The organism is Agrobacterium sp. SORGH_AS_0745 (genome assembly GCF_030818995.1).
Classification (GTDB): Bacteria; Pseudomonadota; Alphaproteobacteria; order Rhizobiales; family Rhizobiaceae; genus Agrobacterium; species Agrobacterium tumefaciens.
Genome location: NZ_JAUTBI010000001.1, coordinates 145,924 through 203,594, shown reverse-complemented (window position 1 = coordinate 203,594; position 57,671 = coordinate 145,924). Strand labels below are relative to the sequence as shown.

The following is a 57,671-nucleotide window of genomic DNA, read 5'->3' as shown; positions in this document are numbered from 1 at the left end:
TTCACCGGCTGAGACGAGGACAAGATGGGCTGCGCCCTGTTCCAGCTTGAACTCCGACACGCGCAGGGACGAAGTCAGCATGCGCGCCGTCGTTTCGATCCTGTTAGCAGCTATCTGGCCGTGATGCGGCATTCACCCTCCAAAAGTACAATAATGTATTACATTAGTGCATTTTATATGCGCCTGTCGTTGCTAAACTTCCATCAGCGCAGGGAAGCCTTGAGGAGAATGGCAATCCCGCTACTGCGCCGTTGGAGGAAAATCATGAATGGTATGAAGCGCAGAACGCTGTCCTGCCTTGCGCTGGCGCAACAGGGTGTTCGCGGAAGCTTTGCCCTTGTCGATCGCGATTATCTGCTGGAAGCCGGAAGGATCGCAGGGGCGGGGACGGCAGCAGCCCTTTCCTCCCGTCCCACCTTGCAACGGGCGTTTTTCGGCGGTGCCGCCGCCACCGTTTTCTGAATTCAGGAGGAAGACCATGCAGACTGTCAATCTTTTCGTCGGTGGCGACCATTGCCCGGCCGCAAACGGTAAGCGTTTCGAGCGCAACAATCCGATTACCGGGGACCTGGCAACCAGTGCGGCGGCGGCAACCCCTGAGGACGCCACACGTGCGGCCGATGCCGCAGCCGCAGCCTTTCCCGTCTGGTCGGCAACGCCGCCCGGCGAACGCCGTCGCCTGCTTCTTGCCGCGGCGCAGGCGCTCCGCGATGCCGGGCCGCAGATTACGCTGGCGATGAAAGAGGAGATTGGCGCGACGGATGCCTGGGCCGGTTTCAACGTGATGCTGGCCAGCGACATGCTGGTCGAGGCGGCCAGCCTGACGACCCAGATAAAGGGCGAAATCATTCCCTCCAACCGCCCGGGAACCACGGCGATGGCACTTCGCCAGCCGGCAGGCGTGGTTCTGTCCATCGCGCCATGGAATGCACCGGTCATTCTTGGCGTACGCTCCATCGCCACGCCACTTGCCTGTGGCAACACCGTGGTGATGAAGACCTCGGAGCTTTGCCCGCGCACCCATGCGCTGATCATCGAGGCCGTCGCTTCGGCAGGTCTGCCGAAAGGTGTGCTGAACGCCGTCTCCAATGCGCCGGACGATGCGGCGAAAATCGTTGAAACACTGATCGCCCATCCGGCTGTCAGAAGGGTGAATTTCACCGGTTCGACCCGCGTCGGTCGTGTCATTGCGGAAACGGCGGGCCGTTACCTGAAGCCAGCGCTTCTGGAGCTTGGCGGCAAGGCACCCTTCATCGTGCTTGATGATGCCGATATCGATGCAGCAGTGGCTGCGGCCGCCTTTGGCGCTTACATGAACCAGGGCCAGATCTGCATGTCGACGGAACGCATCATCGTACTCGACAGCGTTGCCGACACCTTTGTCGAGGCCTTTGCCAAAAAAGCGGCGAGCCTGAAAGCGGGAGACCCTCGGGAGGGAAAAATGCCGCTTGGCTCCTTGGTCAGCGCCGAGGCCGCGTCCCGCATCCGGGCGCTGGTGGATGACGCCGTTGCCAAAGGCGCACGCCTTGTGGCCGGCGGAGGCGGCAATGGTACCATGCTGGATGCGCTTGCCGTCGATGGCGTGACCTCTGCGATGCGGCTCTATTCCGAAGAAAGCTTCGGCCCAGTCGTTTCCATCATTCGCGCCGGCAGCGTCGATGAGGCAGTCAGTATCGCCAACGAAACCGAGTTTGGTCTTTCCGCAGCTATTTTCGGCAGGGATCAGGCAAAAGCACTCGCGGTAGCCGGACGCATCGAAAGCGGCATTTGCCACATCAACGGACCCACCGTTCACGACGAGGCGCAGATGCCGTTCGGTGGGGTGAAGGCCTCCGGTTACGGCCGTTTTGGCGGCACGGCGGGCATTGCGGAATTCACCGAACTGCGATGGGTCACGCTGCAGGACGGACCGTTGCATTACCCGATTTAAGCCGGAAGCATCACCGGCTGGCTGGTTACGTCAACGCTTCTCGTCGATCAGCCAGCCGGTGAGTTTTCTGACCGCACTGTCGCTGCTTTTCGGCCTCAGCAACCAGTAGCCGCGACCCGGCGCATCCAGACTCGGGCCTGCGGTCACCAGCACGCCTGCCTCGACCAGCGGATCGACCAGTCCCGCCCAGCCGAGGGCAAAACCCTGTTCGCCGATCGTCGCCTGAACCACCATGGTGTAATTGTTGAAGCTGATGTCTCCGCTTTCGTTTTCCGCGCCTCTCAGCACGCCGAAATGCTTGAAATAGGACGCCCAGTCGAACCAGTGCGCCTGTGAGGTATTTTCGAGGTGGATGAGTTTCAGCCGCGAAAAATCAGCCACGGTTTCGGGTGCCGACTGCTCCGCCAAAAGCGCCGGCGAACAGACGGGCGTGACCTTCTCCGAAAGCAGCAGCACCGCGCCGTCGCCGGCATCCTGCCGCGTGCCGAAGATGATCATCACGTCGCTGTCGTGTTTGCCCTGTCCGAGCGGATCCTGCGTGGCGACGATCTGGATGTTGATGTCAGGATTGAGCGCGCGAAAACCATGCATGCGTGGGATGAGCCAGAGAGAGGAGAAGGCATAGTCCGTGTGCAGGCGGATTGTCTGCCGTTCCTTCCGTTCGGCGAAGTTGCTGGGCCAGAAGATCGATGGCATCGACATTGCGTGAGACGATCTCGAACAGCTTTAGCCCCTCGGCCGTCAACTCGATGCCGCGATGTTTACGCCGCACCAGTGCAACGCCCAGATCGTCTTCCAGCCGGCGGATCTGATAGCTGACAGCTGGCTGGGTCAGCCGCAGGGACGCCGCCGCTGCCGTTAGGCTGCCGCGACGCGCGACCTCGGTAAAAATGCGCATCCATCCAAGATCGAGCGGCCGCTCTGTCATAGAAATTCCTTATATCAGTCATCGAAAAATACCCGCTTCACAGGCAAAAACAATGTGGTGTTCAATAAACTGGACTAATAAAAGGGGAGCCGCAATGAAAACCGTTTCTCGCATGCACCGCATCGCCGCCGGTCTGTTTTTGTCCGTGGCGGCCTTCTCCACCCCGCTTTATGCCGCCGATGATGTGGCCTGCAAGACCATTCGCCTCAGCGATCCCGGCTGGACCGACATCACCGCCACCAATGGCGTCGCCTCGGTTCTGCTCGATGCTTTGGGGTATGAGGCCGACGTCAAGACGCTGTCGGTGCCGATCGGTTATCAGGCCATGAAAAACGGTGAGATCGACGTCTTTCTCGGCAACTGGATGCCCGCCCAGAAATCCTTCGTTGACGACCTCAACGCCGCCAAGGCGGCCGACGTGTTGACGAAAAACCTTGAAGGCGCCAAGTTCACCCTGGCAGTGCCTTCCTATATGGCCGAAAAGGGCGTGAAGGATTTTTCGGATCTTGCCAAACACGCTGACGAATTTGAAAGCAAGATTTACGGCATAGAGCCGGGCGCACCCGCCAACCAGAACATTCAGAAGATTATCGATGCCAATGATTTCGGCCTGAAGGGCTGGCAGCTTGTCGAATCCGGCGAGCAGGCGATGCTGGCGCAGGTGGAACGGGCCGGAAAAGACAAAAAGGCGGTCGTCTTCCTAGCATGGGCGCCGCACCCGATGAACGAGAAGATCGATATCGCCTATCTCTCCGGCGGTGACGCCTATTTCGGCCCGAATTTCGGTGGCGCCGAGGTCTATACGCTTGCCCGTACCGGCTGGCCGCAGAAATGCCCGAATGCGGCGACGCTTTTCAAGAACCTCAAATTCGATATCGGCATGGAAAATGCCCTGATGGGTTCCATTCTCGGTGGCGAGGATTCCAAGGCGGCGGCGGCGACGTGGCTGAAGGCCAATCCGACATCGCTGGATGGCTGGCTGCAGAGCGTTACCACGCTGGATGGCAAGCCGGGTGCGGATGCCGTCAAAGGCAAGCTTGGCCTCTGAGACTGTAGGGTGAAATGCCGCGTCCCAATATCCTGATCCTGATGGCCGACCAGTTCAACGGGACGTTTTTTCCCGATGGCCCGGCCGACTTTCTTCATGCGCCACATCTGAAAGCGTTGGCGGAGCGGTCTGTCCGTTTCGCCAATACCTATACGGCAAGTCCGCTTTGCGCGCCGGCCCGGGGCTTCGTTCATGTCCGGTCAATTGCCCAGCCGGACGCGGGTTTACGATAATGCCGCCGAATTCGCGTCGGATATTCCGACCTATGTGCATCACCTGCGGGCAGCTGGTTATTACACCGGCCTTTCCGGAAAGATGCATTTTGTCGGACCGGACCAGCTGCACGGCTTCGAAGAGCGTCTGACGACGGATATTTATCCGGCGGATTTCGGCTGGACGCCTGATTATACCAAGCCGGGCGAGCGGATCGACTGGTGGTATCACAATCTCGGTTCGGTCACCGGCGCGGGCGTTGCCGAAATCACCAATCAGATGGAATATGACGATGAGGTTGCCTATCACGCAACCCGCAAGCTCTACGATCTGTCGCGCCGGCTCGATGACCGCCCATGGTGCCTGACCGTCAGCTTCACCCATCCGCATGACCCGTATGTGGCACGGCGGAAATTCTGGGATCTCTATGAGGATTGCCCGGCACTCGATCCGCAGATACAGGCGCTTCCCTTCGAGGAGCAGGATTCGCATTCGAAGCGGTTGCTGGAAGCCTGTGATCATCAGGCCTTCGATATTTCACCCGACGAGATACGCCGGGCGCGGCGCGGTTATTTCGCCAATATCTCCTATATCGATGAGAAGGTCGGCGAAATTCTCGACGTATTGAAGGCGACGCGGATGGAGGAGGACACGATCATCCTGTTCCTCTCCGACCATGGCGACATGCTGGGCGAGCGCGGCCTGTGGTTCAAGATGTGCTTTTTCGAGGGTTCGGCCCGTGTGCCCTTGATGATCGCAGCACCCGGCTGGAAACCGGCGCTTATCGACGCGCCGGTTTCGACGCTTGATGTCACACCGACGCTGTGCGGTCTGGCAGGCCTCGATATTACCTCACTGAAACGCTGGACGGATGGCGAAGACCTTGCGGCTTTGGCTGCGGGAACAGGCGAGCGCGGGCCGGTGCCGATGGAATATGCCGCCGAAGGTTCGATTGCGCCACTCGTCGCCATCAGGGATGGCCGTTACAAGCTCACAGTCTGCGAAGCGGATCCGCCGTTGCTCTACGACCTCGAGACGGATCCTGAAGAGCGGATAAACCTTGCCGGCAATCCTGAATTCGCGGATGTGCTGTCATCGCTTTCGGCTGAAATCGGCCGACGCTGGCAGCTGCCCGTTTTCGACGCATCGGTGCGGGAAAGTCAGGCGCGGCGCTGGGTGGTCTACAAGGCGCTGCGAAACGGCGCCTATTTCCCGTGGGATTATCAGCCGTTGCAGAAAGCCTCGGAACGCTACATGCGCAACCACATGGACTTGAACGTGCTGGAGGAAAACCAGCGTTTTCCACGCGGGGAATAACGCTGGCAGGGATTATGCGGCGGCGGTCGTTCTCGGCGCGCCGCCCGTGGCCTGCACGGCAAGGCTACCCGCCGCGACGCCTGCCTCAAGGCATTGCTTCTCGTCCGCCTGCCGAAGCCAGGCATCGATGAAACCGGCATTGAAGGCATCACCCGCGCCTGTCGTGTCGACGACGGGTACCTTCTTCGCCGCCGCATGGTGTAGGCCTGTTTGCGAGGACACCCAGGCGCCCTCTGCGCCGCCTTTCAGGGCGACGACAGGAAACGACCCCGACAAGGCCCTGGCCGCCGCCTCAGGGTCAGAATGGCCTGTGATCGCCTCGGCTTCTTCGAGGTTGGGCAAAAACACGTCGACGCCATCGCACGCCTTGAGCAGGCCCTTGTCGTAAATCAGCGAGGCATCCCAGCTGGGATCGAGCGAGACGGACAGTCCGCTGTCCCTGGCGCGGGCGACGAGATCGGGGATTTCGTGCAGCGTGGCGAATTCCGCGATGTGCAGATGGCAGGCCCCGTTCCACGAAAAGGCGGCATCAAGGGTCGATGGCCGGGCGATACCGGCGCGCCGTGTCAAAAACGCCCTGTCATTGCCAACCACCGTCGCGACGGTGACCTGCGGGCCCGCATCTGCCGAGTGTTCCAGAAATTGCAGGTCTACACCGCTTTGCTGCATTTTCTCGCCGATGGCGCGTGAGAAGGTGTCGGTGCCGAGCCTTGCCAACAGCGTGGCCGTGCGACCGATATGGGCGAAATGCGCAGCCGCAATGAAAGCCCCGCCACCGGCGGCGATTTCCATGTCGCTGGCAAACAGCTCCCGTCCGAGCACCGGCAATTCGTCAAGCCCGGTGAAAATGAGGTCGCAATAGATCCGGCCGATACTGATGACCGCTGACTTTTCCGTGTCTGTCGTCATCATGCGCGGCCCAGAAGCTTTTCCGTCTTGGCATCGAAAAGATAGAGCGCGCCTGCGTGCGCCTCGCATTGCAAGCGGCTACCCACCGTGGGAATGGCCTTGCCCCTTGCTGTCGCGATGACCGAGGTCGTGGGCGTGTCCAGATGAACCAGCGTTTCCGGGCCGAGCGGCTCCACGGCTGTCACTGTTCCCTCCAGCGAGAAGGACCCTTGAGTTGCCTCGCCTTCTCCAACCAGCAGATCATGGGGGCGAATGCCAATCAGCAGATCGCCATCGGCAGACTGTGTAACGCTGTTCGTCGTTCTTTTGCCCCGCAGCAGGTTCATCGACGGGCTGCCGATGAAACGCGCAGTGAAGACGTCCACCGGCGTCTCGTAAAGTTCCGAGGGCGTACCGACCTGAAGGATATGGCCGTCCTTCATCACGACAATCCGGTCGGCCATCGTCATGGCTTCCACCTGATCGTGAGTGACGTAGACGGTGGTTGTCTTAAGACGTTGGTGCAAGCGCTTGATTTCAATGCGCATCTGCGATCTCAACTGGGCGTCGAGATTGGACAGCGGCTCATCGAAAAGGAAGGCTGAGGGATCGCGCACCATGGCGCGGCCGATGGCGACGCGCTGCCTCTGTCCGCCTGACAAAGCCGCGGGCCGACGGTCGAGCAATGCCTCAAGTCCGAGCACCCGACCGGCCTCTTCGATACGCCGGTTCTTTTCCGCCTTGTCGAGCTTTGAGGTATAGAGCCCGAAGCCGATGTTCTGGCGAACCGTCATATGCGGGTAGATCGCATAGTTCTGGAAGACCATGGCGATGTTGCGTTGTTTCGGTTCTTTCTCGTTGACGACGTTTCCGGCAATTTTCAGCGTTCCGCCCGAAATCTCTTCCAGACCCGCGATCATTCTGAGTGTCGTGGATTTGCCGCAGCCGGAAGGGCCGACGAATACGACGAATTCGCCGTCTTCAATGGCAAGGTCGATGCCTTTGACTGCCTCCACCTTGCCGTAGCGCTTTACGAGTTGATTGAGTTCGATTGTCGCCATTATCGCGCTCCCGTCAGGGCGGTAAATTTCTCTGCAAGCTCAGCGGCTTTTGCCGCTTCGTAGTCGGCGGATCGCTGTGCTTCTGCTTCAAACGCAGCAAGTTTGTCGCGATAGGCCGCAATCGCCTCGCGCATCGGCTCCGGGGCAGGGCCGCCGAAGCGGCTGCGCACGGCGACAAAGTGCTCAGGCGAGACGATCTGCCTGAACTTTTCCTCATCGACACTGGTCTCGCGTCCTGCCAGTTCCTCGAACGCCCTGCGGAACGGCTGGTAACCGTCGTTCGGCAGGTCACCCTTCAGCGCTACAACGCTTTTGGCGACGGTTGCGGCAATTTCATGGGCCTGGCGGAATGACAGGTCTTCGATGCGGACAAGAGAATCTGCCAGTTCCGTGATGGTGATGCAGGAACGGCGAATATTCTGGTCGACCCTTTCCGGATCGATACTGATCTTGCCGACGAGGCTGGCAAGGAGATCGAGCACCCGGCCGGCAGAGGCGAAGGCTTCGTAACCCATGCCCTGGGTTTCGCCCTCGCTGTCGTTCATGTCGGTGAAGGGCGTGTTGTGCATCACGTCGAGCATGGTCCTTGCCCGCCCGAATGTCTGGCTTGCAAGGTGGCGCAGATGTTCGATCGGGACCGGGTTTCGTTTCTGCGGCATGATCGACGAAATCTGCACCAGCGAATTCGGTACGTAGATCTGCCCGACTTCGAAACTCGTCCAGAACTGGAAGTCCTGAATGAGCCTGCCGAGATGTAGAAACATCAATTCGATGGCGCCATAGGTCGCTGTCGTATAGTCGACGGCGGCGATGCAGGAATAGGAATTGCGCAAGGGTGCCGCAAAGCCGAGAAGTTCGGCGACACGTGCCCGGTCGATGGGAAAGCCGGACGTGGTGATGGCCGCAGCGCCCATGGGTGAGAGATCGACGATGCGCCGGGCCTCAGTGAAGCGGTCAATATCCCGGATCAGCACTTCGATGGCGGCGGAAAGATAGTGGCCGAAGGTGGTGGGCTGGGCCGGTTGTCCGTGCGTATAGGCGACGATCAACGTCTTTTCATTGCGCTCGGCGGCGTCGATCAGGGCGGCCAGCAGAAGCCGCGCCTTGGCAGTGAGCGTGTCGATCTTGTCTTTCAGGCCGATTTTGAAAAGCGTGTGATCTATGTCGTTGCGCGAGCGTGCCGTGTGCAGGCGGCCTGCCACATCGACACCGATGCGGGCTTTCAGCTCCTTTTCGATCAGGAAGAAGAAATCCTCGACCTCGCCGGTATACACCAGCTCCGACGGATTGATGGTCCTGTCGATGTCATCAAGCGCTCCGGCGATTTTTGCTGCCGTGTCCGCATCGAGAATGTCGGTCTCGCGCAGCATGACCAGATGGGCGCGGTCGATGCGGCGGAAACCGTCGACATGGTGGTTCTTGGCGCCATCGAAAAGCGGACGCAGCACGGTTTCCTTGTAAACTGGGTCGGGAAACTTGCTGGTATCCGACAGGCGCGGGTTCATATCGGCCATGATGTTATCCTTTCAGGCCTGCCAGCATCACACCGCGAACGATGTAGCGTTGCAGGACGATGAAGACGATAAGGGTTGGGATGGTCGCAATGGCAGCGCCGGTCATGATCATTTCCCACTGGATCTGTTGTTCCACCGCAAAGCTCGATAGGCCGACGGGCAGCGTGTACAGCTCCTTGCTGGTAGTCACGATCAGGGGCCAGAAGAATGCTGTCCAGTTGCCGAGGAAGGTGAAGATTGCAAGCGCCGAAAGGGCAGGCGTCACCAGCGGCAGGGCTACCTTCCACCAGATCTGGAATTCGTTCAGCCCGTCGACACGCGCTGCCTCCAGGAAGTCATTCGGAACCGTCTCAAAGAACTGCTTCATCAGGAAGGTGCCGAAGGCCGTCATCATTCCCGGGAACATGATGCCCCAGTAGCTGTCGAGCCAGCCAAGCTGGCTGGACATCAGATACCAGGGGATAACAAGCATTTCGGTCGGGATCATCAGCGTGGAAAGGATCGCGAGGAAGATGAAGTAGCGACCGCGAAACTCGAATTTGGCCAGCGTATAACCGACCAGACTGTCGAAGAAGCAGTTGGAGATGGTGACGATAACCGCAACGAACATCGAGTTGAAGAACCAGCGGAGAAAACGGCCGTCGGCCATGACAGTCATGTAATTCGCAAGCGTCGGTGCTGCGGGAATGAGCCTGAGATCATAGACCTGATCCGCGGTCTTGAACGAGGTCGAAAACATGAAGAGCAGCGGCGAAATCATGATCAGGCCGCCGATGAACAGCAGCGTCCAGGCAAGGATGCGGCCGGGGCGGACGCGGGCGTGGGAGAGTGGCAACGCTTCGCTCATTTCTTTTCCCTCAGAACCCAGAGCTGGACCAGCGACACGACAAGAAGAATGGTGAACAGGACAACCGTCTGCGCAGCGGCATAACCCATCGCATAAGAATTGAACGCGGTCTGGTAGATCATCAGCACCAGCGGTTTGGTTGAGCCGAGCGGTCCACCCGGATCGTTGGTGGTCATGTTGTAGACCTGATCGAAAATGCGCAGGAACCCGATTGAGGAGAAGACCACCAGGAAAACGGTGGTTGGTTTCAGGAGCGGCAGCGTGATCTTTCGAAGGATCGCCCATTCGCCAAGTCCGTCGATGCGCGCGGCCTCATAAAATGTCGTCGGAATGGAGCGCAGGCCCGCCATGAAGATAATGATCTGGAAACCAAGCCCCGCCCAGATGGACGTCACCATGACCGAATAAAGCGCCTGATCGGTGGAACGGATGAACGGCTGCTGGGGAATTCCGATCATGCCAAGCACGTCGTTGATGATGCCGATCGGCGGCGGCTGATAGAACCAGCGCCAGACCCATGCCATTGCTGCTGCCGTCGTCAGATAGGGCAGGAAATAAAGCGCGCGGATGAAACCGTGCAGGATGCGCACCCGATCCAGATAAAAGGCGATGACGAAAGCCAGAACCAGACTGATGGGCGTGCCGACGATGAGATAGGTGAAGGTGTTCTTGAAAACCTTCCAGAATTGCGGATCCTTGAACAGCTTGACGTAATTGGCAACGCCGATGAACTTTGCCGGGCGCAGCAGGTCCCAGTTGGTGAAGGACAACCAGAAGGCCTGCAACGTCGGGTAAAAACGGATGATGCTGTAAAACAGGATCGGGATAGCAAGAAAGCTCCAGATCCACACAAGCCGCTTCGTGCGCATGGAAAAGCGATCCCCGAAGGAGCCGCCGGGACGGCCGGATGCCGCCCCCTGTTGATCGATCGCTGTCATGATTGGACCTGCGGTTTTACGGTTTGGCCGCGTCGATGATTTCCTGCTCGGCGCTGGCGGCCTGCTTGATGGACTCCTCGACGGATTGACCCTCGAGCAAAATCCGGTTCGTCATGTCGATGGCGTTCTGCCGCTGGGCTGCCTCATCCATGAACCGTGTCGTATGGGCGTATTCGAGACCCTTCAGGAACGGTGCATAGATCGGGTCTTTCAGGTTCTCCTCGGTCAACGCCGCAGATCGCCGCGCCGGCAACTCGCCAACCGTCTTCAGCCAGATCGCCATGGCTTCCGGTGAGGAGATGTAAGCGAGGAATTTCTTCGACGCTTCCAGTTCTTCACCGGTTGTCTTGGCGCTGATGCCATTGGCGAAATAGCTGGCATAGTTGGAGCGGATATTCTTGTCGTTGGTGGGAAGCTCGGTCACGCCCCACTCAAAGTCCTTGATGGTTCTGAAAGATCCAAGCCTGAACGTGCCGTCGATGGTCATGCCTGCCTTGCCCGCACGGAAGGCAGCCTGGCCTTCGTCCATGAAGCCCACCTGACCGATCTTCTTTTCAAGCTGCAGGCTCGTATAGAACTTCAGCGCCTGGATGCCCGCCTCGCTGTCATAGGTGACTTTCTGGTCGTTGTCGGTGTAGGGCTCGCCGCCATATTGGCGGATAAGAACTTCGCGCCACCATTGGTGGTCCTGACCGCCCATATCGAGCGTGGAGCCTGCAACGGTCAGGTTTCCGGCGGCATCGTGCTTGGCGATCTTTTCCGCCGCGGCAACAAATTCGTCCAGCGTCTTCGGCGGATTCGCGGCGTCGAGACCGGCTTCCGTGAAGAGCTTCTTGTTGTAGAAAAGTGCGAGCGAGCGAACCGCCGTCGGCAGGCCGTAATAATCGTCGCCTCGCTTCATGGCGCCGACGATGGGGAAAAATTCGCTTTCGATCTTGTCATGCGGGAAAGCGTCTGTCGGCAGCGGCTGCAAGATACCGCCGGCTGCAAACTTGTCGAGCCAGCCGTAGAAGAGCTGCATCACGTCAGGGCCTTTACCGGACATGTTGGCGGCAATCACTCGCGTCTGGTAGTCGGCATAAGGGAAGGTCACCTGTTTGACGGTGATATCCGGATTGGCCTTCTGAAACTCGGCGATAAGCTCGTCCATCGCTTTGACGCGTGTGTCGAAGACATATTGCCAATATTCGATTTCAACCGCCTGCGCGGCGTTGAATGCAAATGTGCTGAAACCGGCGACCAAGCCGGCGAACAAAGTTGCCCTGCGCATGTAAGCCTCCATTTTCTCCGCCCGGTCTTCCGGATGCGGAGTGATCGTTCCCTTTATCCGCGCTTTCGCGCGCGCTCATCGATTTGCCGGCAGCGGGATTTTTACGCGTTCCGCCCCTTGCAATTCTGACCCCCGGTCGCTCTCTACGGTTCTCTGAAGGCGAGCATTTGTCAATAACATAATTTACTTGAATTATTATATTGCGCTTATCCTCACTTCGACGCTATGAATTTCTAACGGACGGGAAGTTGAAGAGATGACGGTGCACACGGTGGATACCTATCCCGTAGCAATCGGAAAAAATCCTGAGCGCAGCCGCGAACACAACAGGCGAGTCGTCCTCGACATCGTCAGGCGGCACGGCTCGCTCGGTCGCGCCCAGTTAGCCAAGATCACGCATCTCACACCCCAGGCGGTCGCCAATATCGTCGATGAGCTGGTGGGCGAGGGACTCCTGAAAGAGCTTGGTCGCCGGCGCACCGGCAGGGGCCAGCCGCCGATACAATTTGCTGTCAACCCGGATGGTGGCGCAACGATCGGGGTTGAGATTGCCGCAGACCATATGGTCACCGTCGGTCTTGATCTGGCCGGCGTGTTGCGCACGCAGCGCGTTACCCCGCTCAAGGACACCACGCCGGACGCCATACTCAAAACCTTTGCGGCGGAGCATGCAGCGGTTGCGAAGAATGTCGGGTGCAGGCTGCTTGGCACCGGCGTTGTCATGCCCGGGCCTTTCGAGATTGACGGCATGACCTCTGTCGGTCCGACGACGCTTTCCGGCTGGGTGGGTATCGATGCCCGCCAGATGCTGAGCGATGCCTGCGGCCAACAGGTCGTGGTGGAAAACGATGCGACGGCCGCTGCCGTCGGCGAGCGCCTGTTCGGCGCAGGGCTGGCTATCCCGAATTTCTGCATGATCTATTTCGGCGTCGGCATTGGTCTCGGCATCATCCAGGATGGTTCGCCCTATCGCGGTGCTTTCGGCAACGCCGGCGAAATCGGCCATGTGACCGTCTCGCCCAAGGGAAGGCCTTGCCCGTCTTGCGGGCAAAGAGGTTGTCTGGAGGCCTATGCTTCCGTCTATGTGCTCAAGGAAAAGCTCGTCTGTGCCGGTGTTGCGGACACGGAGCTTGATGATCTTGAAGCCCTGTTCAGCGCGGGCAATCCGGTCGTGACGGAATGGATCGACGAGGCAGCCGTCCATCTGGCGCCCATGGTGGCGATGCTCGAGAACATTCTCGATCCGCAGACGGTCATTCTCGGCGGTGCGCTGCCTGAAAACATCATCAGCGAGATCATTGCGCGGATGGGGCATCTGCCGACTTCGGTTGCAAGCCGGCGGCAAAGAGAGTTGCCGCGCGTCATCCACGGCAAGTCCGGACAGTTGACGGCGGCGCTTGGTGCTGCCGCCTTGCCGCTGTTCGACATTGTCACACCAAAACTTGAGACGTCCCTGGGCGCCGCAGCGCAGGTGCCCGGCTGAATATTGGAGGAGACCGCCCATGCTTAACCCCCGGGAGCGCATCGAACGGCAGATGGCCGATCCATGGCTCGTGCGTCTGCACCGTAGACTGAGCGCACTGAAATCCACTGTCACCGTCATGCACACCGGTGCGCATCCGGACGACGAGCAGAACGGTCTTCTTGCCTATTTCCGGATGGAACTGGGCATGCGGATCATCATCGCCTGCTCGACGCGCGGTGAAGGCGGGCAGAATGCGCTTGGGCCGGAGCGGCTGGGCGCGCTTGGTGTCATCCGGTCGCGGGAGCTGGAGGAGGCGGCCCGCATCATCGATGCGGACATAAGCTGGCTCGGCCATGGCCCGGCGGATATCATCCACGACTTCGGCTTCTCCAAGGATGGCGACCAGACCTTCGGTCGATGGGGGCAGCAGCGCATCGTCGAGAGGCTGGTGCGCGCCTATCGCACGGAGCGGCCCGATATCGTCATTCCGACATTTCTCGATGTGCCGGGACAACACGGGCATCACCGCGCCATGACGCGCGCGGCGAAAAGCGCAATCGCGCTGGCGGCTGATCCTGCCGCCTATCCCGAGCATTTCTCCGAGGGGCTGAAGCCGTGGAAAGTGGCCAAATATTATCTTCCTGCATGGTCTGGTGGTGGTGACACCTATGATGACGAGGTGCCTCCGCCGGAAACGACGCTGACAGTCAACGCGGTGGGCAAGGAGCGGGCAACCGGCGCGCAATATGACCGCATCGGCGAATGGTCGCGTTATTATCATGCCTCACAGGGAATGGGGCATTGGCCGAAGCGGGCGCAGGAAGCATGGCCACTGCATCTGGAACTCTCCAACGTCGCAGTCGGTGAGGAAAGCTCGATCCTCGACAGCCTGCCGTCGTCGCTGGCTGATCTCTCGGCTTTTCCGGGTCTTACCGCCGATTTGGAAAAGGCGCTGGTTGCAGCCGAACAGGCAATCACTGACGCAATCGATGCCTTTCCCGACACGCAGCGGATCACGGCCTCACTTCTGACGGCGGCAGCCCTTTTGCAAGAGGTCGACGAGGCCGCAGCGCAGGACTTCAGAGAGTTGCATGGGCACCGGATCGCGCGCAAACGGACGCAGGTCGATGCCGCTATCCTGACAGCGCTCGATCTTTTCGAGCGGGCCTATGCCGAGCCAGCCGAGATCGTTCCGGGTGGGACGTCATCTCTCTATGTGGAACTCGCGGGAAAGGCGGCTGAATTTGACGTTGAGGTTACCCCGGTCCTTCCGGCTGGCGTATCGTCTTCGGTTCAGTCGCGTGGCCAGACAATGGTCTTCTCGCTTGCCGCCGATCAGGACGCGGCCGTTTCCGGGCTTTACCAGCCCGACTGGAAAGCCTCAGGCGGCAATGGTCATGCCTCGGTGCGCCTGTCCGTAAGGATTGGAGGCAGGGAGGTTTCGGCCGCTTTCGATCTGGAGGAGCCGTTTTTCGTGACGCCGGCGCAGTCGCTGACGATTTCGCCCGATGCGCTTCTGGTTCCACTTGGACAGGGGCAGGATTCCCATGTTTTTCAGGCACACATAAAGGGTGCCGATGCCCCGCTGTCTTTCAGGAGTACGGGTGGCTGGAACCTGCGCAAGACCGGCAATGACTGGATTGCCGAGCGTACCGGTGAGGCAGCGGTTGGCCTTGCCCAGATCGAAGCGCTTGTCGGTTCACAACCTGCCTTCCAGATCACGCCCATCGCATATCCGCATATAGGCCGGGCGCGGTTTCTGGCACCCTCCGCTCTGAAAATCCTCTCGCTCGATCTCAAGCTGCCCGAGGGCGCGCGCGTCGGTTATGTCGGCGGCGGTGCCGACCGGGTCGGGTCATGGCTTTCGCGCATGGGTCTTGATGTCACAGAACTCGATGCGCAGGCGCTTGGCGGTGATCTCTCGTCCTTCACGACAATCGTTGTCGGCATCTTCGCCTTCGGCATTCGCAAGGATCTGGCTGCGGCAACCGAAAGGCTTCACCGCTTCGTCGAAGAAGGCGGCCATCTTGTCACGCTCTATCACCGTCCAACCGACGGATGGAATCCCGAGACGACGCCCGTCAGGCGGCTTGAGATCGGTAAGCCTTCCCTGCGTTGGCGGGTGACGGACCCAAATGCGGAGGTGACGGTGCTATTGCCCGATCATCCATTGCTTGTCGGGCCCAACACGATCGGTGCTGCCGACTGGACGGGCTGGGACAAGGAGCGCGGGCTCTATTTCGCTGCGCGCTGGGATGATGCTTATGAACCCCTGCTCGCCATGCACGATGTCGATGAACAGCCTCTGAAAGGGGCGCTGGTCTCGGCGGCCATTGGAAGGGGCCGGCATACGCATACAAGCCTCGTGCTGCACCACCAGATGGACAAGCTGGTGCCGGGGGCATTTCGCCTCATGGCCAACCTTGTGCAACCCGCGTGAATGGCCAGGACCAGATTGAAAAACAGGAAAACCCGCGCGAAAACGATGCTCGCGCGGGCATCGGTTGGCTGCTCATGGATATGGCCCTCGTTTCGGGTGGAATGACAGCCCTCGTCAAGGCGCAGGGTGTGACCTATCCGGCATTCCAGCTCGTCTTCATAAGAGCGATGATCGGCCTGATCTTCATCCTGCCGCTTATCTGGCGACACCGGGGGGAAATGGCGCGCGTCAAATATCCCTGGCGCAACCTTTTCCGAATCTGCTGCAACGCCATTGCACTCACCAGCAACTTCGTCGCCATCACCCTCTTGCCGCTCGCCACCGTCAATGCTGTCGGCTTCTCACGCCCGCTGGTGACGATGGCCATGGCGGTTGTCTTTCTCGGTGAAAAGGTAAGCCGATATCGCTGGGTCGGCGCTTGCCTCGCATTTGTTGGCGTTCTTGTAGTCATCGGGCCGGGCGGCGCGGAGATTAACGCAGGCGTGCTCGTCGTCCTCGTCTCCGTCGTGTTCGGCGCGCTTGCGGTGATCCAGACCCGGGCGCTGCGGCAGGAAAACACCACTGTCATGATGGTGTTCTACACGGTGGGTCTTGCCGTCATTACCGCCGTTCCGGCGATCTGGACGTGGAAACCGGTCATGCCGCTCGACTGGGTGGCGCTGCTCGCCATCGGCCTGCTTGCGCAAATGGGGCAATATTGCTTCCTGCGGGCCTATCGCATCGCTGACGCCAGTGTTCTGGCGCCCGTCGGATATCTGTCGATATTGTTCGTGACCGCTGTGGGATACTTCCTGTTTGACGAGGTGCCCGAAGCCCGTGTTGTTCTTGGCATTGCCATCATTCTCGTCTCCTTGCAGGCAACCGCCTTTGCGGAATATCTTTTGAAGAAGTTGCGCGGCCGGCGGTGAAAGGTGCCGCTTTTATCTTTGACGCGCCAGAACGCTCAGCCGGATCCAGCCCAGTGTCGCGCGCTTGAAGCGATCGTAAAACGAACGGGCAAAGCGCACATATCGCATGATCCATGCGAACCAGGCGTAGGTGAGGAGCTTCTCCCGACCGGCGTGGTAAATGCGCTCGACAATCAGGAACGTGGCGAGGTGAGCGAGGATCGTCAGCGCAATTCCCATTTTGACGGTGCCGTGCGCGATGAGGAGCAGGCCGATGATTTTCATCGGTTCGGCGATGGCAAATGGCACCGCCAGCAAAAGAAGAATGGCAAGACGCGGTAATCCGCCAATCCGGCTTTCCACTTTCCTGATGAATGTCAGTCTGGATATCGCCTTGATGATCGGCCGATAGAGCGGGCGAAAAATGCCGTCGAGGATCAGGACAAACACGATGATTGCCCGAAGCGGAAAGATGAGGATCTTCCTGATTTTGTTGTTCACCTCATTCGGTCTCCAAAAGGGGCTGTATCGCCAATTCTTAATCGCCTGAAACGTGGCAAAACGAAGTTGTTTTTTACGATCTGCTCTGCTGAACGCTCGCATACATGCCGGTGGTGCGGAATTCGCTTGGATTGATGCCATATAGCCTGCGGAAGACCTTCGAGAAATAGTTCGGGTCTTCGAAGCCGCATAGCACGGATACCTCCTTGATGGGGATGTTTTCGGCTGTGGTGAGAAGCTTGGCTGCCCGCCTCAACCGTCGCTGCAATACAAATTCGGCCGGTGGCAGGCCTTCGCTTGCCGTGAAGATGCGGGAAAAATGCGCACGGCTGAGGCCGGCGACGGCGGCAAGATCGCTGACGGAAAGACGCTCTCCGAGATGCCCGTCTATATAGCTCAGCACCTGCTGCATGGTGCGATATTCACCGCCAAAGGAGGGATGCGAGCCGAACACGTCGTCATAAAGCGTCATCGCCGCTTCATAGGCGACGGCGGAGGCCGCCCCTGGTGTTTCCGCGCCGTTGACGAGGCGCGAGCAACAATGGGCGAGATGATCGACGGTTTCCTGTTGCAGCTTGAGGATCGGCCCGGTGACGGCAAGAATATTGCGGTGAATGCGCAAGGCCTCTTCGCCATTCATGGAGATCCAGAAGAACTCCCATTGCTTTCCCGCTTCCAGCCAGTAGCGATGATTGTGCGGGATGAGCAGGAGGAGAGTTTCGCCCGGCTTCACCACGTAATGACGGTTCTCGTAACGAAGGTTTCCCTGTCCGCCAATGCAATATTGCAGCACAGTGAATGGTGTCTGTCCGCGCTTTCGTCCGTCCCAGTCATAATTGCCACTGCTGCGGATTTCATAGCCGCTGCTGGTGGGCATTGTGTGCAGGGTCTGGCGGCCGCGGGGCAGCGAGACGGTCCGCATCCCCGGCCCCTGATCGATCAAATCGCGCAGCACAAAATTACCCATGAAAGCATAATCCTTCTCTGGTTCCGCTCGTCATTATACGCATAATCCCGAACCGAGGAGACAGCCAGCGCGATATTGTTGCGGAGAATTTTTCAGGAGTGCCGGTTTTCCGGGGTTCTTACAGGTATATTCTCGCAGCGCCTTATTATGATCGTTTGGCCCGTTTCACCCGTTCGATTTGCAACAGAGGTGGCGTTATGAGTTTCAAAATCGCTATAATCGGCGCCGGAAGCGTCGGATTCACGAAAAAACTGTTCACCGATCTTTTGTGCGTGCCGGAGTTTCGCGACATCGAGGTCGCGCTGACGGATATCAGCCAGCACAATCTGGATATGATCAGGGCGATCCTCGACAAGGTCGTGGAAGCCAACGGTTTTCCGGTGAAAGTGACGGCGCATACCGACCGCCGTCGCGCGCTTGAGGGTGCGAAATACATCATAAGCTGTGTGCGGGTCGGCGGTCTGGAAGCCTATGCGGACGACATCCGTATTCCGCTGAAATACGGGATCGACCAGTGCGTCGGTGACACCATCTGCGCCGGCGGCATTCTCTATGGCCAGCGTAACATTCCGGTCATTCTGGATTTCTGCAAGGATATCCGCGAGGTCGCCGCACCCGGTGCCAAGTTCCTAAATTACGCCAACCCCATGGCCATGAATACATGGGCAGCCATCGAATACGGCAAGGTGGATACGGTTGGTCTTTGCCACGGTGTGCAGCACGGTGCGGAGCAGATCGCTGAAATTCTCGGCGCAAAATCCCCGTCCGAACTTGATTACATCTGCTCGGGCATCAACCACCAGACATGGTTCATCGATCTAAGGCTGAATGGCCGCAAGATCGGCAAAGAAGAGCTGGTCGCCGCTTTCGAGGCGCATCCGGTTTTCTCACAGCAGGAAAAGCTGCGCATCGACGTGCTTAAGCGCTTCGGTGTCTACTCGACGGAGAGCAACGGCCATCTGTCCGAATATCTGCCTTGGTACCGCAAGCGCCCAGATGAAATCGCCCGCTGGATCGATATGTCGGACTGGATTCACGGTGAAACCGGCGGTTATCTGCGCCACTCCACCGAGACGCGGAACTGGTTCGAAACGGAATTCCCGCAGTTCCTGGCGTCAGCCGCCAAGCCCATCGAACCGGAGAAGCGCTCCAACGAACATGCGAGCCACATTCTGGAAGCGCTTGAAACCGGGCGTGTCTATCGCGGTCACTTCAACGTCAAGAACAATGGCGTCATAACCAACCTTCCTTCTGATGCGATCATTGAGTCGCCCGGTTTCGTGGATCGTTTCGGCATCAACATGGTCTCGGGTATCACGCTGCCGGAAGCCTGCGCGGCGACCTGCATGGCGTCTATCAACGTGCAGCGCATGTCGGTACATGCGGCGGTCAGCGGCGATATCGATCTTCTGAAGCTTGCCGTGCTGCATGACCCGCTGGTCGGCGCCGTCGCCACTCCGGAGGAGGTCTGGCAGATGGTGGACGAGATGGTCGTCGCACAGGCGCGCTGGCTGCCGCAATATGCGGATGCCGTGCCTGATGCCAAGGAGCGGCTTGCGAAATCCACCGTCAAGACTCGCGACTGGGCGGGTGCGGCGCGCCGCAACGTGCGCTCAATCGAGGAACTACGGGCCGAGAAATCGGCGCTGAAAAAGGCCGTTTGAAGGAAAAGGCATGGGAACAGGCCGGTGGTGAAAAGGGAGTTCGCCGCCGTGGCTATCGCGACAACAGAGGGTGGGCGGTCGAAGAGCTGCCATTTGGGAGGAATGACGATGCAACTTCAACGCAAGATCGGTATCATCTCGGCATTGGGTCTTGGTGTTTCGATGATCGCACTCAGTGCGAACGCCTTCGAAACCACCACGCCGCCGGAGCCGCCGCAGTTTCCGGCGGAAGGCAAGATCAATTATGTGGCGCGCGACTCGATCCTCGAATTCAAGGCCCTGCCGAGCTACAGCGAGCCAGACTGGATCACCGAAAAATTCGAGAAGACAGGCAAGCTGCCGCCCTTGAAGGAACGCTTGCCTGAGGAGCCGCTGGTCTACAAGACCGGCAACATGGTGGATGGCATCGGCGTTTATGGCGATACGATGCGCCATGTGATCGGCGGACGGCCCGAAGGCTGGAACTACATTGCCGGCCAGAGCCAGGGCTGGGGCGGCATCGATATTGCGCTTTCCGAATGCCTGACGCGCACAGCGCCGCTGTTTCAGGTGAATGCCAAGGACACCGAACCGCTGCCCAATCTCGCCAAAGGCTGGGAATGGTCGCAGGATGGCCATAAGCTGACGATGCATCTGGTCAAGGGTGCCAAATGGTCTGACGGTGTGCCGTTCAACGCCGATGACGTCATGTTCTACTGGGAAGACGCGGTTCTCGATCCCAACGTCTCGCCGCTCGGCGGCGGCGCGTCGCCTGAAGCCTTCGGCGAAGGCACCACGCTCAAAAAGATCGATGACTATACGGTGGAGTGGACTTTCAAGACCGCTTTCCCGAAGCAATATCTCTACACCATGGCTTATCCGAGCTTCTGCCCCGGACCGGCGCATATTCTGAAACCACAGCACCCGAAATATTCCAAGAACACCTATAACCAGTTCAAGAACGCCTTTCCGCCGGAATATATGAACATGCCTGTCATGGGTGGTTGGGTGCCGGTGGAATATCGCCCCGACGACATCATCGTGCTCAGGCGCAATCCATACTACTGGAAGGTCGACGAGAAGGGCCAGCAGCTGCCTTATCTCAACGAGCTTCATTACAAGCTCTCCACCTGGGCCGATCGCGATGTGCAGGCTGTGGCGGGATCGGGCGATTTCTCCAATCTCGAGCAGCCGGAGAATTTTGTCGCTTCGCTGAAACGCGCAGCTGACCCGAATGCGCCGGCTCGCCTTGCCTTCGGGCCACGCCTGATCGGCTATAACCTGCAGATGAACTTTTCCGCCAATGGCTGGGGCAATCCGGACGAGCGCGGGCAGGCCATTCGCGAGCTGAACCGCAACGAGGTGTTCCGTCAGGCGGTGACCTCGGCCCTCGATCGCAAGGCAATCGGCGACTCGCTCGTCAAGGGCCCATTCACGGCGATCTATCCGGGTGGCATTTCCTCGGGCACCGGTTTTTACGATCGCAATTCCACGGTCTATTACCCCTTCAACCTTAAGGAAGCGAAAGCCGCCCTTGCATCAATCGGCCTGAAGGACACCGATGGCGACGGCTTCTTGAACTTCCCGAAGGAGACACTGGGCGGACGAAACGTCGAGATCATTCTTCTGGTCAATAACGGCTACACGACGGACAAGAGCATTGCGGAAGGCCTTGTCGGGCAAATGGCGAAACTTGGCCTTCGCCTCGTCATCAACAGCCTTGATTCCAACCAGCGCGATGCGGCCCATTATGGCGGTCAGTTCGACTGGCTGGTGCGCCGCAACTCCACCGAGCTTTCGTCCGTGGTGCAGAATACCGAGCAGTTGGCACCCGTTGGCCCGCGCACCAGCTGGAACCATCGCGCACCTGAAGGCAAGGAACTGGATCTGATGCCGTTCGAAAAGGAGATGGCCGATATCGTGCGCAAATTCATCTCCTCGCAGGACAATGCCGAGCGGGCGGAACTGATGAAGCAATATCAGAAGGTCTACACGCAGAACCTATACACGATCGGGCTTACCGAATATCCCGGCGCGCTCATCGTGAACAAGAGGTTCTCGAATGTGCCGCAGGGCACGCCGATCTTCATGTTCAACTGGGCTGAAGACGCCATCATCCGCGAACGCCTTTGGGTCGCGGCCGACAAGCAGGGCAAATACGAGCTTTTCCCCGAGCAGCTTCCCGGCAAGCCGGGTGAGGGCGGCCCGATCAACTAGAACTCCTCCCGGAGAAAACCCGGTACCGGTCGCGCGTGAAGCGCGGCCGGAGACACACGGACTAGCCAAGCGGAGGATACCCGTTCGATGCTGAGATTCCTGACAATACGCATAGGCTCCGCCATTCCGGTGCTGCTTATCCTGAGCGTGGTGACATTCGCCATCATTCAGGCGCCACCCGGCGACTATGCTGACTACATCCGCTCGCAATTGATGAACCAGGGCGGTGCGTCCTTCGAACAGGCGGAAGCGCAGGCGCAGGCCTACCGCATCGAACACGGTCTTGATAAGCCGATCGTCGTGCAATATTTCAACTGGATCGGCGGCATCATCACAAGCGGCGATTTCGGCTACAGCTTCTATTACAACAAGCCGGTTGCCGATGTGGTCGGCGAACGCCTGCCGCGCACCATCGCACTCGCCCTTGTCTGCCACATTCTTTCATCGCTTCTCGGCATCGGTTTCGGCATCTGGGCTGCCACCAGACAATATTCCTGGATCGATAATCTGCTTTCGACCGTCGCCTTCCTCGGCATGACCATTCCGCGCTTCCTGATGGCGCTGATCCTCGTCTACCTGATGGTGTTTCATTTCGACGTGTCGGAAATCGGCAGCTTCTTTTCGCCGCAATATGGCGGTGCGCCATGGTCATGGGGGAAGTTCGTCGATCTCGTCAGCCATGTCTGGCCGGTGGTTGCCATCGCCGTTTTCGGTGGACTTGCCTATAATATGCGGGTGATGCGCGGCAATCTGCTGGATACGCTGAACGCCCAATATGTGGAGACGGCGCGCGCCAAGGGCCTTTCGGAAGGCGCGGTCATCATGCGCCACGCCGTGCCGAACGCCGTGCATCCGCTCATTATGTATCAGGGCGTCGTGCTGCCCTATATGCTGAGCGGCGAAATCGAAACTGCGATCATCTTTGCGCTGCCGACCGTCGGTCCCGCCATCGTCGGGTCCATGGCGGTCGGCGATGTCTATGTCACCGCAACCTTCATGATGGTGCTGGCCGCCACGCTCATCATCGGCAACATCATCGCCGACATGCTGCTCGCCATGCTCGACCCGCGTGTGCGCGAATTCGGGAGGGCTTGAGATGGTGGCCGTTGACGAACTCAAGAATGAATCGGCTGCCGCAGCGAAGCCCGAGCGGGGTGTTCAGGGTAACGAGACCTATCTCGCTCTGGTGTGGCGGCGCCTCAGACGCTCTTTCACCGGCATGGTGGGGCTGGTGCTGGTGGTGCTGTTGATCACGATCTCAGTCTTCGCCGATTTCTTCGCGCCGATGAACCCGCTCGAAACCAATGACAGTTTCTCCCCGCCGCAGGTGGTGCGGTTCTCCGACAAGGACGGCAATATCAGCCTGTTCCCTCGGGTCTATGCCACCGCTGAAACGGATGAGCTCGATCCGGTGACCTTCCAGCCTATCGTCGGCCCGGATTACGACAATCCGCTTTATCTCGGCTTTTTCGTGAAAGGCGCGGAATATCGGCTGTTCGGCCTCATCCCGGCAAACCGGCACTTCTTCGGCACCACGGACGGGCAGCCGGTGCATTTTCTCGGAACCGACAAGTTCGGACGCGATGTGCTGTCACGCGCCATTTATGGATCGCGCATCTCGCTTGCCATCGCGCTCAGTGTCGTCACCATCGTTACCGTCATCGGCACCAGCGTCGGGTTGATCTCAGGATATTTCGGCGGGCCGCTGGATGCCTGGGTGCAGCGTTTCGTGGAAGTGGTTCTGGCCTTTCCACAATTGCCGCTCTATCTCGCCTTGACGTCGCTTATCCCGGTCACTGCCCCGACGACTGTTTTCCTCCTCTTCGTGGTCGGCGTCATGTCAGCGCTCGGCTGGGCGCAGATGTCTCGCGAGGTGCGCGGCAAGACGCTGGCGCTGGCGCGTATCGATTATGTCCGCGCCGCGATTGCCGTCGGTGCCACCGACCGGCGCATTATCTTCCAGCACATCCTGCCGAATGTGATGAGCCATGTGATCGTTGCCGTCACGCTGCATATTCCAAGCGTCGTGCTGCTCGAATCCTTCCTTGGCTTTCTCGGTTTCGCGGTCAAGCCGCCGCTGATCTCCTGGGGGCTGATGCTTCAGGATACGGCCACCTATTCCGTCATTGGTTCCTATCCATGGATCCTTGCGCCGGTCGGCTTTGTGCTGGTCACCGTTTTTGCCTTCAACGCGCTGGGCGATGGCCTTCGCGATGCTGTCGATCCCTATTGAGAGGAGCGTAACATGGTTGCTGCACAGAATACCTACGCCCCTGCCATCCGCTTCGATGCTGATAATCGAAACGACCAGGCCATCATCGATGCACGCAATATTGCCGTGACTTTCAAGGTTGAGCACGGCACGGTGGAGGCAGTGAAAGACATTTCCTTCCAGCTTTACCGGGGGGAGACGATCGCCATCGTTGGCGAATCCGGTTCGGGAAAATCGGTGACCGCCCGCACCATCATGGGGCTTTTGACGAAGCGGGCCTCGGTTTCGAAAACCGCGACCGTGCGCTTCAACGGCGACGACATCCTGAAATTTTCAAGCCGCCAGCGGCGGGCGTTGCGCGGCAACCGTATCTCGATGATCTTTCAGGAGCCGATGAGTTCGCTGAACCCGATCTATACAATCGGCAGTCAGATCGTCGAGGCGATCCGCGTCCACTCGAAGCTGAGCAGGAAGCAGGCCGAGGCGAGGGCGCTCGATCTTTTGCGGCAGGTGCAGATTCCGGAACCCGAGGCGCGGCTGAAGCAATATCCGCACCAGCTTTCCGGCGGTCAACGGCAGCGTGTCATGATCGCCATGGCGCTCTCCAACGATCCGGATGTTCTGATCGCCGACGAACCCACCACAGCACTGGATGTGACAGTACAGGCGCAGATCCTCAACCTCATACGCGATCTGCAGAAGAAGCGCGGCATGGCCGTGGTGCTCATCACCCATGACCTGACGATCGTGAAGCAGTTTTCCGATTACGTCTACGTCATGCAGCATGGCGAGATGCGTGAGCACAACACCACTGAGCGGCTGTTTGCAGCGCCGAAGCACCCCTATACCCGAAAGCTGCTTGCTTCCGAGCCGCATGGCACCGCCAAACCATTGCCGGAAAATTCCGGTGTGCTGCTGACGGCGAATGGCGTGCGGGTGTCGTTCATGATGCGCTACGGTGGCCTGTTCAAGCCGGAATTGAAGGAACTTGTTGCCGTCGACGATCTTGGTCTAGCCCTCAAGCGCCATGAAACGCTGGGAATTGTCGGCGAATCCGGGTCTGGCAAAACGACCTTTGGCCAATCCCTGTTGCGGCTGAACGAGCCGGTGGCCGGAGAGGTGATTTTCGATGGCGAGAGGGTCGACGGCCGCTCCCGGTCTCAAATGCGGCCTCTGCGCTCACGCATGCAGGTCGTCTTTCAGGACCCGTTCGCCTCGCTCAATCCACGCATGACCATCGGCCAGATCATCGAGGAAGGGCTGGTTATCAACGGGCTTGGTAAAACCAAGGCCGAAAGGCTGGAGCGGGTGCGCGACGCGCTGGAGGCGGCAGGCATGCCCGGCAACATCCTTTCGCGTTTCCCGCACGAGTTCTCCGGCGGCCAGCGCCAGCGCATCGCCATTGCGCGTGCAGTCGCGCTGGAGCCGGAATTCATCCTGCTCGATGAGCCAACCTCGGCGCTCGACCTTTCCGTTCAGGCGCAGATCATAGACCTGCTTCGCAAGCTGCAGGACGAGCGCGGCTTGAGTTACCTGTTCATCTCGCACGACCTGAAGGTCGTTCGCGCTCTCTGCCACCGCGTCATCGTCATGCAGCGCGGCAGGATCGTGGAGGAAGGCCCCGTCGAGGAGGTGCTGAACCGCCCGAAAACCGAATACACCCAGCGGCTCGTCCGGGCCGCCTTTGAAATCGCATAGTTCAAGATGCCGGAGGCAAATATGGCACGAGATCCCAAGATCACATTTATCGGCGCAGGTTCCACGGTGTTCATGAAGAACATCATCGGCGACGTGCTGCAACGTCCGGCCCTTTCAGGCGCAACGATCGCGCTGATGGACATCAACCGGGAAAGGCTGGAAGAAAGCGCCATCGTCGTCAACAAGCTGATTTCGACGCTGGGGGCAAAGGCGAAAGCCGAGACTTTTACAGACCAGAAAAAGGCGCTCGCCGGTGCCGATTTCGTCGTCGTCGCCTTCCAGATCGGCGGATACGAACCCTGCACAGTCACCGATTTCGAGGTGCCGCGTAAATATGGTCTGCGCCAGACCATTGCCGATACGCTTGGTGTCGGCGGCATCATGCGGGGCCTGCGCACCGTGCCGCATCTGTGGAAGATTTGCGAGGATATGCTCGCCGTCTGCCCCAATGCGATCATGCTGCAATATGTCAACCCGATGGCGATCAACACCTGGGCGATTGCGGAGAAATATCCGACAATCCGGCAGGTCGGCCTTTGCCATTCGGTGCAGGGCACGGCCATGGAACTCGCCCATGACCTCGATATTCCCTACGAGGAAATCCGCTATCGTTCGGCCGGCATCAACCACATGGCGTTTTTCCTGGAATTCGAGCACCGCCAGCCTGATGGCAGCTACAAGAACCTCTATCCCGATCTCGTGCGCGGTTATCGCGAAGGCCGTGCGCCGAAGCCCGGCTGGAACCCGCGCTGCCCCAACAAGGTGCGGTACGAGATGCTGACGCGTCTCGGCTACTTCGTAACCGAAAGCTCCGAGCATTTCGCCGAATACACACCCTATTTCATCAAGGAGGGGCGCGAGGACCTGATCGAGAAATTCGGTATTCCGCTCGATGAATATCCCAAGCGCTGCATCGAGCAGATCGAGCGCTGGAAGGGGCAGGCGGCGGCCTATCGCTCAGCCGAGAAGATCGAGGTCAAGCACTCCAAAGAATATGCCTCCTCCATCATCAACTCGGTCTGGACCGGCGAACCGTCTGTCATCTACGGCAACCAGCGCAACAATGGCTGCATCACCTCGCTGCCATCAGATTGCGCTGCGGAAGTGCCCTGCCTTGTCGATCATAACGGCGTGCAACCAACCTTCATCGGGGAATTGCCGCCGCAGCTGACCGCGCTGATGCGCACAAACATCAATGTGCAGGAGCTGACGGTGCGTGCGCTGATGAGCGAAAACCGCGAGCATATCTTCCACGCGGCGATGATGGACCCGCATACGGCAGCGGAACTCGATCTCGACCAGATCTGGTCGCTGGTGGATGATCTGCTTGTCGCGCACCGGGACTGGTTGCCGGAATGGACGCAGGTGGAGGTGAAGCGGGCGCGGGCGGTGTAAGGAACGCAACGGCTGCGTTGACGGCAGGCTGGCGCACCTTGCGTGGCGTTCGCCGGTTGTCATTCCGCTATAGATTTAACGTCATCCTCGGGCTCGTCCCGAGGAACCAACCACCTAGCAGAAAATGATAGCTAGCAGATGCTCGGGACAGGGCCGAGCATGACGAAGTGGGTTTTAGTTCTTCATCCACTTGACGTGTGTCAAAGCCTCGAAGCGCTCCCTCACCTAAACAGTGCCTAGCAACCTGTCTTCTCGCTCCAATATGGGAAATATCAGGTGGGATTTATGAACGTAAAGGTGGCTGGCTTCTTCGGTTTTATCGTATTACGGTTGAAACTCGAAGGGTTCATGGGGAAGACGGATGTCTAAAAAAGGCTTGCTCATTGGTCTGGCGGTTGGGGTTATTGCCGTTGCTGCCTATTTCGCCTGGTCGAAGTTGACGGCAGAGGGTCTGCCCTCCGGTTTCGTTTCCAGTAACGGCCGGATCGAGGCGGTCGAGATCGATATTTCCACCAAAACCGCCGGCCGTCTTCAGGACATCATGGCGCGCGAAGGCGATTTCGTGAAGGCAGGGCAGGTGCTTGCCCAGATGGATACTGCCCAGCTGGAGGCCAAAAAGCGTCAGGCGGAAGCGCAGCTTCGTCGCGCAAAGATCGCAATCGATACCGCCCATAGCCTCGTTGCCCAGCGGGAGGCGGAAAAGACCTCGGCGCTTGCGGTGGTGGAACAGCGCAAGGCCCAGCTTGATTCGGCGTCCAAGACCTATGCGCGCTCAAGACAGCTGTTGACCGGCAATGCCGTGTCGCAGCAGATCGTCGATGACAGTGAGGCGGCAGAACAGTCCGCCCGCGCCACTCTTGCCTCGGCGCAGGCCTCGCTTGCCGCCTCTGATGCGGCAATCAACGCCGCCAAGGCACAGATCGTCGATGCGGAAGCGGCTGTCGATGCCGCGCAGGCCGATATTGAGAGCATCGAGACAGACATAGCCGATGCGACGCTGAAATCACCCCGCGACGGCCGTGTGCAATATCGCATTGCCCAGCCCGGCGAGGTGCTTTCCGCCGGCGGGCGGGTTCTCAACCTCGTCGATCTCGGTGACGTCTACATGACGTTCTTCCTGCCCACGGCTGAGGCTGGCCGTACATCCATGGGCTCGGATGTGCGCCTGATACTGGACGCAGCGCCGCAATATACCATTCCCGCCAAGGGTTTCCTTCGTCGCCGATGTGGCGCAATTCACGCCAAAGACGGTGGAAACCGAGGAGGAGCGCCAGAAGCTTACCTTCCGGGTGCGGGCGCAAATTCCGCAGGAGCTGCTGCAGAAATATATTCAGTATGTCAAAACCGGTCTTCCCGGCATGGCCTATGTCCGGCTTGATCCGCAGGCCGTCTGGCCGGAGAATCTCGAACGCAATCTTGTGAAGTGAGAGTGGCCGCGATGGTCACCCCCTCCGCGACGAATACTAAAAATCCCGGCGCGACAGTCGCGCGGTTGACGGATGTACGGCTGGCGTTTGGCAGCACGGTTGCGCTTGCCGATATATCGGTCGAAATTCCCGCCGGACGGATGATCGGCCTTATCGGGCCTGACGGTGTCGGCAAGTCCAGCCTCCTCTCTCTGGTTTCCGGCGCCCGGGCCATACAGAAAGGCAAGGTGGAGGTCCTCGGCGGCGATATGTCCGATCCGCGCCACCGCGAGGATACTTGCCCGCGCATCGCCTATATGCCGCAGGGCCTCGGCAAGAACCTCTATCCAACCCTCTCGGTCTTCGAAAATATCGACTTTTTTGGCAGGCTGTTCGGGCAGGACGGCAGGGAGAGAAAGGCACGCATTGCCGAGTTGCTGAAGAGCACCGGCCTTGAACCTTTTGCCGACCGGCCGGCAATGAAGCTTTCCGGCGGCATGAAGCAGAAGCTCGGGCTCTGCTGTGCGCTGATCCACGATCCTGACCTGCTCATTCTCGATGAGCCGACGACGGGTGTCGATCCGCTGTCGCGCCGGCAATTCTGGGAGCTGATCGATTCCATCCGTGCCGGTCGTCCGGGTATGAGCGTGATTGTCGCTACGGCCTATATGGAAGAGGCCGCCGGTTTCGACTGGCTGGTCGCCATGGATGGCGGCAAAATTCTTGCCACCGGCTCGCCCACCGAGTTGCTCTACCGCACCTCCGCCGCCAATCTCGATGCAGCCTTCATCGCGCTTCTTCCGGAGGAAAAGCGTAAGGGTTACCACGAGGTGAATATCGCGCCGCGCACGGTGACCGGCGAGGGCGATTATGCCATTGAGGCCTCGCATCTGAGCATGCGTTTCGGTGATTTTACCGCCGTCGACAATGTCAGCTTCAAAATTCCGTGTGGCGAGATTTTCGGTTTTCTCGGCTCGAACGGCTGCGGGAAATCCACCACCATGAAGATGCTGACCGGTCTTCTGGCCGCCAGTGAAGGCGAGGCGAAGCTATTCGGCCACGAGGTGGATGCCAGCGACATGGCGTTGCGCCACCGCGTAGGTTACATGAGCCAGGCCTTTTCGCTCTATTCCGAACTCACGGTGCGACAGAACCTCGATCTTCACGCGCGGCTGTTCAAGCTGCCGGAAGCGACCATTCAGCCGCGCATCGCCGAGATGGCAGAGCGCTTTGATCTCGGCACGGTCATGGACACGCTGCCGGACGACCTACCGCTCGGCATCCGGCAAAGACTGTCGCTTGCGGTGGCGATGATCCATTCTCCTGACATTCTCATCCTCGATGAGCCGACCTCCGGCGTCGATCCCGTGGCGCGGGACGGGTTCTGGCAAATCCTAGCCGATCTCTCCCGCAACGATAATGTCACCATCTTCATCTCCACCCATTTCATGAATGAGGCGGAGCGTTGCGATCGGATTTCGCTGATGCATGCCGGCAAGGTGTTGATAAGCGATACGCCTGACGCGATCACCAAAAGCCGTAATGCCGCAACGCTGGAAGAGGCTTTCGTCGCCTATCTCGAGGATGCCTCGGGTGTCAAAAAGGCGGAACCTTCAATAGCGCCCGCTCCGGCAACGGAGGTGGTCCCGACGCAGCATGTTGCACCAGCCCGCAAACGGTTTTTCGATATCAGGCGCATGTTCAGCTATACGCGCCGCGAGGCGCTGGAACTGCAACGCGATCCCATTCGCGGCACTTTAGCGGTTCTTGGCAGCGTCATCCTGATGTTCGTGATCGGATACGGCATCAATCTCGATGTTGAGGACCTGACCTTCGCGGTACTGGACCGCGACGATTCCACCATCAGCCGCGATTATGTGCTCGATATAGCCGGTTCCCGTTACTTCATCGAGAAAATGCCGATCCGCGACTATGCGGATATGGACCGGCGCATGCGTGACGGGGAACTCAGCCTTTCCATTGAAATTCCACCCGGTTTCGGCCGCGATGTGCTGCGCGGCAAGACGGTGGAGGTCGGCGCTTGGATCGATGGCGCCATGCCGCAACGGGCAGAAACCGTGCGCGGTTACGTGCAGGGCATGCACCAGAAATGGTTGGCGCGCAAGGCGAGCGAAATCTATGGCAATGCAGCGACGCAAAGCAGCTTCAGCATCGAAACGCGCTATCGTTACAACCCCGATGTCAAGAGCCTCGTCGCCATGGTGCCGGCGGTCATTCCGCTGCTGCTGATGCTCATTCCCGCCATGCTGGCGGCGCTCAGCGTCGTTCGGGAAAAAGAACTTGGCTCGATCGTCAATCTTTACGTGACGCCGACCACGCGGCTGGAATTCCTGATCGGCAAACAGCTTCCTTATGTGGCGCTCGGCATGCTCAATTTCCTGCTCTTGACGGCATTTGCGATCTTCATCTTCCGGGTGCCGTTTACCGGGAGTTATCTCGCTTACGCGACGGGCGCTTTACTCTTCGTCATCATCGCCACATCCATCGGGCTCGTCATGTCTTCCTTCATGAAGAGCCAGATCGCGGCGATCTTCGGCACGGCCCTGTTGACGCTCATTCCGGCCACACAATACTCGGGCATGATCGATCCCGTTTCGTCGCTGCAGGGGGCGGGGGCCTTTATCGGCAATATCTATCCCGCCACCTATTTCATGACGATCTCACGCGGCACCTTCTCCAAGGGGCTGGATTTCGACGGTCTTTCGGGTTCCTTTCTGCCGCTTCTCATCGCCATTCCGCTGCTGCTCATCGCTGGTGCTACTCTTTTGAGGAAACAGGCGTCATGAGTTTGTTTTCATCCAACATCTTCCAGCTCGGCATCAAGGAACTGCGCGGGCTTGCGCGTGATGGCATGTTGTTGCTGCTGATCGTTTACGCTTTCACGCTGCAAATCTACACCGGTTCCAGCGCGTTGCCCGAAACCCTAAACAACGCCGCCATCGCCATTGTTGATGAGGATCAGTCGCCGCTTTCCGGTCGCATCAGCACGGCGTTTTATCCGCCCTATTTCGCGCCGCCGAAGCAGATTTCCATTGCTGAAATGGACAAGCGCATGGATGCAGGGCTCGACACCTTCGCGCTCAACATTCCGCCGGATTTCCAGCGTCAGCTAATGGCCGGGCAGCACCCTGCCATCCAACTCAATATCGATGCCACCCGCATGAGCCAGGCCTTCAGCGGCGGCGGTTACGTGCAGAACATCGTGACGAGCGAAGTTGAGGAATATGTCAACCGCTATCGCGGCGCGACGACGGTGCCAGTCGATCTGACGCTGCGTTCTCGTTTCAACCCTGAACTGGACAAATCCTGGTTCGGCTCGATCAACAATATCATCACCGCCATCACCATGCTGTCGATCGTGCTGACGGGCGCGGCGCTCATTCGCGAGCGTGAACATGGAACGGTCGAGCATCTGCTGGTCATGCCGGTCACGCCGCTGGAAATCATGCTCAGCAAGGTCTGGTCCATGGGCCTTGTCGTGTTGGTGGCCTCGGCATTTTCCCTTTTCGTTGTCGTCAAGGGGCTGCTCGCTATTCCCATCGAAGGCTCGCTCTCCCTTTTCCTACTTGGAACGGCGTTGCAGCTCTTTGCGATGACCTCGATGGGTATTTTCCTGGCAACAGTGGCGGGTTCCATGCCGCAATTCGGCATGTTGCTGATCTTGTTCCTGCTGCCGCTGCAGGTGCTGTCCGGCGCCATGACGCCGCGCGAAAGCATGCCGGATATCATCCAGTACCTCATGCTGCTCGCACCCAACACTCATTTCGTAATTCTGGCGCAATCGGTGCTTTTCAGGGGGGCGGGGCTGGATGTGGTCTGGCCGCAATTGCTGGCGCTGCTTGCGATAGGCTCTGCACTCTTCATTTTTGCGCTTCGCCGCTTCCGGCGGTTCCTGCGCTGACCGGCGGACATTAGCCCGTTTTCCAGCATTTGCGAACGAGTTGAATTAATTGTGTTCGGTAACGGTATGTTCGCCCTCCGGGAATATGCCTATGAGGACGGTTGGGTAAAAGAGGGCTTTGTTGAGGAGTAGCAAATGAATATCGCAGGACGTCTGTCACTCACGGCCATGATCGCACTGGCCACGACACCATCCCTCGCATCGGAGGATATGGCTTCGCAGACGAGTGAAGCGATATTTGGTTTCGGTGGTGTTTTAACGAAAGAAGACATGTTGAAAAGCGCTGCCCTCGTTCCCGTGGAATACGAAAAGAATGCCATTCTGGGTGGCGGTTATCAGTTCTATCCCTATCGCATCGGCAATGTGAAGCTGGGCGGTGAAATCGGCGTTGCCGTCAGGTTTGGCAAGGGGTTCACCGGTGAAGTCTGGGCAGGACCTGTCGCGCGTTATGACAAGATCAGGCTCGGGGAACGGTTGTTCGTTTCGCCGAGTTTCACGGCGGGTCTGAGCCTCGTCTCGGATGCGCAGCCGGGGCGGGAGAGGCAAGAAGAAATCAAGGACAACGGCAACGCCAATGTCCTGTTTCACCTCGGCCCGGAAATCAACGTTTCCTTCAGCGAAGAATCCTCGACGGAGTTCTTCTGGCGGCTTCACCACCGTTCCGGCGGCGGCAAGACGCTGGGCAATATGAAGGGCGCGACGAATGCCAATGTGTTTGGCGTTCGCTACAAGTTCTGACGACGTGGTGTCGGTAGTGGCCCCCGATATGACTGAATTTACGCCATACTTCTGTTTTTCCGCGCCCCTCGGAGGATGACCCTTGCACTCAGCGCATGGGTGGCCTGCCTTATTCTGTCTGTTCTTTGGTCCCGACAAGGCGCATATAAGGGACATCAAAGGACGCCGGAACGAAACGTTACTGACGTCGCCAACACCTTGAAAGGGTAATGTCATGAACGTAGCACGCAGCTTTAATAACTGGCGCAAGTATCGTCAGACCGTCAACGAACTGGGCCGCATGAGCAGCCGCGAACTGCACGATCTCGGTATCGACCGTAGCCAGATCAACAGCGTCGCCCGCGCCGCCGTCGGCAAGTAATCAGGCAGCTATTGCCGCTTTTGAATGACTAAACGCCCGCTTCGCGGGCGTTTTTGTTTTTGGCGAACCGTCGACGCTTGTGTCTCCCACGGGGCATGCCGTGCAAAGGCGAAAATCAGCCTGTTGCATTGATGTTTCGGGTTGGAAAAATCGCCATGCGTTTGATGCATGTCTGAGGTGCAAGCTTGTGTCTGTGAAATGCAGAAAAAAATGATATCTTCAAATCATCGAAACGGATGTACCTCCTCCCACATTCTTTCGGTAATGCGGGTGATCCTACTCCTCCTCCCAAGGATTGCCCCGGGGACAGCGGTTTCCTCCTCCCATATCGCTGTTCAATCTTTCAAGAAGCCTGCCGCACCTCCTCCCGCGGCAGGCTTTTTTGTTTTCAGCGCCGGGCGCCGTTTTCAGGCAACCCGCTTTTTATCTCCACGAGAATGGTTCAGTCGAAAGCCATCATGCCGATGGGCGTAACGGCACGGGTGCCCGCGCGCTTGGCAAGTGCGTAGGAAAGGCACTGTTCCACGGCGTCCTGCGGCACAGGTTTTACGATAACGCCTGCGCCGATACCGAGATTGACCACCACTTCCGGATTTGCCGTCATGAAGATCACCACGACGCCGTGATCCTGCGAAAGCCGCCTCCCGATCTCCGGGCCGGTCTGGCCGTCGGCGAGATTGACGTCTACAAAGGCAATATCTGCGCGGCTGCCGAGTGCCACGGCCTGATCCAGCCGGTTGGCGATGCCGATGACGTCAGCTTCCTCTTCCGCCTGCATAATGGAATCTTCGATATCCATAGCGATGAGAAATTCGTCCTCCACGATCAGCACACGCGGTTGTTCCGTGCGGAAACCCGGTTCGTTTTGCAGGATGTATGCGGACATATGACTGCCTCCATTCCATGCGCTTTAGCGCGGTCGGAAGGCAAACACCTGCCGAAGCAACTCGTTCCAAAGTGAGATAAACATGGTGAATACAGTGTAAACGGACCGGCTTTTCGGCTATCACCTCTAGATAGCGAAGCAGTTGATTCGGTTTGGTTTTCATCCGGGGAAGGGGTCGGAGACAGTCGCCGTAGCGCATCTTTCGCCCCTGGAGCACAAGCCTTTAGCCGCAAGCGGGGCAAAGGCTTGCATGCAAATTCAAAGCGTTACAGCGTCCTTCACGCGCCAGGAAGGACATGCAGGAACGTTGCCGATCATTCGCGTGCCGCGGTTAAAAAACGGCGCGAGACCCTATGAGTTTAGAAAGAGAATAAGACGATGACCCAGTCTCCGCGCGCTCCAATCGCCCGCAATACGCCCAATATCGCTGTTATCGGCGTCGGTGGCGGCGGCGGAAACGCGATCAACAACATGATCGACGAGGGCATCGGCGGCGTTGATTTCATCGCCGCCAACACGGATGCGCAGGCGCTGAAGAAAACCAACGCGCCAAGGCTCGTGCAACTCAGCTCCGAACTTACAGGCGGGCTGGGTGCCGGGGCTGATCCGGAGGTTGGCCGGCAGGCGGCAATCGATTCGCTTGACGAGATCATGGATCACCTCAACGGTTACGACATGTGCTTCATCACCGCCGGTATGGGCGGCGGTACCGGCACCGGTGCTGCGCCCGTCATCGCGGAAGCGTGCCGTGCGAAGAACATCTTGACCGTCGGTGTCGTCACCCTGCCGTTCAGCTTCGAGGGCGCGCGCCGCATGCGTGCTGCCGAATATGGTTTCGCCAATCTGCTTAATACCGCCGATACCGTCATCGTCATTCCCAACCAGAACCTGCTGCGTATTGCGGATGCCGGCACGACCTTTGAAAGTGCCCTGAAGACGGCGGACAAGGTCCTGTCCCTCGGCGTGCGCTGCATTACCGATCTCATCCTGCGCGAAGGCCTGGTCAATCTCGACTTCGCCGATGTGCGTTACGTCATGAAGAATGGCGGACGCGCGCTTATGGGCACGGCGCAGGCCAAGGGTCCAAAACGCGCTTCGGAAGCGGCAGCCGCCGCCATCGCCAACCCGCTGCTCGGCGAACCGTCGCTGAAGGAGGCACGCGGCGCACTTGTGTCGATTTCCGGCGGTAACGACCTGACGCTTTACGAGATCGACGAGGCGATGACGCTTGTGCGCGAGGCAGTCAGCGAAGAGACCGATGTGGTGATGGGCGCGTCCTTCGATCCGACGCTGGACGGCGCTTTCAAGATTTCCGTCGTGGCCACCGGCCTGCGTAACTGAGGTCCCTACCTCGAAGCGGTGCTTTGTAAAAAAGCAGCGATGTCACAAATTGAATTATTGAAGCCGTCGCGGGTAATTTTCGTGACGGCTTTTTGTTGTTTTTGAACAATTATTCCGCCATTCGAGGGGCAGGTGCTGCAACGCGGCGTTGATATGGAAAAAATATAATAGTACTCTTTATGTCGACAAGAGGGATTTGGTTATGACGGATATAATTGCTTCTGCCGAGCGTAAGCGTGGCTCCGGCGTGAAGATGGTCTACGATCTGCTGCGCGACGAGATTCTCGATCTGGTTCTGCCACCGGGTAGTCCAATCGATGAGGTGCAGCTTGCCGAGCGGTTCAAGATGTCGCGCACGCCCATTCGCGAAGCGCTGGTGCGGCTCTCGGGCGAGGGGCTGATCGATACGCTGCCGAACCGTTCGACCATGGTGTCGAACATCGATTTCCTCAATATGCATACCTATTTCGATGCGCTGGTGCTGATGTACCGGGTGACGACCCAGCTTGCTGCCCAATATCACCGTCCGGAAGATCTGGCCGGCATCCGCGCCCATAATGCGGAATTTGCCATTGCGGTGGAAGAGCAAGACGCGCTGGCGATGATTTCCACCAATGCGGCCCTGCACCTTTCCATCGCCGAAGCCGGGCGCAACCCCTATTTCACCAGTCTGTTCAAGCGTCTGCTGGATGAGGGACGGCGCATCTTGCGGCTGTATTACCAGTCCTATGATGATCGCCTGCCGAAACGTTTCGTCGACGATCACGATGCGATCATAGCGGCGATCGCCGCGCGCGACACTGTTCTGTCCGAGAAACTGGCCCGCGAGCATGCCGAACAGATCGTGCAGCAGGTGCAGAAACTACTGGTGCGCAATGAGCGGCTGGAAATAAATCTGTAGCTTGTCGATTTCTTGTCGACAAATAAAATACAAGATTGTAATGTCCTTGTTGAAAGGGTGGCGCGGAGGTGCGTCCATTCCCGAAAAACTGTCCCTTAGGAGCTAGTAATGACGGCCAGCATTTTTTCCGGCGTGATTCCCGCCTTGATGACCCCCTGCAAAGATGATCGCACCCCCGATTTCGACGCGCTTGTCCGCAAGGGCAAAGAGCTGATCGCCGATGGCATGTCTGCCGTCGTGTATTGCGGTTCCATGGGCGACTGGCCGCTTCTTTCCGATGAGCAGCGCATGGAAGGCGTGGAACGTCTGGTGAAAGCCGGCATTCCGGTCATCGTCGGCACCGGCGCGGTCAACACGGCATCTGCCGTTGCGCACGCCGCCCATGCCCAGAAGGTTGGCGCAAAGGGCCTGATGGTCATTCCGCGTGTTCTTTCGCGCGGCTCGGTCATCGCTGCCCAGAAGGCGCATTTCAAGGCCATCCTTGCGGCCGCTCCCGAAACGCCCGCTGTCATCTACAACAGCCCCTATTACGGTTTCGCCACCCGCGCCGATCTCTTCTTCGCGCTGCGTGCGGAACACAAGAACCTCGTGGGCTTCAAGGAATTCGGTGGTCCGGCGGATATGCGTTACGCTGCTGAAAACATCACCAGCCGCGATGATGAAGTCACCCTGATGATCGGCGTCGATACTGCCGTTGTCCACGGCTTCGTCAATTGCGGCGCAACCGGCGCGATCACGGGCATCGGCAATGTTCTGCCGAAGGAAGTCATCCATCTCTGCAAGCTGTCGCAGGCCGCCGCCAAGGGCGATGCGGACGCCCGCGCCCGCGCGCTGGAACTGGAGCAGGCGCTCGCCGTCCTCTCCTCCTTCGATGAAGGCCCGGATCTGGTTCTCTACTTCAAGCACATGATGGTGCTGAAGGGCGACAAGGAATATACGCTGCACTTTAACGAGACCGATGCCCTCAGCGACAGCCAGCGCGGTTATGTCGAGGCGCAGTTCAAGCTGTTCAACAGCTGGTACGCCGACTGGAGCAAGCTTCCGGGTGCGGTTCAGGCCTGCAAGGCTGCCTGATTACTTTCTGCAGTGAAAAAGGCCCGCATTTGCGGGCCTTTTTTCGTTTTATGAGGTTCGATAGATATCCTTCGTCATGCCTGATTGGGTTCGGCATGACGAAGGACTGATGTCAGGAGACGGCGTCCATCCCCTGTTCCAGCAGCCGGTCGAGACCGGCGATTTCGGCGGCGGTCAAGGTAATGCCTTCGCTTTCCGATTTGGCGCGTGCAGTGAAGCGGCGGCCGGAGGGCAGGCGGGCTCCCTGGCCGATAATGGCGTCGAACAGGATTTCCGCCCGCTGGAAAGGATCGCCCGGACGGCCCTTGGCGAAGGCTTCCGGGGAAAAGGCGACGATAAGCTCGCCATGGAAGGGTGCAAGCGTTGTGGTGCCGAGATACTCCAGTACTTCGGGGCTGGTCAGGTCACCGATCATGATACCCGCGAGAAGCTCGATCATGGTGCCGATGGCCGAACCCTTGTGGCCGCCGAACGGAAGCATGGCGCCGGCAAGCGCAGCCTCCGGATCGGTCGTCGGGTTTCCGTCGGCATCCACGGCCCAGCCTTCAGGCAAAGATTTGCCCGCGCGACGGTGCAGTTCTATCTCGCCGCGCGCCGCAACAGATGTTGCGAAATCAAAGACATAGGGTGAAGTGTTCTTACGGGGCCAACCGAAGGCGAAGGGGTTGGTGCCGAGCAGCGGCTTGGTTCCGCCAGTGGGAGCGACGGTGGAATAGCTCGGGCACATGACCAGACCCGCTAGACCGTTCGCTGTCAGCCCCTCGACTTCCGGCCAGAGCGCCGAGAAATGCGTACAGTCATTGATGACGAGCGCGGCGATGCCGGTGCGTTTCGCCCGCTCCACCAGAACAGGCAGGCCAAGCTCGAAGGCGGGGTTGGCAAAACCGCCATTGGCGTTGACTTTCACGATCGCTGTGCCGTCGTCTTCGGCCACCTCCGGCATCGCATCGGGCTTAACCTTGCCTGCCTTGACGGTGCGCAGGGCGCCTTCGATGCGGTAGATACCGTGCGATTTGCAGGCGTCACGCTCACCGGCAACAATAACCCGCGCAAGCGCTCCCGCCTGCACGGCATTGAGCCCCGCCTTGCGGAAAATCGCTTCGACCCGCTGAAAAAGCCCGTCGATGGTCAATGTGGTGTTGTCGCTCATCATAATCCTCCGATATTGGGCTCGCACATTTTGAATACATAAAGTATACAACGGTCATTCTATTGCAACTCGTCTTTTCGGCATTCTGCGTCCGGTGCCCATTCCTGCCACAAGCGCCGGGATGAGAGTAGGGCAGACTTGCCCAACCAGGGCGCCATTTTCACGTGCTCTTCGGTCCCGAATTGCAAGCTCGCTCCCGTAGCACTGTTCGCTGCTGCAAAAATTCTTTTTGTATACTCATTGTATTTTTATGTTGATTTATCGCCTCCATGGGGAAATAGTGACCTCGCCTTCAATGGCAGAGCAATTCTGGGAGCAAATCAACAATGAAAAAATCGGTCATCGTCGCCGGCCTGCTGGCCGCCACTTTCGCTATTACTCCGGCCAAGGCCGACAAGCTTGACGACATCATTTCGTCCGGTACGCTGCGCTGTGCGGTCGTGCTCGACTTCCCGCCCATGGGCGCGCGTGATGACGCCAACAACCCGATCGGCTTCGATGTCGATTATTGCAACGATCTCGCAAAGGCGCTCGGCGTCACGGCTGAAATCGTCGAGACACCTTTCCCGGAACGTATACCGGCGCTGATGTCCGGCCGCGTCGATGTTGGCGTTGCCTCCACGTCCGACACGCTTGAGCGCGCCAAGACGGTTGGCATGACCGTGCCTTACTTCGCCTTCGAAATGGCTGTCACCGCCAACGACAAATCTGGCGTCAAGTCCTTTGAGGACATGAAGGGCAAGACCGTCGGCGCGACTGCCGGTACGTTCGAAGCCATTGCGCTCGAAAAGACCGTCAAGGAATGGGGCGTGGGCGAGTTCCGTCCTTACCAGACGCAGGCTGATGTGTTCCTCGCGCTCAGCCAGGGTCAGATCGACGCCACCGTTTCAACCTCGACCGTTGCACAGGCCAACGTTAAGACCGGCAAATTTGCCGGCATCTCGGTGGTCGGCAAGGCACCTTATGACATCGATTATGTCGCTCTCTTCACCAACCGCGATGAATATGGCTTCATCAATTACCTGAACCTGTTCATCAACCAGCAGGTTCGCACCGGCCGTTACGCCGAACTCTACGGAAAATGGGTTGGCGGCGAAGTTCCTTCGCTCACCGTCAACGGCGTCTATCGCTGATCGGAACTTTTCCCAAACGGCGCGGTCGGATCGATCGCGCCGTTGATCGTTTCTGAAAAGGTGAGACGGTTATGTTCAATTATACATTCCACTGGAATCAGGCGCTGAAGGCTTTGCCGCAGCTGCTGGACGGTGCGGTGGTGACGCTGCAGATCGCGATCCTGTCGATGGTGATCGGTCTTTCCTGCGCCATCGTGCTGACCCTGTTCCGGCTTTCCGGTAACCGGATATTGGGTGCCATTGCCGCCGTCTGGGTGGAAATCGCCCGCAACACGCCGGCGCTGTTCCAGATTTACATGGCCCATTTCGGCCTTGGCAATTTCGGCATTCATCTCAGCCCCTATACGGCGCTTCTGGCCGGCATCGCCTTCAACAATGCGGGCTATCTTGCGGAGAACTTCCGTGGAGCGCTGAAGGCGATACCGGATACGCAAACGCGCTCCGGCCGTTCGCTCGGCATGACGTCGATGCAGACCTTCCGCCTCATCATCATGCCGCAGATGCTGCGCGTCGCCTTCCTGCCTGCCACCAACCAGATGGTCTGGGCAATCCTGATGACCTCGCTCGGTGTCACCGTCGGCATGAATACGGATCTCGCCGGTGTCACGCAGGCCTTGAACGCCCGTTCGTTCCGCACCTTCGAATTCTTCGCGCTTGCCGCGGTCATCTATTACGTGATCGCCAAGATCGTCACGCTTGCCGCCAGATTGCTGGCCGCTCGTCTGTTTCGTTACTGAGAGAGGTGCGCCATGTTTGAAACCGCTCTCACCTGGAGTGATCTTGCCTTCCTTGCCAAGGGCGCGGGGATGACGCTTGCCGTCACCGCCGTTGCCGTGACGGCTGGCACCCTCATGGGTATCATCTTCGGTGTCATCCGCTTCCAGCTCGGGGCCTATTGGTCGCTGCCGCTGACCTTCGTGCTGGATGTTTTCCGCTCCGTGCCGCTCCTCATCCAACTGGTGCTTGGCAATGCCTTCCAGTCGATCGCCAAGCTCGGCTGGCCGCCATTCACCACCTCATGCGTGGTTCTGTCGCTTTATACGGCGGCCTACTGCACCGAGATCGTGCGTGGCGGCATCGAAGCGGTGCCGTCGAACACGCGCCGCGCCTGCCGTTCGCTCGGCATGACCTGGTCGCAGGACATGTGCTACATCGTGCTGCCGCTTGCAACTCGCGTGTCGTTGCCCGCCTGGATCGGCCTGACACTCGGCGTCATGAAGGATTCGGCGCTCGTGCTGTGGCTCGGACTTATCGAGCTTCTGCGTGCCTCGCAGATCCTCGTCACGCGCCTGCAGGAACCGCTGACCATTCTCATGATCTGCGGCGCCATCTATTTCCTTATCAGCTTCCCCATCGCCCGTTTCGGCGGGTATCTCGAAAGACGGTGGTCCCCCAATGATTGAGATCGAAAACGTCCGCAAATCCTTCGGCCCGCTGGAGGTTCTGAAAGGGATCAACCTGACCGTCAACAACGGCGAGGTCGTCACTATCATCGGTGGTTCCGGCTCCGGCAAGTCGACGCTGCTGACCTGCATCAACGGCCTGGAGCCGATCGATAGCGGCAAGATCGTCATCGACGGCACCGAGGTGCATGCCAAATCGACCGACCTCAACAAGCTGCGTCGCAAGGTCGGCATCGTCTTCCAGCAATGGAACGCCTTTCCGCATCTGACGGTGCTCGAAAACGTCATGCTGGCGCCGCGCAAGGTGCTTGGCATTTCGAAAGAGCAGGCCGAGGAAATCGCGGTCAAGCAACTGACCCATGTCGGTCTTGCTGAAAAGCTGAAGGTCTATCCGAACCGCATGTCTGGCGGTCAGCAACAGCGTATGGCGATTGCCCGCGCTCTTGCCATGTCGCCGGAATATATGCTGTTCGACGAAGTCACCTCAGCGCTCGATCCGATGCTGGTGGGCGAAGTGCTCGATACGCTGAAAATGCTGGCCGACGAGGGCATGACGATGATCTGCGTCACCCATGAAATGGCCTTCGCCCGCGATGTGTCGAACCGTGTCGCCTTTTTCCATCAGGGCGTGATGGCGGAAATCGGCACGCCGGATCGGCTTTTCGGCGCGCCGCAGCACCCCGAGACGCAGAAATTCCTGTCGAGCGTGCGGTAATGTCTGCAAACAATGTCATCGTCATAGGGGCCGGCGTTGTCGGCCTCTCGGCAGCTATTGCCGCGCAGGGACGCGGCCTTTCGGTCACGGTTATCGATCGCGAAGGCCCGGCGGCCGGCGCTTCCGCCGGTAACGCCGGTGCCTTCGCCTTCACCGATATCCTGCCGCTCGCATCCCCCGGCATTCTCTGGAAAGCGCCGAAGTGGCTTCTCGACCCGCTCGGGCCTCTCAGCGTACCGCCTGCCTATGCGCTGAAGATTGCACCATGGATGTTCCGGTTCTGGCGCGCCTGTGCCGCCTCGAAGGTTGAACATTCCACCACCGCCCAGACGGCGCTGATGGACCTGTCGAAATCTGAACTTGAGCCGTTTCTCAGGAGAACCGACACGATTGCCATGCTGCGCAAGGAGGGCAATCTCCAGGTCTATGAAAGCGAAGCCGAATTCGAAGGCTCGCTTGCCGGCTGGAAGGCGCGCGAGCGTCATGGCATCGAGTTCCGGCACCTCAATGCCGAGCAGATGGCCGAGATACAGCCCGGCATCGCACCGCGTTTCACCTGCGGCACCTTCACGCCCGGCTGGCATTCCATCGCCGACCCGAAGCTCTATACGCTGGCTCTTGCCGAGCATTTCCGCAGCATCGGCGGTCGTATCGAACGTCTCGACATCGCAGCGCTCAGGCCGCTGGAAGACGGTGTGGAAGTGATGAGCCATGACGGGCGCACCCGCAAGGCCGGCAAGGTGGTATTGGCGGCGGGCGCATTTTCGCATCGCATTGCCCGTTCGCTTGGGGAAAAAATTCCGCTCGAAACGGAACGGGGCTATAATACTACCCTGCCTTCAGGCGCCTTCGATCTGCGCACGCAGGTGACCTTCGGTGGCCATGGTTTCGTCGTGACGCGGCTTTCGACCGGCATTCGCGTCGGCGGTGCAGTGGAGCTGGGCGGGCTCGAGCTTCCGGCCAATTTCGCCCGCTCCGAGGCGCTTCTCGCCAAGGCGGCAAGTTTTCTGCCAGGCCTGAAAACCGAAGGCGGCAAACAATGGATGGGTTTTCGCCCGTCGCTGCCCGACAGCCTGCCCGCGATTGGTGCGGCGCGCCACACGGCGCGGGTGGTCTATGCCTTCGGCCACGGCCATCTGGGGCTGACGCAATCGGCCGGCACGGCCCGCATCGTCGCCGATCTACTGACGGGGCAAAAACCCGCCATCGATACAAGGGCATTTTCGCCACAACGTTTCTAGAGGATTTTGGCTTTTCTCCGAAACGCAAAAATTCTCTAGTTTTTTTTACGCATTTTCCAGACGTAAAACCGCTACGCACTTTTACTGGAAATGCTTTTGGGGAGATTTTCGATGTCTTCTTCCGGTTCGACAACAGCCGTTCCTCAGGCGCGCAGCATCCTGCCGGGCGCGGCTGAAGGCGTGGTGATCGCCACGACAGAGGCGCTGAGTTTCTGGGGCGGTGTCGATCCCGCCACAGGCAAGGTGATTGACGTGCACCACCCGCTGCACGGCGTCTGTCTCACCGGCGGTGTGCTGTTCATGCCGTCAAGCCGTGGCTCCTGCACCGGTTCTGGCGTTTTGCTCGATCTCATCCTGACTGGCCGCGCACCCTCAGCGCTTGTCTTCTGCGAGGCCGAAGACGTGCTGACGCTCGGCGCGCTGATCGCTGCGGAAAATGTTCGGCAAGCCTTTGCCGGTTCTGCGCCTGGACGCGGAGAATTTCGCGCGGTTCTCTCAAGCCTCTCATGTGCGTATCGATGAAAATACCATTGAGGCTGATGACGTTTCCCTCGCGATCGCGCCGCCTGCGACGACGCATCTCGATCTCAAGAATGACGACAGGGCAATGCTCGAGGGCCGCGATGGCATTGCCGTGCAGCAGGCAATGCGCATCATTGTCGCCATGGCCGCCCAGCAGGGGGCATCAGCGCTCGTCGATGTCACGCAGGGTCATATTGACGGCTGCATTTATGCCAGCCCCGCCAATCTCACCTTTGCGGAGAAGATGGCGGAGATGGGCGCAAGCGTGCGCGTGCCGACGACTATGAACGCCATCTCGGTGGACAAGGCGCATTGGCGCGCGCAGGGCGTGCCGGAGGATTTCGGCGATCCCGCCGCAAGGCTGGCGGATGCCTATGTACGCATGGGTTGTCGCCCCACCTTCACCTGTTCGCCATATCTGCTCGACAGCGCGCCGCAGGCCGGCGACATGATCGCCTGGGCCGAATCGAATGCCGTGATTTTCGCAAATACGGTTCTCGGCGCTCGCACGGCTAAACATCCGGATTTTCTCGATCTCTGCATTGCCTTGACGGGCAGGGCGCCATTGTCCGGCGTCTATCTTGAGGAAAACCGCCGACCGCAACGCATTGTCGATGTCGCTTTGCCTGAGGATATCAATGACGCCTTCTGGCCGCTCATCGGTTATCTCGCTGGCAAGGCAGCCCCCGATTGCATTCCGCTTCTGCGCGGTCTTGGTGCAGCAAAGCCTTCGCGGGATGATCTGAAGGCGCTCTGCGCCGCTTTCGGCACCACGTCTGCGGCTCCCATGCTGCATATCGGTGGCGTCACCCCGGAAGCGAGACTGGAGCCGGTCGAAACGGCGGAAACCGTCACAGTTTCGCTTGCTGATATGGCCGCAGGCTGGTCGCTTCTGAATGAAGGACCAGAGGATGTGCAACTGGTTGCCATCGGCAGCCCGCATGCCTCGCTGGAGGAATGCCGCGCGCTGGCGTCCGCCTTCAACGGACGCAGGCGTCATGCAAATGTTGCCGTCATCGTCACTGCCGGACAGCAGGTCATCGACGCAGCAGAACGGGACGGCACCCTGCAAAGCCTGCATGACAGTGGCGTCCAGGTACTGCCTGATCTGTGCTGGTGCTCGATTTCCGAACCGGTCTTTCCGACCAGGACGCGCGCGCTGATGACCAATTCGGGCAAGTACGCCCACTACGGTCCTGGCCTCAGCGGCCGCGCGGTGCGTTTCGGCAGCCTTGCCGACTGTGTTGAAAGCGCACTGACCGGCCGTGCTATTTCCCGTCTTCCATCCTGGCTTTCCTGAGGAGCACTAAATGCGCAGTATCAAGACAGTTCACGTCATCTCCGCCCATGCGGAAGGCGAGGTGGGTGATGTGATCGTAGGCGGCGTCAGGCCGCCGCCCGGCGAGACGATCTGGGAACAGAGCCGTTTCATCGCCCGCGATGAGACCCTGCGCAATTTCGTGCTCAACGAGCCGCGCGGTGGCGTGTTCCGCCACGTCAATCTTCTGGTGCCGCCAAAACATCCTGACGCGGATGCCGCCTTCATTATCATGGAGCCGGAAGATACCCCGCCCATGTCGGGCTCCAACTCCATCTGCGTTTCCACCGTGCTTCTGGATGGCGGTATCGTGCCAATGCAGGAGCCGGAAACCCATATGCTGCTTGAAGCGCCGGGCGGGCTTGTGAAGGTGCGTGCCGAATGCCGCAATGGCAAGGCCGAACGCATTTTCGTGCAGAACCTGCCGAGCTTTGCCGCGAAGCTCGATGTAGAACTCGAGGTCGAGGGTCTCGGTACGTTGAAGGTGGATACGGCCTATGGCGGCGACAGTTTCGTCATCGTCGACGCCGAGGCGATGGGCTTCAGCCTGAAGCCGAATGAAGCGCACGAGATTGCCCGTCTCGGCGTGCGCATCACCAATGCCGCCAACAAGGCTCTGGGTTTCGAGCATCCCGAAAACCCCGATTGGCGTCATTTTTCCTTCTGCCTGTTTGCGGGCAAGGTGGAGCGCACGGTTGAGGGCCTGCGGGCAGGTGCCGCCGTCGCCATCCAGCCTGGCAAGGTGGATCGCTCACCGACCGGTACGGCGCTTTCGGCCCGCATGGCGGTGCTGCATGCACGCGGTGAGATGAAAGAAGGCCAGACGCTGACGGCCGTGTCGCTCATCGGCTCCACCTTTACCGGTCGCATTCTGGGAACGACAACGGTGGGCGACCGCCCGGCCATCCTGTCGGAAATTTCCGGCCGCGGCTGGATCACCGGCATTCACCAGCACATGCTCGATCCTTCCGATCCATGGCCGGAAGGATATCGTCTGACGGACACTTGGGGCGCTCGATAAGGACGATACACCGTACTTCCCTCATCCCTGTGACCAGCACAGGTATGAGGGAGGAAACTCCTCACCCGCCCACCCGCTTCGTTGTCTCCCTGACGATCAACTCGAACCCGACATCCACCCGCGCACCTTCGGGAACGGCAGCGCCTTTATCCGCTTCCAATATGGAAAGCAGCAATTCGCCCGCTTTTCGGCCGATCATCTGGGCGTCTACACGGATCGTTGAAATCGCTGGATAACATTGCCGGCCGATGTCGAAATCGCCGAAGCCGAGGATGGAAATCTGTTCGGGCACATGAATGCCGCGACGATGACACTCCATCAGTGCGCCGACGGCGGAAATATCGGAGACCGCGAAAATACCTTCGACATCCGGGGCCTTCGCCAGCAATGAGCCGAGCGTTTTGGCCCCATGGTCGTAGGAGACTGGGGCGCTGCCCTCGCGGATGATGAGGTCGTCGGCAATCCCGGCTTCGCGAAGTGCAGCACCAAAACCGAGCAGACGGCTTTCGCCGCGCCAGTCCTTTACATCGCCATCCGCACGCGATCCCAGTGCGCCAATTCTCTTAAATCCAAGCGATATTAAATATTTGGCGGCGTTTCTTCCCACTTCATAGTTGGAAAAGCCGACCGCGTGGTCGATGGGATGTTCGGGAACGTCCCAGATTTCGACAATCGGGATGCCGGCGCGCATCAAAACTTCGCTCGCCATCTTGGTATGCACCGTTCCGGCAACGACTATGGCGTCGGGCCGGCGCTCCATCATGGTGCGGATGACGCGCTCCTCCTCCTGGAGATCGTACATGGTATAGCCGATCAGCAGTTGGTAGTCGGCCGCCCGCAGAGCATTGGCGAGCCCCTGTGCGCTGTCGGCGAAGTTGGAGTTGGTGAGCGTCGGCAGGATGGCTGTGATGAAATTGGTGCGCCGGGAAGACAGCGAACCGGCGATTCTATCTGGAACATAGCCCAGCTTCTCGATGGCCTTCATCACCTTCTGGCGCGTGTCCTCAGACACCAGCGCCGGATCGGCCAGCACCCGCGAAACGGTCATCTTGGAGACGCCCGCGAGTTTCGAGACGTCGCTCATGGTTGCTTTTTTTGACGTGACTAACGCTGCGGCCAAGGGCGTGCGCTCCACCAAAGCATGTCTCCCTGAATTAGAACCGGTTCAGGACAAGACATACACGAAGATATCAAGGGAAAGCACGCCGCATGATTGCAGATCGGTGCGGCGTGCACCGGATTTATGCGATGCGACGGTAGACGAGGTGATAGAAACGCCCGTCGCACATGCTCATCATCTCGTCCGTCAGCACCCGGCCTTCCAGTCTGACCGGCGAAACCAGCGCTTCTTCCACAGCCTCAATCGACGGATAGTCGATTTCCTGCACCATAATGATGGCCGCCGCGTCCGGGTCCGTACGCTCGGTGCGCATGACGCGCACGGCCTGCGCGTTCGGCATGCGTTTCCAGACCGGCAGAAGCTTTTCCTCGACAATGCGGAAAAACTCCTCCTCCCGACCGGCGTGGATCTTGCCTTCAAAAATTGCCGAGCGTGTATACATGGTTCCCTCCCGAATGAATGCCCGATGCAACAGTTCTGTAGATCGGACTTGCAATGATACCGATAACATGCATTATTGATCCTGCCAAGAACGCGAAATAGTGTCGACCAGAGGAAAATCGATAACCAGCCAAAATCATTGAATTTCATGGGAAATTCTAACAGTTTTGGATCTTCGCGTCTTCTTGGGAGGAGTTTTTTGCAAATCGGGTTGAAATGTTATCGAGAACATTTCTCGGTTTGCGCAAAGGCCGCTGTTCCCGTGCGGACGGCAAATAAAGGGTTGGAGGAGAAACCATGAGCATTTCCAGATTTTTGAAGAACATGACCGTCGCAGTCGGTGTTGCCGCAGCAACGCTAGCCGCCACCACCTCGGCCCATGCCGTCTCGCTCAGCGAGATCACCGCGCGCGGCAAGGTCAAGATCGGCGTTCTCACCGGCGCGCCGCCGATGGGTATGGTGGACGAGAAGGGCAATCCTTCCGGATACGACGTTGATGTCGCCAATCTGATCGGCTCTTACCTGTCGCTGCCGGTCGAACTGGTGCCGCTGACGCCGCCGGCCCGCATTCCGGCGCTCCAGACTGGCAAGGTCGATTTCCTTGTCGCGACGCTCGCCCCGACCGGTGAACGCGCCAAGACCGTCATGTTCACGCAGCCCTACAGCGCCTTCAACATGGACATCATCTCCGGCAAGGACCAGAAATTCGAAAATCTCGACAGCCTAAAGGGCAAGCGCGTTTCGGTCAATCGCGGTTCCTCGCAGGAAACCGCGCTGCGCAAGGCCAATGTCGAAGGTCTCGAAATCGTCGTCTACGAAGACGATTCCACCAGCGCCCAGGCTCTGCTTGCCGGTCAGGTGGATGCCGTCGCCCTGCCGTCCACGGTGGGTGAGGCGATCATCAAGCAGCGTCCGGAAGCCGGTCTGCAGGTCGGTTTCACCTTCTTCCAGCAAGGCAATTCCATGGCGACGAAGATTGAGGATTTCGAGCTGCGTCAGTGGCTGAACACCTCCATCTATCTCATGAAGATGTCGGGCGATCTCGACCGCATCTCGGTGAAGTGGACCGGCCGTCCGCTGCCGCAACTGCCAAGCTTCTGATTGAGCCATTCAACGCGCCCGCCGGGAGAAATTCCGGCGGGCCGGGAAATGTCCACGGAGTGACGCATGTCCTATACATTTCAATTCGGCGCACTTGCCCAATATCAGAACGAATTGTTGAGCGGCATATGGCTGACGATCAAGCTATCGGTCCTCTCCATCGTGCTCGGTTGCGCTTTCGGCATTCTTTTAGCCTCGCTGCGTTCCATCAATGGCGGCATCGTCCGCATCATCGTGGACGGCTATGTTGAGGTGATCCGCAACACACCATTTCTGGTGCAGCTTTTCATCGTCTATTTCGGTCTGCCGGGGCTCGGCTTTCGCGTTGGAGCCGATACGGCAGCGCTGATCGGCATGACTATCAATCTTGCCGCCTATTCCACGGAAATCATCCGCGCCGGCATCGAGGCGGTCCACAAGTCGCAGATCGAGGCGGGCGAGGCTCTGGGCTTCACCAAATATCAGATCTATCGTCACGTCATCATCGTGCCTGCCATCGCCAAGGTCTATCCTTCGCTGTGCAGCCAGTTCGTGCTGATGATGCTGGCATCGAGCATATGTTCGGCCATCTCCACCCATGAGCTTGCGGCCGCCGCTGCCTTCGTGGAATCGCAGACCTATCGCTCCTTCGAGGTCTATATCGTCGTCACGCTCATCTATCTTGCGCTGGCGCTCAGCCTGCGGCTCATCCTTGCCCTTGTCGGCATGTGGCTGTTCGGCCGCCGCGTGGCGCGCAAGACGATGACCGCCTTGCCGGAGGTGCAGTCATGACACTCAGAACTTTCGGCTGGAACGAGTTCGGCTTCCTGCTCACCGCCCTGCAATGGACCGTGCTTCTGACGATCATTGCGCTCATCGGCGGCGGCCTCGTCGGTTTCTTCGTGGCGCTTGCCCGCACCTCGGATCTGAAGGCGCTGCGTATCGCTGCCGGCACCTATATCCAGGTCATCCAGGGCATTCCGGTGCTGATGATCCTGTTCCTGTCCTATTACGGCCTAAGCCTGGCCGGACTTGAACTGCCACCGCTGATTGCTGCCGGCGCATCGATGACGATCTATACGTCGGGTTATCTCGCCGAAATCTGGCGCGGGTGCATCCAGGCGGTGCCGAAGCAGCAATGGGAAGCGTCGGAGTCGCTGGCTCTCACCCGCGCCCAGCAATATCGCTACGTCATCCTGCCGCAGGCGATCCGCATTTCCCTGCCGCCGACCGTCGGTTTTGCCGTTCAGGTCGTCAAGAATACGTCCATCGCATCGATCATCGGTTTCGTCGAACTGGCGAGAGCGGGGCAGCTTATCAACAATGCCACGTTCCAGCCGTTTCGCGTCTTCGTCGCGGTGGCCGTGCTTTATTTCATCGTCTGCTACCCGTTGTCCCAGCTGTCTCGTTGGCTGGAAAGGAGGCTTCATGCCGGAAGTAATCGTTGAAAACGTTCACAAGAGCTTTGGCGCTCTGGAAGTGCTCAAAGGCGTGTCGCTGACGGTCGGCCGTGGTGAAGTTTTCGCCCTCATCGGCCGCTCCGGCTCGGGCAAGAGCACGCTGCTGCGCTGCATGAACGGGTTGGAGAAGATCAATTCGGGCCGCATCGAAATCGCCGGCCATGCGCTGGGCGGAGATGCCACGGCGCTGCGCAAGCTGCGCACCGATGTCGGTATCGTGTTCCAGAGCTACAATCTTTTCCCGCATCTAACGGTCGGCGAAAACATCATGCTCGCTCCGCGTATCGTCAAGGACGTGGCAAAGTCGGAAACGAAGGACATTGCCCGCGAGGTTCTGCAACTCGTCGGCCTGTCGGAGAAATTCGATTCCTATCCCGACCAGCTTTCCGGCGGCCAGCAGCAGCGCGTGGCGATTGCCCGTTCGCTTGCCATGCGGCCGAAGGTGATGCTGTTCGACGAGGTTACCTCTGCACTCGATCCCGAACTGACGGAGGAAGTGCTGACGGTCATGGAAAACCTCGCCAAGGGTGGCATGACCATGATCCTTGTTACCCATGAAATGGCCTTTGCACGCCGTGTGGCGACCGAAACCATCTTCATGCACAAGGGTAAGATCTGGGAACAGGGCCGCTCGGCAGAACTCTTCGCCAATCCGCAAACACCGGAACTCCGGCAATTCGTCAAGGCCGATGTGAAATAGCGCCTGATCCACAAGGACATATCCATGACTACTGAAATCGTACAACTGTGCCCGCTGATCCCGGCACTGGAAGAAGAACTCGCGCAGCGCTTCACTGTTCATCGCCTGTTTGAGGCGGCAGACAAGGCGGCGTTCCTTTCTGAAAAGGGTGCTGCAATCCGCGGCGTCGTCACCGGTGGCCATATCGGCCTGCCGGCGGATATCGGCGCCGCACTCCCCAATCTCGAGATCGTCGCCATCAACGGCGTCGGTTTCGACAAGGTGGATCTGGCGGAAGCCAAGCGACGCGGTTTCCGCGTTTCCAACACACCGGATGTTCTGACGGCGGATGTCGCTGACCTCGCGCTCGGTCTTGTTCTGGCGCAGGCGCGCAAGCTGCCGCAGGCTGACCAGCATGTGCGCACGGGGCAATGGCTGAAGGGTGATATGGGTCTTTCCACCCGTGTGGCCGGCCGCCGCTACGGCATTTTTGGCCTTGGCCGCATCGGTCAGGCGATCGCCAAAAGACTGGAAGGCTTTGATGCGCGCATTTCCTACACCGCCAGAAACCGTCGCGATGTTCCCTATGATTATCACGACAGCATCGAAGCGCTGGCCGCCAATTGCGACGTGTTGATCATCGCCGCCGCCGCCACCGCCGAAACGCGTCATATCGTCAATGCGGATGTGCTGAAGGCTCTCGGTCCCCAGGGTGTGCTCGTCAACGTGGCGCGTGGTTCGCTTGTGGATGAAAAGGCACTGGTCGAGGCGCTTTCGAGTGGCACGATCGGTGGCGCAGCGCTTGACGTCTTTGAGGATGAGCCACGTGTGCCGGAGGCGCTTTTCGCCTTCGAAAACGTCACGCTCGCGCCGCATGTCGGCAGCGGCACGCACCAGACCCGGCGCGCCATGGCCGATCTGGTTCTCGCCAATCTCGACGCGCATTTTGCCGGTAAAGAGCTCCCCACACCTGTCGTGTGATGGATAAGCAATTGACGGTTGCAGTCAAACGCTGCAGCCGTTGCAGCTCATGAGATTGACTACGAAGTCCTGCAGCTCACGGTTCAGTGCTATGAAGTATTGAATGGGAAAAGCTTGCTTCACGGCGCAGATGCGCCACGGCTCAATGTCGGTTCAAGGCTGGCATCTTGCAGGAGAGGTTTTGCCTTTGCCGACAATCTGATCGCGCGGTATTTGTCGCGCCATTTCGCTTCAATCTCCCGCCGCCGTTCATATTTATATAATATGTATAATCCTACTATTCTGCTTCCTTATACAGTAACGAGGCGGATAGTTGCGTTCCAAAGGCCCGAAGTCACGCTTGCAGAACCGGCCGCCGCGGACGAAGTCCGATGCGCCGCCATCCGACCGGCATGCGCTGCTTGAAGCGATGATCGATCATGTGCCGGATTTCATCTACGCCAAGGACCTGGAAGGCCGCTTTCTCTTCGCCAACCGTGCCATCGTCACCGAAAACGGCTTCGACACAGTCGAGGAACTGATCGGTCTCACCGATTACGATATTAACGGCGATGCGGCGCAGCGTGCCGGCATTCCAGAGACCGAGGCGCGGGTGATGCGCACGGGAGAGCCGGATCTCGGTTTTGAGGAACGCGCAATGCGCGGCGATATCGACCGCTGGCTGATGATGTCGCGCGTGCCGCTTAAGGACAAGAACGGCGCGATCATCGGTGTGGTTGGTGCATCCAGGGATATTACCCAGAAGAAAGCCTCGGAGCGACTGCTCCAGGCGCAGGCGCATATTCTCGAAATGATTGTTGGGGCGGCGCGTATCGAGGATTTTCTCGAAGAATTCGTGAAGGCCATCGAAAACCTCGCTACGGGTCTTGCCTGCGCTGTTCGCGTGTTCGATGCCGCGGCCGGCGAACCCTCAGTCTATGCCTCACCGGCGCTTTCACAGCATGCGGGGGTGACAGCACTCATCTCCAGCGTCAGCGATCCCGAAAGCCTGACCTATCCCGCCGGTAATGTGGCCTTCAGTTTCGATATTCCCGCCAGCGAAGGCAATGCGCACGGTTTCGTGTGGTGCATGTTGGCGGGCCGCAAACCGGATGCGGGGCTTCTGGAGTTCATCGCCGCCGCCGCGCGCATGGCGGGTCTTGCGATCGATCGCAAACGGGCGGCGGAACATATCGCGTTTCTTGCCGATCACGACATGCTGACACGGCTGCCCAATCGCCGCTTTCTGGATACGAGACTGCCGGAGATACTGGCAGCATCGGCAAAAGCGAAGCGGCATGTCGGCATCGGCTTTCTTGATCTCGATAATTTCAAGCAGATCAACGATACGCTCGGCCACAGCGTTGGCGATGCTTTGTTGTCCAAAACGGCTGAGCGCATCTCGCGCAGTCTCGGTCGAAACGATCTGGTGCTGCGGGTGGGCGGGGATGAGTTCGTCATCATCCTGCATAAGCACAAGGACGATTTCGAAAGCCGCCTGCAACATATCCGGGCTGCGGTCTCGCAGCCGCTGCGCCTTGGCAACTACGATATCAAGGTCACATGCAGCATTGGCATGGCATTTTTCCCGGAGCACGGGGAAACCACGGCGGAAATTGTCGCTGCGGCCGATCTTGCGATGTATGAGGCCAAGCATAGCGGGCGAGATGGCATTGCAACCTTCACGCCGCGCATGGCGGATGATCTGAGAAAGAAGTTCACCCGCATCGAGGAATTGCGCAAGGCGGTGGAAAGGGACGAATTCGTTCTACACTATCAGCCGCAGGTCGACCTTCTGACCGGTCGCATCAGCGGCGTGGAGGCGCTGGTGCGCTGGCAGCACCCGGTGGAAGGTCTGCTCGGCCCCGCGGAATTCATCGGCCTTGCGGAAGAAACCGGCCTGATCGTGGAACTTGGGGAAAGCGTTCTGAAGAAAGCCTGTCTTCAGGCGCAGGCATGGTGCAATGCCGGGCTGCCGCCCGTCAAAATGGCGGTCAATATTTCACCCAGGCAATTTCAGGGCGGCCTTGTGGAGCAGATCAGGTCTGCGCTCACGCAATCCGGCCTTGCACCGTCTCTGTTGGAAATTGAGATCACCGAAACCCTCATCATTCAGGATGTGGAAACATCCGTGCGGATCATGCGCGTCATCAAGGAGATGGGCGTCAGCCTGGCACTGGATGATTTCGGCATTGGTTATTCCTGTCTCGGCATGCTCAAGACCTTCCCCCTGTCGTGCATGAAGATAGATCGGTCGTTCCTCACCCATCTGCCGGAAAAAACCAAGGACAGCGCCATCGTCTCCATCATGATCCAGCTTGCGGGGTCTCTGGGCATCGATGTCATTGCCGAGGGCGTCGAGACCGGCGAGCAGGCAGCGTTTCTGCGCGCTGCCGGCTGCCCCTATGGTCAGGGTTATTACTTCAGCCGCCCGGTGCAGGCGGATGCGATCGAGGCAATGTTGGGGACTATGATGACTTTCCCCGCTGGTCTATCGAACGACAGGCAATAATTCCCACCTCGGTGGCCTGCCTCTAACCGGATTCGCCGGACGCGAATTGGCGGAAGGCACGTTGCGCTGTCTTTGCCGCATAGTGTCGGGAGGGAGTGCGGCTATATCACCCGTCTTGCGACCCCACGCGGCATTAAAAGCCCGCATCCCCTCATCTTCATCCATGAAACTTGATGCCTTTCCCAAGCGATTGCGGGATTGGGCGCAAGTTTGCTCTAGTATTATAATTCAAAAATATTAGAAATAATTTGCGCTATAACTAAGTAATAAATATCGAAATCACCAAATAAAACATTTATGTATTATATATTAATCTGTTAATGTGTTGTAATTTTACTACGTGATTTGAATGTATTCTATAAGTGTATTTGTATTCTTTAGATTTGAATTGCGAGTCTCCCGTAATTTCTGCCATTTGCTGAATCAGCGCAGAGAAGCGGGCGGCAGGGAAAAGACCAGCCCTCGGTTTTGCGCATTCGTTGAAAAATTTTTGACTGGAGATTAAAAATGAACATCAAGAGCCTCCTCATCGGCTCCGCTGCCGCTCTCGCAGCAGTATCCGGCGCACAGGCCGCTGACGCTATCGTCGCTGCCGAACCCGAGCCCATGGAATATGTTCGCGTCTGCGACGCCTTCGGCACCGGCTTCTTCTACATCCCCGGTACCGAAACCTGCCTGAAGTTCCAGGGCTACGTTCGCTTCCAGACCGACTTCGGCCGTGACAAGGCTGGCAAGTCTGATTGGGACGCATTCACGCGCGCCCAGTTCGAAGTTGACACCCGTACCGACACTGAACTCGGCGCTCTGCGTGGCTTCATCGGCCTGCGTGGTGATGCTGATACCGGTTCTGCCGCTGCTTCCACCACTTCTGGTTCCAGCGACAAGGGATCCGCAGTTTTCGTTCATCAGGCCTTTATCGAAATCGCCGGCCTGAAGTTCGGTAAGTTCCTGAGCTGGTGGGATGATGGTCTCTCCGGTGAAACGGACGATGTGGCGACCAACGCTTTGTTCAATTCCGTTCGTTACAGCTATGAAGCGGGTTCTTTCTGGGCTGGTGTCTCGGTTGACGAACTCGAAGGTATCGCGGTCGGCACGTTCAACAAGAACAACAACACAAGTAACAATGTCGGCGTCGTTGTTGGCGCTGGCACGAAGATCGATAGCGTCTCTCTTCAGCTCATCGGTGGTTATGACACTGACCGCGAAAACGGCTCTGTTCGCCTGATCGCAACAGCTGGTGTTGGTCCTGGCACGTTTGGCCTGTCTGGTGTTTGGGCTTCCGGCGCAAACGCTTACTACAATGCTTCCGAGTGGGCTGTTGCTGCCGAATACGCCATCAACGCAACCGACAAGCTGAAGATCACCCCCGGCTTCCAGTACTACAGTGGCTACGGCCTCGTCTCGTTCGACAAATTCTCGAACAACGACGCCTGGAAGGCTGGCCTGACGGTTGACTACAAGATCACGGACGGCCTCTCGGCAAAGGTTGCTGCAAACTACCTCGACGTCGACACCAAGCCTGAAGCCTGGACCGGTTTCGTTCGCCTGCAGCGCGCATTCTAATAGCCATAAGAAAAAAGCCTAAACCGGATTAGATGACTCAGATCCACCCCGCTCTTGAGCGGGTGAGTGCTAGCTCCAGTCAAAGTTCCTGACATGATGTTAGGTTTGCTCCCCGGACCCCTCCAGGCCGGGGAGATTTTGTTTTGAGGAAAGTTCCGGCAGATTTTTGTCAACAATGTCGTTGCGGGCATTTGCGGGCGGGTCGCTGGGTTGGCAGGTTGCCGGTCCTGGAGATCAGGTTGCGCTATCGCTCGCCAGGCATTGGTACCGGCGGCTGGGGAGGGTGCACTGGCTCTTCGAAGGTTCGCAGCAAACGGCCCCAGCCCGGATCATGCATATGCGCTTCAAGACCCGCGCGGGCGGCAAGCGCCAGTGCCTCTTCCTGTCCAAAGGAGAGAGCCGCATCGACGTCAGTCGTCAGAACAAGGCCGTTTTCCATCAGCATCTTGCCATCGACGAAAACGGTATCGACGTCGCTTCCCAGAACCTGATGCACGAGACGGTGCACCGGCATCCACATCGGCATCAGATGTGGCTTGCGCATGTCGATGACGACGACATCGGCCTTTTTGCCAATTTCGAGCGAGCCGATTTCATCTTCCATGCCGATGGCGTGGGCGGCGTCGATGGTAATCATTTCGAATATCTTGCCCGGCGGCAAAAGGTAGCGATCGTGATTGTGCAGCAGGTGCTGCGTGAATTGCGCCAGACGGGCGGTCTGGAGCATATCGAAGTGACGGCTGGGTGCCGCGCCGTCGGTGGTGATGGCTACTCGAATCCCCTTGGACATCATTTCCATGATCGGCGTTGAGCGGCCCGGCGGGGCGTGGGTCACGCGCGTGCCGGTTTCCGCCAGAATGTCGATTTCTTCATGCGAGATGCCCCAGCAGTGCTGGAGGTGGATATCCGGGCCGAGAAGCGCATTTTCCTTATCCTGAAACGCCATGCGGATTTGTCCCGCAAATGCATCCGAATGTAGCCTGACGCCCATTTTCCGGGCTGTCTCGCGTATTCGGCGTGCCTGCATGCGGTCGTTTTCCGTCAGTTTCACCGCCTGGTCGGGGCTTGAAGCGTTGGAGGGTTCCACCGAGGGAACGATGGTAAAGGGTGTCAGAAAAACACTGATGCGTCCGTCTGCCGTTCCGTTCAGGGCGTCGATCGTGGCTTCGCTGCCCTCAATCATTTCCTCGAAGCTTACATTTCGGCGCTCCGGAGAGCCGCTTTCCCATCGGGTCACCGGGTGCGGCCAGGGCAGGCCGGGTCCGGAAGGTCCAACGCAGATGATTTCACGAAGCCCGATTTCGTCATAAGCGCGGGCGTGGTTGATGGCAAAGACGGGGTCGTC

46 protein-coding genes and 4 pseudogenes (2 of these 50 only partly in view) are annotated in these 57,671 nt (G+C 58.8%); 35 read left to right on the top strand and 15 right to left on the bottom strand.

The annotated features are described in order from the left end of the window. Nucleotides 1–132: the 5' portion of a helix-turn-helix transcriptional regulator gene (locus tag QE432_RS00950; RefSeq protein WP_065660298.1), read on the bottom strand. It extends 744 nt beyond the left edge of the window; the window shows 132 of its 876 coding nt (coding positions 1–132); its start codon is at nt 130–132; its stop codon lies beyond the left edge, outside the window. 132 nt (nt 133–264) lie between these two features. Here QE432_RS00950 and QE432_RS00945 point away from each other — a divergent pair, with 132 nt between their 5' ends. Both QE432_RS00945 and QE432_RS00940 read left to right on the top strand, forming a co-directional pair. Beyond that, nucleotides 265–462, top strand: coding sequence for a hypothetical protein (locus tag QE432_RS00945; RefSeq protein ID WP_004431237.1), 198 nt, complete (start codon nt 265–267; stop codon nt 460–462). Between the two features lie 16 nt (nt 463–478). After that, the gene (locus QE432_RS00940; protein ID WP_065660299.1) at nt 479–1,930 is read left to right on the top strand and encodes an aldehyde dehydrogenase; all 1,452 of its coding nucleotides are present in this window, start codon (nt 479–481) and stop codon (nt 1,928–1,930) included. A gap of 30 nt (nt 1,931–1,960) precedes the next feature. Here QE432_RS00940 and QE432_RS00935 read toward each other — a convergent pair. Then, nucleotides 1,961–2,858 (bottom strand): annotated as a pseudogene (locus tag QE432_RS00935) (choline sulfate utilization transcriptional regulator). A 94-nt stretch (nt 2,859–2,952) separates the two neighbouring features. Here QE432_RS00935 and choX point away from each other — a divergent pair. Together choX and betC are read left to right on the top strand one after the other, a co-directional pair. Further along, nucleotides 2,953–3,906 carry a choline ABC transporter substrate-binding protein gene (choX, locus tag QE432_RS00930; RefSeq protein ID WP_111796661.1) on the top strand — a complete coding sequence of 318 codons (954 nt, stop codon included), beginning with the start codon at nt 2,953–2,955 and terminating at the stop codon, nt 3,904–3,906. Between the two features lie 14 nt (nt 3,907–3,920). Then, nucleotides 3,921–5,436, top strand: a pseudogene (gene betC, locus QE432_RS00925) (choline-sulfatase). 12 nt (nt 5,437–5,448) lie between these two features. Here the strand turns inward: betC and QE432_RS00920 are convergent. Genes QE432_RS00920 through QE432_RS00895 form a run of 6 tightly spaced genes read right to left on the bottom strand, consistent with a single transcriptional unit; the run spans nt 5,449 to nt 11,966 of the window. After that, the gene (locus QE432_RS00920; RefSeq protein ID WP_019566686.1) at nt 5,449–6,348 is read right to left on the bottom strand and encodes a carbohydrate kinase family protein; all 900 of its coding nucleotides are present in this window, start codon (nt 6,346–6,348) and stop codon (nt 5,449–5,451) included. Then, nucleotides 6,345–7,385: an ABC transporter ATP-binding protein gene (locus QE432_RS00915; protein WP_111788469.1), complete on the bottom strand. Its 1,041-nt coding sequence runs from the start codon at nt 7,383–7,385 to the stop codon at nt 6,345–6,347. Before QE432_RS00915 ends, QE432_RS00920 begins: the two co-directional genes overlap by 4 nt. After that, a complete protein-coding gene (gene argH, locus QE432_RS00910; RefSeq protein ID WP_111788468.1) occupies nt 7,385–8,899 on the bottom strand; it encodes an argininosuccinate lyase in 1,515 nt (504 codons plus the stop codon). Before argH ends, QE432_RS00915 begins: the two co-directional genes overlap by 1 nt. Before the next feature lie 4 nt (nt 8,900–8,903). Then, the gene (locus QE432_RS00905; protein ID WP_004431250.1) at nt 8,904–9,746 is read right to left on the bottom strand and encodes a carbohydrate ABC transporter permease; all 843 of its coding nucleotides are present in this window, start codon (nt 9,744–9,746) and stop codon (nt 8,904–8,906) included. Then, nucleotides 9,743–10,684 carry a carbohydrate ABC transporter permease gene (locus tag QE432_RS00900; RefSeq protein WP_004431252.1) on the bottom strand — a complete coding sequence of 314 codons (942 nt, stop codon included), beginning with the start codon at nt 10,682–10,684 and terminating at the stop codon, nt 9,743–9,745. Before QE432_RS00900 ends, QE432_RS00905 begins: the two co-directional genes overlap by 4 nt. A 16-nt stretch (nt 10,685–10,700) precedes the next feature. Continuing rightward, nucleotides 10,701–11,966, bottom strand: a complete 1,266-nt coding sequence (locus QE432_RS00895; RefSeq protein WP_019566690.1) for an extracellular solute-binding protein — start codon at nt 11,964–11,966, stop codon at nt 10,701–10,703. A gap of 244 nt (nt 11,967–12,210) precedes the next feature. Here QE432_RS00895 and QE432_RS00890 point away from each other — a divergent pair, with 244 nt between their 5' ends. From QE432_RS00890 to QE432_RS00880, 3 genes are read left to right on the top strand one after another with little or no spacing between them, the layout of a single operon-like run. After that, nucleotides 12,211–13,437, top strand: a complete 1,227-nt coding sequence (locus QE432_RS00890) for an ROK family transcriptional regulator (protein ID WP_111801922.1) — start codon at nt 12,211–12,213, stop codon at nt 13,435–13,437. 19 nt (nt 13,438–13,456) lie between these two features. Further along, a complete protein-coding gene (locus tag QE432_RS00885) occupies nt 13,457–15,859 on the top strand; it encodes a PIG-L family deacetylase (RefSeq protein ID WP_111803993.1) in 2,403 nt (800 codons plus the stop codon). Next, nucleotides 15,856–16,767, top strand: a complete 912-nt coding sequence (locus QE432_RS00880; RefSeq protein ID WP_065663368.1) for a DMT family transporter — start codon at nt 15,856–15,858, stop codon at nt 16,765–16,767. Before QE432_RS00885 ends, QE432_RS00880 begins: the two co-directional genes overlap by 4 nt. Before the next feature lie 12 nt (nt 16,768–16,779). On the opposite strand, the gene QE432_RS00875 is transcribed toward QE432_RS00880, so the two are convergent. Continuing rightward, entirely contained in the window at nt 16,780–17,247 is a 468-nt protein-coding gene (locus tag QE432_RS00875; RefSeq protein WP_162633681.1) for a hypothetical protein, read from the bottom strand. A 73-nt stretch (nt 17,248–17,320) separates the two neighbouring features. Continuing rightward, on the bottom strand, nt 17,321–18,214 hold the full coding sequence (locus QE432_RS00870) for an AraC family transcriptional regulator (RefSeq protein WP_013761096.1): 894 nt from the start codon (nt 18,212–18,214) through the stop codon (nt 17,321–17,323). A gap of 197 nt (nt 18,215–18,411) precedes the next feature. Here QE432_RS00870 and QE432_RS00865 point away from each other — a divergent pair, with 197 nt between their 5' ends. The 11 genes and pseudogenes from QE432_RS00865 (at nt 18,412) to QE432_RS00815 (ending at nt 33,806) form a co-directional block, all read left to right on the top strand. After that, complete coding sequence (locus QE432_RS00865; RefSeq protein WP_013761095.1) at nt 18,412–19,878, top strand: alpha-glucosidase/alpha-galactosidase; 1,467 nt, start codon at nt 18,412–18,414, stop codon at nt 19,876–19,878. 108 nt (nt 19,879–19,986) lie between these two features. Beyond that, on the top strand, nt 19,987–22,074 hold the full coding sequence (locus QE432_RS00860) for an ABC transporter substrate-binding protein (protein ID WP_097171127.1): 2,088 nt from the start codon (nt 19,987–19,989) through the stop codon (nt 22,072–22,074). A gap of 87 nt (nt 22,075–22,161) precedes the next feature. Next, nucleotides 22,162–23,169: an ABC transporter permease gene (locus QE432_RS00855; RefSeq protein ID WP_111788464.1), complete on the top strand. Its 1,008-nt coding sequence runs from the start codon at nt 22,162–22,164 to the stop codon at nt 23,167–23,169. A 1-nt stretch (nt 23,170) separates the two neighbouring features. After that, nucleotides 23,171–24,307, top strand: coding sequence for an ABC transporter permease (locus tag QE432_RS00850; protein ID WP_013761093.1), 1,137 nt, complete (start codon nt 23,171–23,173; stop codon nt 24,305–24,307). Nucleotides 24,308–24,319: 12 nt separating this feature from the next. Further along, complete coding sequence (locus QE432_RS00845) at nt 24,320–25,984, top strand: ABC transporter ATP-binding protein (RefSeq protein WP_013761092.1); 1,665 nt, start codon at nt 24,320–24,322, stop codon at nt 25,982–25,984. A gap of 21 nt (nt 25,985–26,005) precedes the next feature. Next, complete coding sequence (locus QE432_RS00840) at nt 26,006–27,379, top strand: alpha-glucosidase/alpha-galactosidase (protein WP_111790044.1); 1,374 nt, start codon at nt 26,006–26,008, stop codon at nt 27,377–27,379. A gap of 361 nt (nt 27,380–27,740) precedes the next feature. After that, nucleotides 27,741–28,806 (top strand): annotated as a pseudogene (locus tag QE432_RS00835) (HlyD family secretion protein). An 11-nt stretch (nt 28,807–28,817) separates the two neighbouring features. Then, nucleotides 28,818–31,592, top strand: a complete 2,775-nt coding sequence (rbbA, locus tag QE432_RS00830) for a ribosome-associated ATPase/putative transporter RbbA (protein WP_111801999.1) — start codon at nt 28,818–28,820, stop codon at nt 31,590–31,592. Beyond that, complete coding sequence (locus QE432_RS00825) at nt 31,589–32,707, top strand: ABC transporter permease (RefSeq protein ID WP_004431287.1); 1,119 nt, start codon at nt 31,589–31,591, stop codon at nt 32,705–32,707. Before rbbA ends, QE432_RS00825 begins: the two co-directional genes overlap by 4 nt. A gap of 135 nt (nt 32,708–32,842) precedes the next feature. After that, nucleotides 32,843–33,445: a hypothetical protein gene (locus QE432_RS00820; RefSeq protein ID WP_306622996.1), complete on the top strand. Its 603-nt coding sequence runs from the start codon at nt 32,843–32,845 to the stop codon at nt 33,443–33,445. A gap of 214 nt (nt 33,446–33,659) precedes the next feature. Next, complete coding sequence (locus QE432_RS00815; protein ID WP_004431290.1) at nt 33,660–33,806, top strand: DUF1127 domain-containing protein; 147 nt, start codon at nt 33,660–33,662, stop codon at nt 33,804–33,806. 442 nt (nt 33,807–34,248) lie between these two features. On the opposite strand, the gene QE432_RS00810 is transcribed toward QE432_RS00815, so the two are convergent. Continuing rightward, nucleotides 34,249–34,692: a response regulator gene (locus QE432_RS00810; RefSeq protein WP_004431292.1), complete on the bottom strand. Its 444-nt coding sequence runs from the start codon at nt 34,690–34,692 to the stop codon at nt 34,249–34,251. Between the two features lie 378 nt (nt 34,693–35,070). Between QE432_RS00810 and ftsZ the strand changes: the two genes are divergently transcribed. From ftsZ to QE432_RS00795, 3 genes are all read left to right on the top strand, one after another. Further along, complete coding sequence (ftsZ, locus tag QE432_RS00805) at nt 35,071–36,033, top strand: cell division protein FtsZ (RefSeq protein ID WP_019566702.1); 963 nt, start codon at nt 35,071–35,073, stop codon at nt 36,031–36,033. 202 nt (nt 36,034–36,235) lie between these two features. Next, nucleotides 36,236–36,934, top strand: a complete 699-nt coding sequence (locus QE432_RS00800; protein ID WP_004431295.1) for a GntR family transcriptional regulator — start codon at nt 36,236–36,238, stop codon at nt 36,932–36,934. A gap of 108 nt (nt 36,935–37,042) precedes the next feature. Beyond that, the gene (locus QE432_RS00795; RefSeq protein ID WP_013761087.1) at nt 37,043–38,008 is read left to right on the top strand and encodes a dihydrodipicolinate synthase family protein; all 966 of its coding nucleotides are present in this window, start codon (nt 37,043–37,045) and stop codon (nt 38,006–38,008) included. 112 nt (nt 38,009–38,120) lie between these two features. On the opposite strand, the gene QE432_RS00790 is transcribed toward QE432_RS00795, so the two are convergent. Continuing rightward, nucleotides 38,121–39,158, bottom strand: coding sequence for an Ldh family oxidoreductase (locus QE432_RS00790; protein WP_111788460.1), 1,038 nt, complete (start codon nt 39,156–39,158; stop codon nt 38,121–38,123). Between the two features lie 326 nt (nt 39,159–39,484). On the opposite strand from QE432_RS00790, the gene QE432_RS00785 reads away from it, so the two are divergent. The 7 genes and pseudogenes from QE432_RS00785 to QE432_RS00755 all read left to right on the top strand — a co-directional run bounded on the left by QE432_RS00785 (nt 39,485) and on the right by QE432_RS00755 (nt 46,511). After that, nucleotides 39,485–40,291 (top strand): ABC transporter substrate-binding protein, encoded by an 807-nt coding sequence (locus tag QE432_RS00785; RefSeq protein ID WP_013761084.1) that lies wholly within the window; start codon nt 39,485–39,487, stop codon nt 40,289–40,291. Between the two features lie 71 nt (nt 40,292–40,362). Next, nucleotides 40,363–41,028 carry an amino acid ABC transporter permease gene (locus QE432_RS00780; protein WP_019566704.1) on the top strand — a complete coding sequence of 222 codons (666 nt, stop codon included), beginning with the start codon at nt 40,363–40,365 and terminating at the stop codon, nt 41,026–41,028. A gap of 12 nt (nt 41,029–41,040) precedes the next feature. Beyond that, nucleotides 41,041–41,694 carry an amino acid ABC transporter permease gene (locus tag QE432_RS00775; RefSeq protein WP_038495415.1) on the top strand — a complete coding sequence of 218 codons (654 nt, stop codon included), beginning with the start codon at nt 41,041–41,043 and terminating at the stop codon, nt 41,692–41,694. Further along, nucleotides 41,687–42,409 carry an amino acid ABC transporter ATP-binding protein gene (locus QE432_RS00770; RefSeq protein WP_019566705.1) on the top strand — a complete coding sequence of 241 codons (723 nt, stop codon included), beginning with the start codon at nt 41,687–41,689 and terminating at the stop codon, nt 42,407–42,409. The genes QE432_RS00775 and QE432_RS00770 overlap by 8 nt, the downstream gene beginning before the upstream one ends. Then, nucleotides 42,409–43,650: an NAD(P)/FAD-dependent oxidoreductase gene (locus tag QE432_RS00765; protein ID WP_112162333.1), complete on the top strand. Its 1,242-nt coding sequence runs from the start codon at nt 42,409–42,411 to the stop codon at nt 43,648–43,650. The genes QE432_RS00770 and QE432_RS00765 overlap by 1 nt, the downstream gene beginning before the upstream one ends. Before the next feature lie 111 nt (nt 43,651–43,761). After that, a pseudogene (gene lhpI / locus QE432_RS00760) lies at nt 43,762–45,472 on the top strand (cis-3-hydroxy-L-proline dehydratase). A gap of 10 nt (nt 45,473–45,482) precedes the next feature. Then, nucleotides 45,483–46,511, top strand: coding sequence for a trans-3-hydroxy-L-proline dehydratase (locus QE432_RS00755; protein WP_306622981.1), 1,029 nt, complete (start codon nt 45,483–45,485; stop codon nt 46,509–46,511). A 61-nt stretch (nt 46,512–46,572) separates the two neighbouring features. Here QE432_RS00755 and QE432_RS00750 read toward each other — a convergent pair whose 3' ends face one another. Together QE432_RS00750 and QE432_RS00745 are read right to left on the bottom strand one after the other, a co-directional pair. Beyond that, nucleotides 46,573–47,595 carry a LacI family DNA-binding transcriptional regulator gene (locus QE432_RS00750; RefSeq protein WP_111800823.1) on the bottom strand — a complete coding sequence of 341 codons (1,023 nt, stop codon included), beginning with the start codon at nt 47,593–47,595 and terminating at the stop codon, nt 46,573–46,575. A 157-nt stretch (nt 47,596–47,752) separates the two neighbouring features. Continuing rightward, nucleotides 47,753–48,073: a hypothetical protein gene (locus QE432_RS00745; RefSeq protein WP_004431319.1), complete on the bottom strand. Its 321-nt coding sequence runs from the start codon at nt 48,071–48,073 to the stop codon at nt 47,753–47,755. Between the two features lie 296 nt (nt 48,074–48,369). On the opposite strand from QE432_RS00745, the gene QE432_RS00740 reads away from it, so the two are divergent. The 7 genes from QE432_RS00740 (at nt 48,370) to QE432_RS00710 (ending at nt 56,326) form a co-directional block, all read left to right on the top strand. Beyond that, a complete protein-coding gene (locus QE432_RS00740; protein ID WP_004431321.1) occupies nt 48,370–49,173 on the top strand; it encodes a transporter substrate-binding domain-containing protein in 804 nt (267 codons plus the stop codon). A gap of 66 nt (nt 49,174–49,239) precedes the next feature. Continuing rightward, nucleotides 49,240–49,944 carry an amino acid ABC transporter permease gene (locus tag QE432_RS00735; RefSeq protein WP_004431329.1) on the top strand — a complete coding sequence of 235 codons (705 nt, stop codon included), beginning with the start codon at nt 49,240–49,242 and terminating at the stop codon, nt 49,942–49,944. Further along, a complete protein-coding gene (locus QE432_RS00730) occupies nt 49,941–50,600 on the top strand; it encodes an amino acid ABC transporter permease (RefSeq protein ID WP_003505666.1) in 660 nt (219 codons plus the stop codon). The genes QE432_RS00735 and QE432_RS00730 overlap by 4 nt, the downstream gene beginning before the upstream one ends. Continuing rightward, complete coding sequence (locus QE432_RS00725) at nt 50,581–51,312, top strand: amino acid ABC transporter ATP-binding protein (RefSeq protein WP_004431334.1); 732 nt, start codon at nt 50,581–50,583, stop codon at nt 51,310–51,312. Before QE432_RS00730 ends, QE432_RS00725 begins: the two co-directional genes overlap by 20 nt. 24 nt (nt 51,313–51,336) lie before the next feature. After that, nucleotides 51,337–52,272 (top strand): 2-hydroxyacid dehydrogenase, encoded by a 936-nt coding sequence (locus tag QE432_RS00720; RefSeq protein WP_065661913.1) that lies wholly within the window; start codon nt 51,337–51,339, stop codon nt 52,270–52,272. Between the two features lie 340 nt (nt 52,273–52,612). After that, nucleotides 52,613–54,763, top strand: coding sequence for a putative bifunctional diguanylate cyclase/phosphodiesterase (locus tag QE432_RS00715; protein WP_080850178.1), 2,151 nt, complete (start codon nt 52,613–52,615; stop codon nt 54,761–54,763). Between the two features lie 507 nt (nt 54,764–55,270). Next, on the top strand, nt 55,271–56,326 hold the full coding sequence (locus tag QE432_RS00710; protein WP_306622929.1) for a porin: 1,056 nt from the start codon (nt 55,271–55,273) through the stop codon (nt 56,324–56,326). A 244-nt stretch (nt 56,327–56,570) separates the two neighbouring features. Here the strand turns inward: QE432_RS00710 and QE432_RS00705 are convergent, their stop codons facing one another. Beyond that, a protein-coding gene (locus tag QE432_RS00705) for an amidohydrolase family protein (protein WP_306622926.1) crosses the window boundary here: on the bottom strand, nt 56,571–57,671 show its 3' portion. The gene runs 396 nt beyond the window's last position; the window shows 1,101 of its 1,497 coding nt (coding positions 397–1,497); the start codon falls outside the window, past its right edge — the gene reads right to left on this strand; the stop codon is at nt 56,571–56,573.

What these genes read in the sequence shown, in the direction of transcription:
- QE432_RS00790 (WP_111788460.1), bottom strand. Translation starts at nt 39,158, where the DNA reads ATGAGCGACAACACCACATTGACCATCGACGGGCTTTTTCAGCGGGTC.
- QE432_RS00870 (WP_013761096.1), bottom strand. Translation starts at nt 18,214, where the DNA reads ATGGGTAATTTTGTGCTGCGCGATTTGATCGATCAGGGGCCGGGGATG.
- QE432_RS00845 (WP_013761092.1), top strand. Translation starts at nt 24,320, where the DNA reads ATGGTTGCTGCACAGAATACCTACGCCCCTGCCATCCGCTTCGATGCT.
- choX (WP_111796661.1), top strand. Translation starts at nt 2,953, where the DNA reads ATGAAAACCGTTTCTCGCATGCACCGCATCGCCGCCGGTCTGTTTTTG.
- QE432_RS00865 (WP_013761095.1), top strand. Translation starts at nt 18,412, where the DNA reads ATGAGTTTCAAAATCGCTATAATCGGCGCCGGAAGCGTCGGATTCACG.
- QE432_RS00735 (WP_004431329.1), top strand. Translation starts at nt 49,240, where the DNA reads ATGTCCTATACATTTCAATTCGGCGCACTTGCCCAATATCAGAACGAA.
- QE432_RS00765 (WP_112162333.1), top strand. Translation starts at nt 42,409, where the DNA reads ATGTCTGCAAACAATGTCATCGTCATAGGGGCCGGCGTTGTCGGCCTC.
- QE432_RS00900 (WP_004431252.1), bottom strand. Translation starts at nt 10,684, where the DNA reads ATGACAGCGATCGATCAACAGGGGGCGGCATCCGGCCGTCCCGGCGGC.
- QE432_RS00725 (WP_004431334.1), top strand. Translation starts at nt 50,581, where the DNA reads ATGCCGGAAGTAATCGTTGAAAACGTTCACAAGAGCTTTGGCGCTCTG.
- QE432_RS00810 (WP_004431292.1), bottom strand. Translation starts at nt 34,692, where the DNA reads ATGTCCGCATACATCCTGCAAAACGAACCGGGTTTCCGCACGGAACAA.
- rbbA (WP_111801999.1), top strand. Translation starts at nt 28,818, where the DNA reads ATGGTCACCCCCTCCGCGACGAATACTAAAAATCCCGGCGCGACAGTC.
- QE432_RS00800 (WP_004431295.1), top strand. Translation starts at nt 36,236, where the DNA reads ATGACGGATATAATTGCTTCTGCCGAGCGTAAGCGTGGCTCCGGCGTG.
- QE432_RS00885 (WP_111803993.1), top strand. Translation starts at nt 13,457, where the DNA reads ATGCTTAACCCCCGGGAGCGCATCGAACGGCAGATGGCCGATCCATGG.
- QE432_RS00775 (WP_038495415.1), top strand. Translation starts at nt 41,041, where the DNA reads ATGTTTGAAACCGCTCTCACCTGGAGTGATCTTGCCTTCCTTGCCAAG.
- QE432_RS00770 (WP_019566705.1), top strand. Translation starts at nt 41,687, where the DNA reads ATGATTGAGATCGAAAACGTCCGCAAATCCTTCGGCCCGCTGGAGGTT.
- QE432_RS00710 (WP_306622929.1), top strand. Translation starts at nt 55,271, where the DNA reads ATGAACATCAAGAGCCTCCTCATCGGCTCCGCTGCCGCTCTCGCAGCA.
- QE432_RS00750 (WP_111800823.1), bottom strand. Translation starts at nt 47,595, where the DNA reads ATGAGCGACGTCTCGAAACTCGCGGGCGTCTCCAAGATGACCGTTTCG.
- QE432_RS00855 (WP_111788464.1), top strand. Translation starts at nt 22,162, where the DNA reads ATGCTGAGATTCCTGACAATACGCATAGGCTCCGCCATTCCGGTGCTG.
- QE432_RS00825 (WP_004431287.1), top strand. Translation starts at nt 31,589, where the DNA reads ATGAGTTTGTTTTCATCCAACATCTTCCAGCTCGGCATCAAGGAACTG.
- QE432_RS00895 (WP_019566690.1), bottom strand. Translation starts at nt 11,966, where the DNA reads ATGGAGGCTTACATGCGCAGGGCAACTTTGTTCGCCGGCTTGGTCGCC.
- QE432_RS00840 (WP_111790044.1), top strand. Translation starts at nt 26,006, where the DNA reads ATGGCACGAGATCCCAAGATCACATTTATCGGCGCAGGTTCCACGGTG.
- QE432_RS00945 (WP_004431237.1), top strand. Translation starts at nt 265, where the DNA reads ATGAATGGTATGAAGCGCAGAACGCTGTCCTGCCTTGCGCTGGCGCAA.
- QE432_RS00780 (WP_019566704.1), top strand. Translation starts at nt 40,363, where the DNA reads ATGTTCAATTATACATTCCACTGGAATCAGGCGCTGAAGGCTTTGCCG.
- QE432_RS00905 (WP_004431250.1), bottom strand. Translation starts at nt 9,746, where the DNA reads ATGAGCGAAGCGTTGCCACTCTCCCACGCCCGCGTCCGCCCCGGCCGC.
- ftsZ (WP_019566702.1), top strand. Translation starts at nt 35,071, where the DNA reads ATGACCCAGTCTCCGCGCGCTCCAATCGCCCGCAATACGCCCAATATC.
- QE432_RS00820 (WP_306622996.1), top strand. Translation starts at nt 32,843, where the DNA reads ATGAATATCGCAGGACGTCTGTCACTCACGGCCATGATCGCACTGGCC.
- QE432_RS00815 (WP_004431290.1), top strand. Translation starts at nt 33,660, where the DNA reads ATGAACGTAGCACGCAGCTTTAATAACTGGCGCAAGTATCGTCAGACC.
- QE432_RS00860 (WP_097171127.1), top strand. Translation starts at nt 19,987, where the DNA reads ATGCAACTTCAACGCAAGATCGGTATCATCTCGGCATTGGGTCTTGGT.
- QE432_RS00720 (WP_065661913.1), top strand. Translation starts at nt 51,337, where the DNA reads ATGACTACTGAAATCGTACAACTGTGCCCGCTGATCCCGGCACTGGAA.
- QE432_RS00745 (WP_004431319.1), bottom strand. Translation starts at nt 48,073, where the DNA reads ATGTATACACGCTCGGCAATTTTTGAAGGCAAGATCCACGCCGGTCGG.
- QE432_RS00730 (WP_003505666.1), top strand. Translation starts at nt 49,941, where the DNA reads ATGACACTCAGAACTTTCGGCTGGAACGAGTTCGGCTTCCTGCTCACC.
- argH (WP_111788468.1), bottom strand. Translation starts at nt 8,899, where the DNA reads ATGGCCGATATGAACCCGCGCCTGTCGGATACCAGCAAGTTTCCCGAC.
- QE432_RS00740 (WP_004431321.1), top strand. Translation starts at nt 48,370, where the DNA reads ATGAGCATTTCCAGATTTTTGAAGAACATGACCGTCGCAGTCGGTGTT.
- QE432_RS00890 (WP_111801922.1), top strand. Translation starts at nt 12,211, where the DNA reads ATGACGGTGCACACGGTGGATACCTATCCCGTAGCAATCGGAAAAAAT.
- QE432_RS00920 (WP_019566686.1), bottom strand. Translation starts at nt 6,348, where the DNA reads ATGATGACGACAGACACGGAAAAGTCAGCGGTCATCAGTATCGGCCGG.
- QE432_RS00795 (WP_013761087.1), top strand. Translation starts at nt 37,043, where the DNA reads ATGACGGCCAGCATTTTTTCCGGCGTGATTCCCGCCTTGATGACCCCC.
- QE432_RS00755 (WP_306622981.1), top strand. Translation starts at nt 45,483, where the DNA reads ATGCGCAGTATCAAGACAGTTCACGTCATCTCCGCCCATGCGGAAGGC.
- QE432_RS00850 (WP_013761093.1), top strand. Translation starts at nt 23,171, where the DNA reads ATGGTGGCCGTTGACGAACTCAAGAATGAATCGGCTGCCGCAGCGAAG.
- QE432_RS00915 (WP_111788469.1), bottom strand. Translation starts at nt 7,385, where the DNA reads ATGGCGACAATCGAACTCAATCAACTCGTAAAGCGCTACGGCAAGGTG.
- QE432_RS00785 (WP_013761084.1), top strand. Translation starts at nt 39,485, where the DNA reads ATGAAAAAATCGGTCATCGTCGCCGGCCTGCTGGCCGCCACTTTCGCT.
- QE432_RS00940 (WP_065660299.1), top strand. Translation starts at nt 479, where the DNA reads ATGCAGACTGTCAATCTTTTCGTCGGTGGCGACCATTGCCCGGCCGCA.